Here is a 57,478-nt window from a genome sequence, read left to right as displayed (position 1 = left end):
GGGCCGAGGCTCGACCACGGAACGGACTCCGGCCTCAAGCGACCGTCGCCCTCTGCCCTTTTGGACATCACCTCGCGCTCCGAGCCGGCGGCCGGGACGAGACCGACATGGCGGACGTCCGTCCCCGAAACCGCCGGTGTTACAGTCTTTCCCGCGCTTCCGGTGTGCAGGGGACACCGCCCGCCGCGGGGCCGGCCCGAGGAGCCGGAAAGGAACACAGGTGAGCGCACGCACCGCGTCTGACGCCGCCGCGCCCGTCGGCCGGGCGGCGGAACGGCGACTGGTGACCGATCTGCTGGCCGGCCTTCCCGAAGGGAGCGCCGACGGCGACGGCAGCCACCGGGTGCTCCACATCAGCGGCGGTCCAGGGTCCGGGATGATGGGGATTCTTGAAAATCACCAGGTCCGCTCTTCGCCTCACTCGGTACGGAGTTCAACGGAGTGGGGAGTTTCAACGAGCGAGGCGCGCGTTGTCGGCCGGGGCCGCCCGCTCGTGGAGTGTGCGGGCCGTGCCGGCCGGTCAAGGGCGCCTTCGGCGTCGCTCCGCGATGGCCTTCGGCCACCCTGGACAGTCCGCCCCGTCCCTGGACCTGGCTGACTATCGGGCGGCCCCTCCCTTGTGGCGTCCGTCCGCAGGTCAGGTGCCGTATGGGTGGGGAGATCCACTGAGCAGGTGTGGGGTCACCCCCGAGCAGGGGGTGGCCGTTTTCAAATAGCGCCATCAGGAGACGACTCTCCTGCGCTTCGCCGCTCGCACGGCGGCCGGACGCGGCGTGCCGGTACTGGAGACGGCCCCCGCACTCGGCGAACGTGCCGTGCGGTACGCCGCGTTGCACGGCCTCCTCAGCTCCGTTCTGCCCCGCCTCGCCGACCTGCCGACCGTGCAGCGCGCCGCCCTGCGCGCAGCGTTCGGCGGTGGGGGACCGGCTCCCGGCCCTCTGGCCACTGCGGCCCGGGATCTGCTGACGCTGGCCCAGGGACCGGTCCTGCTGTGCGTCGAAGACATGGACCTGCTCGATCCCGCGAGCCGGGACACTCTCCGCGCCCTGGCCCGGCTCTGCGCCGGGACCGGCGTCGGCATGATCATCACTGAGCGGGCCGCCCCGGCGCCCGGGGAGCCCGCCCCCGACGCCCGGACAGCCACGCTCGGGCCCCTGCCCGCCCCCGAGGCACGCCGCCTCGTCGCCCTGGCAGGACGCGTGACGGCCTACGCCGAGGAGGAACTCGTCCTACGCGTGGCGCGCGGCAATCCCCTCGCGCTCACCGAACTCTCGCTGAGTGCCACGCTCTCACCCGACACAGCCGGCCTCGGCACGCTGCCCGCCACCCCCCGCCTTGCCCAGGCGTACGCACGGGACCTCGAAGGCATGTCACCGGCCGCGCGCGACGTGCTGCTCATCGGCGCGCTGAGCACCTCACCGGCCGTCCAGGATGTTCTGACCGCAGCCGCCCGCCTGACCGGCGACGACGACGCGGCCCGAACCGGACTGAAGGAGGCTCTCGCGCGCGGCCTCCTCACCAGGCATGACACCGCGCGGGACAGTGCGCCTGGAGGGGGAGACCGCCGCGTGGCAGAACGGCAGCTCGGGACGCGGGGGCGCCACGGATCAGGACGGTGCTCCTCGGCGCGAGGCTGACTCCGAAGAGGGCCGCGGCCTCGACCACCGTCGTGACCAGCCCCAACCGGAACACGCATTGCGGTTCCTCGACCCGCTGCTGCGCATCTCCGTACTCGCACTGGAGTCGGGGGCGCGGCGCTCGGCAGGACCGTCACCGACCCGTCCCGCGCCGCCTGGCACTCGGCCCAGTGCACGGCCCGCGCCGACGCGGCACTCGCCACACGTCTGGAAGCCCTGGCCACCGGGCCGCGCACGGGGACGGACGTGCTGCCGGCCCTGGCCGCGCTGGAGCGAGCCGCCCGCCTCTCCCCGGACGCCGAGACCGGCGCCTCCCGGCTGGCCCGCGCCGCCGAACTCGCCTGCCACCACGGACTGGAGCGGCAGGCCCGCCAGTACGCACGGGGCGTCGAAACGGCCGGGCTCGGTGCCGTCGGCCGCGCCCAGTCGCTGTGGCTGCACGACCTGATCCCGGGCGAGGCCGCGGTCGGCCGGGAGCGCGTCGCCGACCTGTGCACGGCAGCACGCGCCGTCGCCACCGCCCACCCCCTCCTTGCGCAGAAACTGCTGCACGCCGCCGCCGGCCGGTGCTGGTGGCAGCGGGCCGCACGCCGCGAACGGGAGCTGGTCGTCGATACCTTCCGGGACCTGCGCCCCCGCCCTTGGGACGCCCGGGACCTCGCCGTACTGGCCCTGACCGACCCGGCGGCCGCGAGCCTCGAGGCACCGCCCGCCGCATCCCGGCCGTCCGGCACCGAGGAGCTGATGCTGCTCGGCCAGGTCGCCCACCTCACCGGCGAACTCCAGCGGGCCGCGCCACTGTTGGCACGGGCGGAGACGACTGCCCGCGCCGAGGGACGGCACGGGCGGTTGCCGCGCCTCCTGGTGGCCCGCGCCCTGGGCGAGGTGTGGCTGGGCACTCGGTGGTCCACCGCCCTGGCCCTGGCGGAGGAGGGCCGCTTCATCGCCGACCGGACCGGACAAGCCGACTGGGCGGCACGGGCCGTCGGGGCGCAGGGCATCCTCCACGCCCTGTGCGACCGGCCCGAAGGCGCACTGCGCTGTGCCACGGAAACCGAGGAGGCGGCCCTGCGCCTCGGCCAGAGCCGCCACCTCGACCTGGCCGCCCTGACCCGGGCGGTGGCGGCGTCGGGCGCCGGACGGTACGCCGAGGCGTACGCCCAACTGCGCGCACTGCTCACCGAACGGACAGCGCCGTACGCGTTCGAACAGGTCTGGGCGCTGGCCTTCCTGGCCGAGGCCGCCTGGCCGGCCGGTGAGCGCGCCGACGCCACCACTGTCGTCGAGCAGATCTGGGCCCGGAACCCTGGCGGTCTGGCTCCGCTACCGGAACGCGTCCTCGCCTACGCCCGTGCCGTGCTCGCCGAGGACGGCGAGGCCGAGACCCGCTACGCCGGGGTGCTCGGTGAGGGAGCCGAGCAATGGCCGCTGCTGTACGCGATGACGTTGTTCGCGTTCGGCGCCCGGCTGCGGCGCCGACGCCGGCTGCTGGAGTCCCGGGAGCCCTTGGCCGCCGCCGAGCGAGTCTTCCGTTCGCTCGGAGCCGTCTCCCGCGCCGACCTGGCCGCCGCGGAGCTGAGGGCGACCGGTCTGGCGCAGACCGGATCGGAGCAGGTCGCCGACGGCCTTGACTCGGCCGCCGACTTGCTGACCCCGCAGCAGTTGACCATCGCCCGGCTGGCGGCACGGGGCCTGTCCAACAGGGCCGTCGCGGAGCAACTGCGCCTCTCGCCGCGCACGGTGGCCTCGCACCTCTACCAGATCTTCCCGAAACTGGGCATCACCTCGCGCGCCCAGCTCGCCGAGCGCGTCGCCCCCTCGTAACACCGTCCCCTGCGGACCGCGCACCCGTCAGTCGTCGCGTGCCTCCCGCAGCACCGCGCCCAGTTGAGTACGCGCGGTCACCCCCAACCGGGGGAAGATGCGGTACAGGTACGCCCCGATGGTGCGCGGTGCCAGGCCCAGCTCCTCGCCGATGGCCCGGTTGGACAGGCCGCGCGCGGCGAGCCGGGCGACCCGCAGCTCCTGCGCGCTGAGCAAGTCATGGACGCTCGCCGATCCGGCCCCGCCCGGTGTGGCGGTCTCCGTCCGCGCCCCGCCCGCGCGCAGCTCCGCGGTGATGCGCGCCACCCGCGCCCGCGCGTCCGCCACGGTGAAGGCGGCCGCCGCCTGACGCAGGGCAACCCGGGAGTCGGTGACCTCGCGCCGCCGCCGCAGCAGCCGTCCGTGGGCCAGCCGCAACGACGCGGCGAGGAACGGCCGTCGGGACAGGTCCATGGCGGACGCACACCCGTAGCGGTCGTCGGTGTCCTGCTCACCGGAGAGCACCGCCCGCGCCACCGCCAGTTCGGCCGCAACCGGCGAGAAGTGATCCACCGCGTCCGCCGACGAGGAGCGATCCACCTCCGCTTCGGTGGCGAGCCGGCTCAGCAGCGCCCGTGCCTCACGGCCCGCTCCCACCGCGTCCGCCGCCTCCGCGAAGGGCACCAGGGCGTACCGGGCGACGGCGGCGCGGTCCGGGTCCGTCAGGAGCGTGAGAAGCCCGGCGTGACCACCGGCGAAGTCACCGCCCTCCACCCGCGCCCAGGCCGTGGCGACGGCCACGACGTCGTCGACGAACCGCACCGAGCGCCGGGCAGCCGCCAGTTCCATGGCGTCGGCGACAGGCACCGTGCCTGCCTGCAGCCCCCGCACCAGGCGTCCGAGCAGGATCGCGGCGGACGTGAGCGGGTCCCGGCCGCGGGACGGCGCCGCCCCGCCGCAGCGCGCGAACGACCGCCCGGCCTGGCCCCAGTCGCCCATGAGCAGGTGCGCCAGCCCCTGCCGGAGCCACAGCTGAGGCAGCCGCTCGTCCAGGCCGCGGGAACGGCACCGGTGCTCCGCCTGCCGGAAGAGATCCAGTGCCCGCAGCGCCGCCCCGGCCAGCAGGGCAGCCTCGCCCAGCCGCTCCAGGTCGCGTACGGGGGCCAGGTGCGGGTCCGGGGCGACGGACAACCGCGCAATGACGGCCCCCGCGCGACGCGTGCCGCCCACGGTCGCCATGGCGTGCACCAGCCGGGGATCTTCCGCGCGCCGGGGCATCCTGTCGAGGAAGGCGAGCAGCGCCTCGGACCGCTCCGCGTCGCCCACGATCCCGGGCGCCGTCAGCCAGGCCAGCTCCAGCGCGTGTTCCTCCTCGCGCGGGCTGTCCGGTACGGGCCACTCCGCCGGGTCCGCCCAGGAGCGGCGCTCGTCCCTGGTGCCATCCTGCTGCCCCGTCAGGGCCCGGGCGCACAGGGTGCCGAGCGGTCCGAGCGGGTGCCGCAGCGCCCGGTGCGCCAGCATCCGTGCCATGCGCCGCGACCCGAGGTCGTGGGCGAGCAGCGCGGCCAGCAGCGCACAGCGCCCCTGGTCCTCGGGCGCCGCGTACAGGTCCGCCGCGCGCCGCAGCATGCGGACGGCCATCACCGGTTCACCCCGCTCCAGCACGTCGCCGTACACCGCCTCCAGCGCGGCAGCCAGCCCCGCGTCCGCTCCCTCCGCCGCCTGGGCCGAGTGCCACGCGCGGCGTACCCGGTCCCGTTCCATCACCTCGGCCAGAGCCGCGTGTGCGGCGCGGCAGCGGGCCGGGCCGACGCCGTGCACCACAGCTCCGGCCGCGGCGGGATGGGTGAACCGCAACCCTGCCCCCTCGCACACCACCAGCCCTTCGCGCTCAGCCCGCTCCACCGCCTCAAATCCCGGTGCGATACTCCCGATCCGGGCCGCGGCCGACATCAAAAGCGGCAGCTCGCCGTGCGGGTGGAGGGCCGCCACCAGCAGCAGGTCGCGGGTGCCCGCCGGAAGCAGCGCGGCACCCGGGGCCAGCGCGGCAGCCAGCCGGTCGGAGGACGGGGGCAGGTCGGGCACCGACTCCCAGGTCCGCGCCGGGAGTTCGAGCAGCGCCAAGGGGTTTCCGGCCGCGGTCGCCAGCAGTTCCCGCTCGGCCAGTACATCGCAGCCCGGACGCCGAAGGGCCAGCAGTTCGGCGGAGTTCGCCAGGGACAGCGGGCCGAGCGGCAGCTCGGGCAGGCCGGTCAGCAGCGCCCGGCGTCCGGCATCGGGGCGCGCGGCTATCAGCACCGCCAGCGGCCGTCCTGCCGTCCGCCGCGCCACAAAGGCCAGCACGTCCGCGCTGGCGGCGTCGAGCGCGTCGAAGTCGTCCACGGCGAGCAGCAGCGGCCGGTCGGCCGCGGCCGACTCCAGCGCGCCGAGCACCAAGAAGGGCAGGGGAGTCCCGCCGGCACCGGGTGCGTTGTCGAGCAGCAGCGCCTCCAGGTCCCGCAGCGGACCCGGCCCGCAGGCCGGGGGAGGGCCGTCCAGAAGCGGCCACATCAGTTGCAGCAGCCCCGCGCGGGGGCCCGGACCGGCGCCCCGTACACCGGCGCAGCGCAGCACGCGCAGGCCCGCGCCGGCCGCGGCCTCGACACCGGCTTCCAACAGCTCCGACTTGCCGGCACCCGCTGTCCCGTACACCGTCCGCGCGGCCCCGCCGACGAGGCCCTGCCGCAGGAACGTCTCCAAGGCCCTTAGTTCGTCGTCGCGGCCGACGAGACGGTCCGCGGCCGACCGGCCGCGGACCGCGGCGACGGCGAGCGGTGCCCGACGTGACACAGGGTGCTGCGGTGCCGATTCCCTGAGCGAGACGGCCCCGGCGGCTGCGTTCATGGTGACCCCTGTTTCACTGCGTCGAACGGCCCCCACCGGGTGGGCGGGGGCGTTCTCCTGGCCTTCCGTCATCCCACCGGACAGGGGTCCGCTCGGCCAGGCAGTTGACATGCAGTTTGGCGCTGCCCGCGGTGCGCGGCACCAAAGCGCCTCGTGAGAGGCTTGCGCGGAGATCGAACAGGGGGTGGACGGTGGAGAGGAACGTGTTCGGTCCGCTGCTGCGTGAGGCACGACAGAGAGCACTGCTCACCCTGGAGAACCTGGCCGAGGCCTCGGGCGTCAGCGTCCGGGCCATCAGCGACATGGAACGCGGCAAGAGCCTGCCGCGGCAGACCACACTCAGTGAGCTGATGGACGCCCTCGACGTGGACGAGGAGCAGCGGCGGCGCCTGGTGGCAGCGGCCCGACCGGGCACCCGGCCGGTTCCCCGGCAACTGCCGCCCGATCTCGCGGTGTTCCGAGGCCGTGAAGGCGTGCTGGCCCAGCTGCGCGCTCTCGAGGACCGCGCGGCCGCCCGGGGCGGCCACGTGGTCATATCCTCCATCGGCGGAATGGCAGGTGTCGGCAAGACCGCCCTCGCCGTGCACTGGGCGCATCAGATGTCCGAGCGGTTCGCCGACGGCCAGCTCTACGTCAATCTGCGTGGCTTCGACGACTCCGGCAAACCGCTGGGCCCGGGCGACGCCCTCGGTGTCTTCCTGCGGGGGCTCGGAGTCCCCAGTACCGACATCCCGTCGGAGACCGAGCAGCGCGGCGCCCTGTTCCGCGAGCGGGCCGCGTCGCTCAGACTCGTCGTGGTGCTCGACAACGCCCGGGACGCCGAACAGGTCAGACCGCTGCTGCCCGGGGCCCCGGGGTGCCTGACCATCGTCACGTCACGCAACCAGCTCCTCGGCCTGGCCGCCGCCGACGGCGCCACACCGGTCAGCCTCGACGTGTGGACGCCCCAGGAGTCCCTCGCCGCGCTGGCCGCCAGGATCGGCGCCGAACGGTGTGCGGCGGAGCCCGAGGCCGCAGCGGAACTGGTCCGGCTGTGCGGTCACCTGCCGCTGGCGGTGGCGGTCGTCGGCGCCCAGCTCGGTGCCGAACCCCATCTCCCACTGCGGGTCGCCGTCGCCGAACTGCGGGAGGCCCGGCCCCGGCTGGACGCGCTGTCCGCCGACGACCGCAGTGTCGATGTCCGCGCCGTCTTCTCCCGGTCCTACCGCGCACTCGGCCCGGACACGGCCCGGTTCTTCCGGTATCTGTCCCTCCACCCCGGCTCGGCCGCTTCCGCTCACGCGGCGGCCTCCCTCGCCGGCCTCCCCATGACGCAGGCGCGCGGGCACCTTCGCGAACTGGTCACGGCCAGCCTGCTCTCCCGGGACGCCGAGGGCCGTTACGTCCTGCACGACCTGGTTCGCGCCTACGGCGCCGAACTCGCGGAACGGCATGACGACGACCGTCTCGGCGCCCTGGACCGCCTGCTCAGCTACCTGCACCACAACGCCAAGAGCGCCAACCTGTACGTGATGCAGCAGTTCCGCTCCGGCCTCCCCGACGACCCGGCGGCGGGAGCGGTCCACGTGACGATCGGCAACCGGGCGGACGCCTTCGACTGGTACCGCCAGGAGGAGCAGACCGCGGCCGCCGCCCTGCGTGCCGTGGACGACTCGCGGCTGCTGCGCCGCCGGATCCACGTCGCGCTGGAGTGGGTGTCCTACAACGAGGCCACGGGACGCTGGCCGGAGGAGATCGCCGCCACGCGCATCGCCCTCGACGCGGCCCTCGAACTCGACGACCCCGTCGCCGTCGAACGCAGCAGCCACAACCTGATCCGCGCCCTCATCGAGACCGGACGCGGCGACGAGACCGGCGGGCTGCTCGAGACACGTCTCCCCTACCTGTCCCGGCTCCCCGCGGAGCACCGCACCGGCGCCGAACGGCGCGCCGCCTGGGTGTGCAGCCAACTCGGGCGCCACGGCGAGGCCCTGACCCACGCGCGCACTGCCCTGACGATCGCCCGCACCCTCGGGCAGCCGGACGAACTGGCCCGGGCCCTTCTGGAGCTCTCCTTCAAGGTGTCGGACATGGGTGAACATCAGGAGGCGGTTGCGCTGTGCGAGGAGGCGCTGCCCGTCTCGCGGGTCACCGGGGAGCGCCGCTTCGAAGCGATGGCCTGGGGCACTCTCGGCGTCGCCCGGCTCGGCCTGGACGACCTCGACGCCGCGCTGGACGACCTCAAGAAGGCGCTGTGCCTCTTCGAGGAGACCCTCGACGTCTATAACCAGGCCGAGACACTCGACAACCTAGCCATCGTCCACCAGCGGCGCGGAGCCACAGAGGAGGCCCGGACCTGCTGGCTGGCGGCCGCCGAACTCTTCACCGGCCTGCGCATCGCCCGCGCCGCGGAGATGCGGGCCAAGGCGGAGGCCCTCGGGCCGTGAGCCGGGGAAGAGCCGGGCGGAGCGCTCTCCGCCGTGGCAGTACCGGCAGGTGATCCGGCCCGGGAAAACGGTGATCTCCCGGAGCAGACACCGCGACAGCACTCGCCAGGCATGTGTCTGCAGTGTGGCACTCGGCCGGATCCAGAAGTGTCACGTGATGTTGTCTGCCATGACACCAACCTCGCGACATGTGGTTTACAGTCTTGCAGCCGTCCTCGCAGGTGTCGCGTCCGAGCAAGTCACGGCGCCGCCCCGTGAGGGCGGTGGGTGTGAGGCTGTCGGCGAGGGAGGATGTGGCGGTGGTGGAAGAAGCCCTGCACAACGGCCGTCGGCTTCCGGCGCTGTCCGCGCCGCGCTTCGTCGGCCGGGACGGCGAGCTGGACACGCTGGGAGCAGCGTTCGGAGGTGCCCCCGCTGTCGTCCTGATCGAGGGTGAGGCGGGCATCGGCAAGACCCGGTTGCTGCGTGAGTTTCTCGCGTCCGAGGCACAACGGGGGCGGCACGCCCTCGTCGGTGCCTGCCTGGATCTGCGGGTGCCTTACACGCTCGGCGCGGTGGTCGACGCGGTGCGCGAGGGCAGTGATGACATCGCGCGGTTGAAGCTGAGCGGGCTCGCGGGGGCACTCAGGCCTCTGTTTCCGGAGTGGGCCGACACGCTGCCCGCGGCCCCGGAGCCGTTGGAGGACGCCACCGCCGCCCGGCACCGGCTGTTCAGGGCGTTCGTGGAGGTCCTGGACCGGCTCGATGTCGCGATCCTCGCGCTGGAGGACGTCCACTGGGCTGATGAGGCCACTCTTGAGTTCCTGCTCTTCCTGGTCTCGCGCCGTCCACAGCCCGTCGGGGTGGTGCTGACCTACCGGCGCGACGAAGTGCCCTCGTCGTCCCTGCTGTTGCGGCTGTCTTCGCGGCTGTCCCCGGATTCCCGTGTGGTGCGGCTGACGCCGCGGCCGCTGGATGCCGAGGAGACCGCGTCGTTCGTCTCCTCGATGCTGGCCGACGGGCACGTGTCCACCGAGTTCGCGGACTTCGTGCACGCACGCACCGAGGGTGTTCCCCTGGCGGTGGAGGAATCGGTGCGGCTGATGCACGACCGGGCGGATCTGATCCACCGGGACGGCGGCTGGGCGCGCCGCCGGCTGGACCGGATCGAGGTACCGCCGACCATCCGCGACGCCATGCTGGAACGCGTGCAGCGGCTCGGCCCTGACACCCGTACCGTGCTGTACGCGACGGCGGTGCTCTCCAGCCCGGCCGATCCTGCGACGCTGCTGGCGGTCACCGGTCTGCCGGAGGAGCGGTTCGCGGCGCAGTCGGTCGAAGCGCTCGGCAGTGGTCTGCTGCGCGAGGGCCGTTCGGGGCAGTGGTCGTTCCGGCATCCGCTGGCGCGTTACGCCGTGTACGACGCCATTCCGGCCGGGGACCGGCGTGCGCTGCATCTGCGGGCGGGCCGGGCGCTGGAGCGATGGCCGGTGCCCCCGGTGGCGCAGTTGGCGCGGCACTTCCGGCTGGCGGGCGAGGTCGAGGCCGCCTGCCGGTACACGGAAGAGGCGGCCGATCTGAGCACCCAGTCCGGGGACGTGGCCACCTCGGCGCTGCTGATCCACAGTCTGGTCGCCACCGTTGCACTGCCCGCCGAGGTACTGGTGCGTCTGGTGACGAAGATTCAGTTTCAGGCGCTGTCCGGTTCTGATCCCTACTCGGCGGTCGTCGAGGCGCTCCGTTCGGCCCTCGGTGAGCAGGTCCTCACGCCGGTGGCGCAGGCGTCGGTCCGTTTCCAGATCGGCCGGGTCCTGATGGGCGCGGGTGAGATCGAGGCGGGCCGCGACGAGATTCTCACCGCGATCCCCCATCTGCCGCCCGGGTCGGCGGAGTTGGCGCGCGGCCGCATCCTGCTGGCACTGCCGCTGGGGAACGCGCGGCCGGTCGCGGAGCATCTGCGGTGGCTTGAGCAGGCGCCGCCGCTTGCGGGGTCGATGGCTTCCCTGGATCGACTGCATCTGGCCGCGGATCGCGCTTTCGCGCTGCTCACGCTGGGTGAGGAGGCCGGGTGGGCCGCGGCGCGGGAGATCCCGGACGATGTCGTCGATCCGCGGGCGGCGTCCATCGTCACCGTGGCGCATTCGAACGTCGGCGAGGAGGCGACGCGGTGGGGACGGTACGCGGAGGCCAGGGCGCGGCTCGCGAAGGCCCAGGCCCTCGCCGAACGCCACCAGCTCCTGCACTACCTGGACAGCATCGCCTCCTCCCGAGCCCATCTCGACTGGTTCACCGGCGCCTGGTCGGGGCTGGCCGAGCAGACCGCGCGTCTGATCGACGACTACGGCGGGGTGCGGCTGAAGGATCGTTGCGAGGCTGCGCTGGTGGCGGGCCTCTTGCAGGCCGCCACCGGGGACCGGGCGGCGGCCGGGGAGCGGCTGCGGTTCGCCGGACGTGACGACCAGCAGCGTATCGAGGCCACTGCCGCACTGGCTCAACTGTGCCTGGACGACGGTGACATCGAGGAGGCGGTCAGGCTGACCGACCAGCTCGCCGAGGTCGCCGTCGGGGGTGGGTTGTGGTCGCGTGCCGTGGAGTTCGCTCCCGTGCGCACCGCCGCCCTGGTCGCCGCCGGGCGGTTCGGGCCCGCCTCGGACGTGGTGAACGCCCTGCAAGGGGCGCTGGGTGACCGGGACGCACCGGCTCCGCAGGCGTCCCTGGTTCTGTGCCGGGCGATCCTGGCGGAGGCCGACGGCCGGCCGGCGGAGGCCGGCGCGCTTTTCCGCCGTGCGGCAGCCGCGTGGGAGGCGCTGCCGCGTCCGTACGACGCCTTGCTCGCCCGGGAGCGTTCCGCTCGGTGTCTGGTCGCGGCGGGGCGGCAGGAGGAGGGACTGTCGGTGCTGTCGGAGGTCGCGCGGGCACTGTCGGAGCTCGGCGCCCGCAACGACGCCGCCCGGATCGGACGCTCCCTCGCCGGGCGGGGGCGCAACGTCCTCGCGGCGCCGCGCGGTCGGGGGCGTCCGGGGTACGGCAACGAGCTTTCGCCGCGCGAGCTGGAAGTGGCCCGGCTGCTGGTCGAAGGGATGACGAACCGACAGATCGCCGATGCGCTGACGGTGTCGGCACAGACCATCGCCAGCCAGGTGAAGTCGGCGATGCGGAAGCTGGACGTGTCCTCACGCACGGCACTCGCGGTCAGGGTCGTGGAGTCGGGCCTCGTCAGCGACCTGGATCAGCGGCCGTTGAACGACGAGTGAATTCCGGCCGCCCCACCGACGACGACGAAAAGCCGAGGCCCAAAGGGCGGGATTAAATCCCGCATCTGACCGATCGTGCCGCCCTCCGGTGCGATCGCACACTCGTGCCATGCCGTCCGCTCAACTCCCGACACCCGACCCGCAGGATGACCGGTACGCGTCGCACGCCCGCCCTCAGGACGCACCCGTGCCGGCCTCAGAGGCGCCCGCCCCGGAGGGTATCGCCGCCACCCGCGAGGGGACGGCCGACGCCGACGAGGACACCGAGTACGAACCGCTCTGACGCCCACACCTGTAGCGCGCGGTTACCAACCGCTTTCACACACACGTCCACCCTTACACGCACGTCCATGACGTGTGCCATCGCATGCCCCGGCCCGCCCGAAACGGGCGTACGGCGTCCTTGCTCGCCCTTACGGCCCTGTCCCTGACGCGCCGCAACGTCGCGGCCCTGACCTGTGTTCACGTTCCGCTCATTGCTCTCAAGGGAGATCCATCGATGAGGTCAAGCGCAAGAAGGGGCGTCGGCAGACGCTGGGGCGCGGTGACCGTCGGCCTGACCGCCTTCGGCATGCTCGTGCCGGCGACGACGGCCGACGCCACCGAGCCGACGCGGCAGACGTCGTCGTCCGGTGTCGCACCGGCGAACGCCCCGAAGGCGGCCGACGACGGGCTGGCGCGGGCCGTCGCCGCGGCCGGCGGGTCCGTGCCGGTCACACTGGTCACCGGCGACACCATACGTGTGGGTGTCGACGGCGACGGCGAGCCGGTCGTCCGCGCGACCGACAGCGCGCCCCGTGCCGGCGGCCTGCCGGTCCTGTTCCACACCGTCACCCGCCAGGGCAACGTGTACGTCGTACCCGACGACGCGCTCGTCCTGGTCAGCCAGGGGCTGCTCGACTGGTCGCTCTTCGACCTGCGGGAGTTGGTGACGCTCGCAGCGGCGGGCAAGTCCGACAGCGTGCCGGTGCTCGTCACCTACACGGGCAGCTCCGAGGCCGCCAAGAAACGGAAGGTCGACGGGGCGGCCGGAGGCCGGTCGCTTCCCAGCATCAACGGGCGCTCGCTGAAGATCGCCGATGACGGGCAGTGGTGGCAGGGGGTGCGGGGCAAGAGGGCCTCCACGGCGGCCACCGCCCGGTCGTCCGGATCCCTGGCCGGGGTCAAGAAGGTCTGGCTCAACGGCCTGTCCCACATCGACCTCGATCGGTCGGTGCCCCAGATCGGTGCGCCGACCGCCTGGGAACGCGGCTACGACGGCACCGGTGTGACCGTGGCGGTGCTGGACACCGGTATCGACGCCACCCACCCGGATGTGTCCGCGGCCGTCGTCGGCAAGGCCGACTTCACGGGTACGTCCGCGGAGGCGAAGGACGGCCACGGGCACGGCACACACGTGGCCTCCACGGTCCTGGGCAGCGGCGCCGCCTCGAAGGGGCTGCGCAAGGGTGTGGCCCCCGGCGCAAAACTGCTGGTGGGAAAGGTCTGCAACGACCAGGGCGAGTGTCCGGACGACGCGATCATCGCGGGCATGGACTGGGCCGCCCACTCGGGTGCCAAGGTCGTCAACCTGAGCCTGGGCGGTGACCCCACCGACGGCACCGACCCGACGAGCCAGGCGCTGAACGAGCTGAGCCGCACCACGGGGACGCTGTTCGTGGTCGCCGCCGGCAACCACAGCTTCGGCACCCAGAAGGTGACCTCCCCCGGGTCCGCCGACGACGCCCTGACCGTGGCCGCCGTCGACGAGAACGACGAGATGGCCCTGTTCTCCAACACCGGGCCACGGTTCGGGGACGGCGCCGCCAAGCCCGACATCTCGGGACCGGGCGTCGACATCGTCGCGGCCCGCGCCGCGGGCACGTCGATGGGTTCGCCGGTGGACCAGTACTACACCGCGTCCAGCGGTACGTCGATGGCCACACCCCATGTGGCCGGAGCCGCGGCCATCGTCGCCCAGCAGCACCCGGAGATGAACGCCCAGCAGATCAAGGCCCTGCTCATGGACACCGCCACCGACCTGGGGCACGACATGTACTCCCAGGGCACGGGTCTGGTGAACCTGGCGACCGCCACCAACCCGAAGGTGCTGCCGAAGGGCACCCTCAACTTCGGCCGCCAGACCTATCCGCAGTCGGCGCAGACCAAGAAGATCGTGTACACCAACCGCACCGATCAGGCGGTCACGTTGCACCTGTCGCTGGCGGCGTCCTTCGGCGACGGCAAGCCGGCCAAGGCGGGGCTGTTCACCCTCGGCACGGACCAGGTGGTCATCCCCTCGGGCGGGACCGCGGACGTACCGGTGACGGTCGACGGCAGTGTGCTCGGGGCCGACGACCCGCACGGGAGCTACACCGCGCTGCTGACCGCCCGTGACGACTCGGGCGGGATACACCTCGACTCCCGGATCCACGCCTTCCTGGAGGCCGAGAAGTTCCCGCTCACGCTGAAGGTCATCCCTCCTGACGGCGCCACCGACGTCCGTTACGGGACGGTCGGCTTCACGCCGGTCGACGACCAGGTGTACCTCCACTCGGGCCAGACCTACCTGCCCGGCGCGGACACCACGACCGAGCCGCTTTTCCGGGGCACCTACGCCGCGGACGTGGCTGTCAGCTGGCGCGACGCGGCCGGCGACGTCCAGCAGGCCACACCGATCGCGGCGCAGGTGAGCCTCACCAAGGCCACCACGGTCACCCTGGATTTGCGCAACGCCAAGCCGCTGACCGTGCAGTACCCGGAGCCCACCGAGACGTACAGCATGACGGACGGCGTCAACCGGGTCTCGCAGACCGGGGCGTGGTCCACCGCCACGTCGATCGCCTTCGACTACCGGGCCACCGAGGCGAACCGGTGGGTGCTGCCCACCGGCAAGGTGACCATGGGCACCCTCACCCACGACCTCTACCACTCGGGTACGACGCCCGTCGTCAGCCTGCGCGCCACCGGCGGCGGCGCCCCCTCCGGCCTGTCCGCCCGTTACGTGAGCCCGGACACCGTGCTGACCCAGACGCAGATGTGGTTGCGCGACGCCGGTTCCGGCGCCACCCAGGAGGCCTCGATCAAGGTTCCCCGGCTCCCGGTGAAGGGCGAACTACCGCTCGTCTACGCCGGTTCCGGGTCTGCCGCGGAACTCGCGGCCACCGACGTCCGGGGCAAGCTCGTCCTGCTGACGCCGACCGACATCTGTGAGGGCACCTGCGACTACACCAAGCTCCAGGGTGAACGGGTGAGCACAGCCGCTTCCGCGGGCGCCCTCGGCGTACTCGTCGCGGCTCCGGGCCTCACCTCGCTGGGCCGCTCCGCCGAGGCCGACCAGTGCTGGGACGGGCCGCAGAGCTGCCCGGCGATCCAGCCGTACGCCGCAGTGCCCGTCCTGAGCCTGCCCTACGCCCAGGCCCAGGCCCTGATCGGGCGGATCACGGCCCACGGCTCGAAGGTCCGCATCGGCCTCGGCGGCACCAGCGTGCCGCGCGTGTACGCCGCCGCCTTCCACGAGGTCGGACGGGCCGACGCGAGCACCCTCCGACTCGGGACGAAGGACCTCGACCGAGTCGACCTCTCCTTCCACTCGGCCCGACCCGGTGAGGTGCACCAGCTGAACTGGACTCAGATCGCCGACGGCGTCGCGGCCTCCTCACCGGTACAGCTGACGCGGCCCTCCACCCAGCGGACGATGACGGTCTTCGTCAACCGGAAGAAGAACGCCATCACCCGGTTCTCAGCCGGCTGGGCCGAGGTCGGGGCGGGCCACCTCTTCACGCACAACCGCACCGAGGTCAACGACCTGGTCCTGACCGGCAGGGACGAGATCCACTTCAATGCGGGGCCGTCCGTACCCGGAGCCGTACCCACGGTGCGGGCAGCGTCCGGCTTCTCCGTCCAGCAAGGGCCGTGTGCGGGCTGCCGACAGGGCGACAGCTTCTATCCCACCCTCTACCTGACGAGTGCCGGCGGCGGCCGCCAGGCCCTGATCGGCATCGTCAACGACGAGACGCTCACGCACGACTTCATCGATCTGCCCTCGTGCAGCACGACTCCCTCGCCCACCATCCCGAACCTCGACTCCGTCTGCGACTTCAGGCTCAAGGACGCCTCCGGCAAGGAGATCGAGCACCAGACCGTGCACCTGCCCGACCAGATCCTGGACCTGATCCTCTGATGGCACTCGACACCGACAAGGAGACCGACACGATGAACCACATCCGCGTGCCATCGGTGCGACGCCGCAGGGGTGTCCTCATTCTGCTCGCAGCGGCGGCCACCCTGCTGCTCTCCGGCTGCAAGGGCGGGGACCTCGTCTCGTACGAACTTCCGGCGCAGTCGGCCCGGTACACGTTCGAGACGGAGACCAACGGCGTCAAGACGGTGTGGCGGTACAGCTCCGCCAAGGCGACCAAGGACGACACCTCGACGACGAGCCCGTGCATCGGCGAACTGGTCGGCAGCAACCAGGCGGCCTGCCGCCCCGAGCCGCTGATCTTCCTGCGCTACGACTTCGGCCTGGCCCTGGACAACACGGTCAGGGCCGGAGAGGCCCACGAGGTCACGGTCGTCGGCTACTACCAGGAACGGCTTTCCGACCTCCCCAAGGTGACCTCCCTGAAGGCGGAGACCACGTTCGACGGGGGCAGCACCTGGCATCCGGCCGTCAGCAAGGCGACCGGCAAGAACACCTTCACCACGACCGTCAGGAATCCACAGCGGGCCCAGGCACCCAAGGGTGTCGGCCTGAGGATCAGCGCAACCGACAGTCAGGGGAACACCGTCACACAGACGATTCCCCAGGCATACACGCTGCGCTGACCGCAGCAGGCCCGCGCCCTCCGGCGGGACGGGGTGAGACCACATCTCGTCCCGCCCCGCCGCACTGCGTGTGCCGCCCAGCCGGCCGAAAGGCGCTCACCGCTACCAGGTGTGCCCGTGAACCCGCGCCTGAGGGGCCGCTTCTTCCCGCCTCCGACCGGAAGGACCTCCGTGTCTGTTCGTTCCCTCATGGCAGTGGCTTGTGGCGCTGCCGCGGCCCTGGCTCTGGGCGTCTCCCCCGCATCGGCCGCGCCGGCCGCGACCGCCGCAAGCTGTGACGGCGCCCTCGTGCTCTGGGACAACGTCAGCTACAACGGCACCCACATCTGCTTCAGTCCGTGGGAGTCGGAGAGCGACCTGGGCAAGATCGCGGCGCTTCCCAGCGGCAGCATGCAGGACAAGACCTCGTCCGTGCAGAACTTCACCGACTCGGCTTTCTGCCTGTACGTCGACAACAACTACTCGGGTGACCGGTTCACCATCGCCGCGCACACCTCGATCGTCGACATGCGGAACCCGAACCCGTACTGGAACGACAAGATCAGTTCCCTGCGTCCCGGCAGCTGCTGACGGCCCGCCATGTTGCGGGGTGCGTGCGGCCTGAAAGCGGACGGAGGTCAGGCAGCCGGAGCGGGCGCCGGGTCGATGCGGATCGTCGCGGCCCGGGCCTCGGGGCTCGCGACAAGGGCGTCGGCGATCATGCCGTACTTGCCGCGGAAGGCGGCGTCCAGCCCGGCGGGCAGGTCGAGGCCACTGGTCGTGAGCAGCACGTCACGGCTGACGGCGCCCACCCGGATCGTTCCGTGGCCGAGTTCGCGCGCGGCCCGGTACCAGCGGGAGCGGATGCCCCGGTAGGCGCGGACGTACAGCTCGCCGTCGACGACGACCATGCCGATCTCCACGCCGGGCCGCTCGGCGTCACCGGCGGTCAGGACGAGGGAGTAGGTCTCGCCGAAAAGGGACTGGTCCTCGGCCGTCCAGGTGCTCATCGCTTCAGGTCCTCGGTGTCGGCTGTCTCCGCGGTCCAGGAGGCGAGGATGCGCAGGGTGTCGTGGGAGGGGGTGCCGGGCTCGGCGGTCAGGACCATCAGGCGCTGCCCGGAGCCGTCGGGCGCGGCCCAGGTGTCGCAGTCCAGCGTGAGGTCGCCCACCAGGGGATGGCGGTAGTGCTTGGTGCCGTAGGCGGCGCTGCGCACGCGGTGTTCGGCCCACCAGGTGCGGAAGTCGGTGTCCCGGACGGACAGTTCGCCGACCAGGCGGGCCAGTTCCGGGTCGTCCGCGTCGGCCGCGGCCTCCAGGCGCAGTGCGGCCACCGCGTCGCGGGCGTCGTGCTCCCAGTCCAGGTGCAGCTGCCGGATCGCCGGGTCGGTGAACAGCAGGCGCAGATAGTTGCGCTGGGCTGCCGGTTTCGCGGCGAAGTCGGTGTACAGGGCCGTGGCGCCCTGGTTCCAGGCCAGGATGTCGAGGCGCTTGCCGAGGACGAGGGCAGGGGTGTGGGTGAGCTGGTCCAGCAGGCGGCGCATGGCAGGGCGCGGACGCTGGGGTGCCCGGCGGCGCGGCCGGTCGGCGGTGCGGCCCGCGAGTTCGTAGAGGTAGCGCTGCTGGTCGTCGTCGAGGCGCAGGGCGCGGGCGAGGGTGGCCAGGACGGGGGCGGAGGCGCGGACGCGGCCCTGTTCGAGGCGGGTGTAGTAGTCCACGCTGATCGCGGCGAGGGCGGCGACCTCCTCACGGCGCAGTCCCGTGACCCGGCGGGCGGAGTCCGTCGCCGGCAGGCCGCACTCCTGCGGGTCGAGCTGCGCCCGCCGCGCCCGCAGAAAGGCGCCGAGGTGGGAGGCGGGTGTCGGTTTCATGTCTTCCAGTGTCCTGCGGCCACCGCGGGCGCGGCACAGGTGTGAGGGGGCAGGTTCTTGCCCAGGCAGGAACCTGACTCTCCCGCGGACGGGACGGGTGGCGGATGGTGAATGTGTGCCCGGCGGAGACCGGGCGCTCCGGACCTAGTTCGTCACCACATCTCAGGAGTGTTTCCCATGGCCAGGACTCGTGTCAGTTTCGACAGCGCCGGTATCGAGATCGCCGCGCACCTCTACCTCCCCGACAGCGAGGCCGGGGTGTCGGTTCCGCGCCCCGCGCTGGTGGTCGGTCACCCCGGGACCGGTGTGAAGGAGCAGACGTCCGGCACCTACGCGCAGCTGATGGCCGAGCGCGGCTTTGTCACTCTCGCTTTCGATGCGGCCTATCAGGGCGAGTCGGGCGGTCTGCCGCGCGGGCTTGAGGACCCCGCCCAGCGCATCGAGGACTTCAAGGCCGCGGTGTCCTACCTGAGCACCCGCGAGGAGGTCGACGCCGAACAGATCGGCCTGCTGGGCATCTGTGCCTCCGGCGGTTACTCGCTGGCGGCAACCGGTGGGGATCACCGGGTGAAGGCGGTGGCGACGGTGTCCACCGCCGAGCCGGCCCGCCAGTTCCGCTTCGGCGCCGACGGCTCCCAGGACCCGGCCGTCTTCCAGGCCCTGCTGGACGCCGCCGCACAGGCCCGTACCCGTGCCGCCCGCGGCGAGGACCCCGGAGTGCTGACGATGTTCCCCGCCACCGCCGAGGAAGCCGGCGTCCTGGGCGGTGAACACGGCATCGAGGGCTGGGAGTACTACTGCGGCGCCCGCGGCTATCACGAGCGCTCCGCGAAGTTCCTCACCTGGGACAGCGTCGACAAGATGGCCTCCAGCGACGTCTTCCGTTCCGTTCCTCTCATCGGCCCCCGCCCGATCCTGCAGATCATCGGTGAGCGGGCGGTGACCGCCTGGATGGCGGTCGAGGCCCACCAGGCCGCCACCGGCCCCAAGGAACTCCACCGCATCTCCGGCGCCAGCCACGTCGACCTCTACGACAAGCGCGAGTACATCGACCCCGCCATCGACAAGCTCACCGACTACTTCACCACCCACCTGACCAAGTGACCGCCGACAGCCGTCACTTCGCCTGGAGAAACCGCTCCTTCGGCTCGGGCACGTAGCTGGTCGAGCCACCGTCGGGGAGGAATCGGCGGAGGTGGTCGAGGATGTCGGTCTCGTTCGGGGCGGTGGTGCGCAGAGCCACGTAGCCGTCCGGGCGGATGACGAACAGGGTGTCGCCGTCGATGCCGTAGTCCTGATGAGCACTGCCCTCGCGGTCGATGAAGACGGTCCCTGGGGCGGCGTCGGGCGCCGCCCTCGGGAGCAGGGTGGCAAAGGCGAGGTGGTCCGGGAAGCGTCGGGCCAGGGCGTCTGCGCACTTCGCGCTGCGTGAGCCGAAGGCCAGTACGGTGCTGTGCGGGCCGCGGAAGAGGTCGAAGAGCCGTACCGCCGTACCGTCCGCCCGATACACCACGGAGTCGGGTGCGCGGTCGCCCGCCTGCACGTGCGGGTGCTCACTCGCCTGCTGGTTGCGGGGAGAGCCGTTGAGCTCACTGCCGGGGTAGCACACCTTGAGTTGCAGCGTGTCCCTGTCGTGGGCCCCGCCGGGCACGACGCCCCGGACGCGTTGGGCGATGAGCTCGGAGGACAGGTTCAGCACGTCGGCCGCGACCGGCAGTCGCTCCTGTTCGTAGGTGTCCAGCAGCGCCTCGGGAGCGCCCCGCAGCACGTGCGCGAGCTTCCAGACGAGGTTGTAGGCGTCCTGGATGCCGGTGTTCATGCCCAGACCGCCGGCGGGCGCGTGGACGTGGGCCGCGTCGCCGGCCAGGAACGCCCGCCCGGCGCGGTAGCGGTTCACCATCCGCACGTTGAAGCGCCAGACGGACTGCCATGCGACTCGGCGAATGCGGAGGTCGCTGCGGCCGCTGCGCTCCTCCACCAGCGCCTGGATCTGCTCGACCTGGAGTTCTCCCGCGGTGTCGGGGCCCACACCGACCTGCAACTGGAAGGTGTCGGTCGCCGCCATCGGGCACAGGGCCAGCAGCCTTCCGTCGGCGCTGGGCCACCAATGCCAGAAGTCGCGGTCGAGGCCGCTCACCTCGACATCGGCGGTGAGCATCCTGACCGTCTCATCCGTCCGTCCCAGGAAACCGATGCCCAGCAGGGTCCGTACCGTGCTGGACGCCCCGTCACAGCCCACGACATGAGAGAACCAGCCGTGCTCGGAACCGCTCGCGGACTTCAGGAGGACCTGCACTCTGTCACTGTGCTGGGTGAGGTCGGCCAGTTCCGTCCCGTACTCCACCGTCACACCCAGATCCGCGAGCCGTTCACGCAAGATCTCTTCCACCCGCCATTGCGGGAGCAGCACGGTCCGGGGGTAGGGGGTCGAGGGCGTGGGTTCCGGCACGCCGGGTACCACGTCACTGGTTCCCAGCACCGCCCTGCCCTGGTACTTGCGGATGGCCAGTCGGGAACGGCTCGCCGCCAGTACCCGCCCGGCAACCCCCAGGTCGTCGAAGACCTCGACGCTGCGGGGCTGCAACCCTTTCCCGCGAGAGCCGGCGCGGGGGGTGGCCTCTCTGTCCACCAGGCGCACGTCGACACCCCGGCGCGCCAACTCGATCCCGGCCACCAGTCCGACGGGGCCGGCCCCCACGACCAGCACCGGCCCCCACGGGCCGGTCAGGCCCCTGGCTGCGTCACCGTTGTCGACTTCACTCATCGCACCGAACCGTCCCGTTGAAGAGGTATACGCGGAGCTGAACCTACTCCCGGACGATAAGAGAAAGGTGTGAGTTGCCTGCTGCACACATGTGCAGCAGGCAACGGGGACGCGTGGTCGTCAGGGCACGAGGTCCGCCAGCTCCCGGGGGTGCGAGAGATGCGGGAAGTGACTGGTGGACGGGACAACGCTGAAGACTGTGTCCGGCAGGTGGGAGTGAACCCATGCACGATAGGGCTCGGGCAGCTCGCTCGTGCTGACATGCCGGTAGAAGACGCCCTGTTCGCGCAGCGCAGCCAGGTCCCGTTCGCGCCCCGCGCGGATCTCGTCCGCGGACCTGACCAGCACGTCGTGCCAGTAGCCGAGGAACAGGTCCTGCCGGGGGGTGGTGACGGTGCGGACCAGTTCCTGCGCCTCCGACGGGAGGCTGTCGATCCCCATGCCTGCGGTCAGCCGCTCCCACAACCGCAGATAGTCCGGGCCGCGCAGTAGTTCTTCGTTCTGGCGCAGGAGTTCGCCGAACGGGCCGGGCAGCAGGGGCTGGTCGACGTTGACGACGCCACGCACGGGTTGTTCGGCAGCGTAGACGGTGGCCAGCAGGCCGCCGACCGAGTGCCCGACCACCACGGGTGAGGCGAGCCCCGCGGCGGTGACCGCCTGGTGCACGAGCGCGGCCACGGCGTCCGGGGTGTAGGAGGTGCTCTCGGGTGAGGCGCCGTGGCCGGGCAGGTCGAGAGCCAGCACTCGGCGGCCCGCGGGTAGCTGGGCGAGGAAGGGGGCCCAGTGCCGCCGGTCGAACGTCAGCCCGTGCAGAAGAAGCAGGGGCGGCCGTACGTCGTCCGGTGTGCCGTGCAGATCACCGGCCAGACCGCCGAACACGCGTGTTTCGATGTGTGTCATTCCTACCCCGAATCGCTGATGTGTCGAATGTCGTCGCGATCATTCGAGAACCTCTGCGGACGGCCGAAAGCGAATCCCGCAAACCATGTGTGCCGGTGGCGGCAGAGGTCGGCGCTGTCACCGGCGACTCGCGCGCACGCGGCTTGCCCGCCGGATGCTGCACGCCGATCGAAGTGCTGTGCCTGTCGGGCCATTTGGCAAGCGGCGCCGGCCCCTGCCCTTACCGCACGTGCTCCCCCGCCCGAAATCCGGCTCAGCCAGGTCCTCCAGAGAGAGCTGCACCCACCTGACGACAAGCATCGCCGCCTCCATGATCCGGGACCGGCGGCGGGCCGGGTGTGCGGCGTCCTTGGCAGGGCGGCGCACACCCAGGTGTCGGCCGGCCATCCCGCGGCGGCAAGCGGTCACCTCACAGGATGTGGGGGGCCTTGCTGCCGGCAGAGAGCACGGTTCGGGGCAGCAAATCGACGAGTTCGTCGTACGACCACGGACCGTTCTGCTCGTCCCGGAAGATCGTCCGCGTCTCGACGGGGTGGCTGTAGATTCCGATCTTGCCTCCGCCGGCCCGGAAGACACAGCCCGTCACCTCGGACGACGCGTCAGAAGCCAGGTAGAGGACGATCGGCGCGACCAGTTCCGCGTCGGCCCGTGCCTCCTTGGCCTTCGCCCGGCGCGCGCTCATGGCGCCGGAGGCCACCAGCGCGGCATCACGCTGCTGGGCATCCGCGGTCATCCTGGTCAGCGCGAACGGCGCGATGGCGTTGACCGTGATGCCGTCGCCGTTGAGTTCCCACGCCAGCTCATACGTCAGGCTCACGACGCCGCCCTTGGAGGCGGCGTACTCGGGGTTGCCGATCGGCGCCGCCCACTGGTTGGAGCAGGTGTTGACGATGCGTCCACCGCCGTACTGCCGCAGCACCGGGATCGCGCTGCGGCACATCGCGAAGGTGCCCTTCAAGTTGACGTCGACGGTCAGGTCGAAGTCCTCCTCCGTCACCTCTTCGATCTTGTGCTGCCGCACGATCCCGGCGTTGTTGACCAGAATGTCGAGTCGACCGAACTGCTCGACCGCGGTCGCGACCACACGGCCCGCGCCCGCCCAGTCCGCCACGGACTCGTAGCTGGCCACCGCTTCGCCCCCCTGGGCGCGGATGAACTCGACCACCTCGTCGGCCGGGGCCTCGGCGGCCCCGTGGCCGTCGGACCGTACGCCGATGTCGTTGACGACGACCTTCGCCCCGGCGGCTGCGAGCGCGATCGCCTCGCCCCGGCCGATGCCACGTCCGGCACCGGTCACGATCGCCACACGGCCGTCCAGCGGTCCTCGTTCTGTCATGACTTCCTCCTTGCACGAAATGATCGTTCGCGCGCTCTTCGAAGGCCTCAGCGCGCAGCGCCTGGGTTCAGCACGGCGCCTTACGCGCCGGTGTGCGTGAACCGGTGCCGCAGCAGGTGGCGAGCCGGGCTCCGCACTCCGTGAGAACTGATACGCCGTCAGCAGTCCGCTGCGGCATCGGAACCCGAAGCCGTCACGGAGTCCGGTCGGGGTGTGAGGGAGGAGCAACCCGGCGGTTGAGCGACTCAGCCGCTGGAACTCGCCGTCAGCGCACCCCCCTGTAGGTGTGCGTCGTTCGCCTCATCGGTCAGACACCCCGGTCTACGTGTCGCTTCCGCGGGGGACCTCGATGAGTCGAGTCACTTTCCACACGGTCAGTGTAGTCAAGCGAACGCGACAAGTCTACAGTTGCATACATGACGGGCCGGAAGTGCCTGTGGATGACAGCCCACCCACCGGCGCGCCGCACTGCACGCACGAAAAGGATGTGAGTGAGAGATGGACAGCCTGGCACGCGCGGCGTTCCGGAGGCGCGTGGAGAACGAGGGTCCCCTGATGATCCCGCACTGCCCGGACGCGCTGACCGCCCGTCTGTGTGAGGAACTGGGCTTCGACGGTGGATACCTCGGGGGCGGTGGTGTCGGTCTGTCACTCGCTGTCTCCGAGGCGCTGCTGACGACGACGGAACTCGCCCAGACGGCGGCTGCCATCCGCCGGCGTTCGACGCTCCCCCTGGTGGTCGACGGCGGAGTCGGTTTCGGTGACGCCGTGCACGTGACCCGCATGGTGTGGGATCTGGAGTCCGCCGGTGTCCATGCCATCGAGCTGGAGGACCAGGTGGCGCCCAAACGGGCCAGCCATCACCGCCATGTGGAGCACCTGGTGCCGGTCGAGGTGATGCTGGGGAAGATCAAGGCCGCGGTGGCCGCTCGACGGGACCCGGACCTGCTGCTCATCGCCCGCACCGGTGCGGTGCAGAACGAGAGCTTCGACGCGGCCGTCGAGCGCTGCGAGGCGTACTTCGCCGCGGGCGCCGACGCCGTCATGCTGCTCCCGGCCGACGCCGAGCAGCGGGCCGCCGCGCCGCGGCGCCTGTCCGGCCCCGTGGCCCTGCTGACGTCTTTCGACCTGCACACACCACAGCAGTGGGCGGAATTCGGGTACTCCATGGTCATCGACCCGGTGACCGGGCAGACGGCCGCTTTCAGCGCGTTGCGGGACGCCTACCGGCAACAGCGCTCCGGGGGGCCGAGCGGTCGTCCCGCGGCCGAATCCTTCGCTCTCTTCGAGCAGATGCAGGATCTCGCCGGGTTCGAGGACCTGTACGACATCGAGCGGGCCACGACAGAGCCGGGCACCTGAGGTGCCCGGCGGGTGAGCGGCCGGAGGTGGTCCTGGCGACCGTGCGGGTTTCGGCGCCGGGGCCACCTGATGACGATGCCGCCCCCACCAGCGGGTCGCCCATGGGGCAAGGACCGATGCGCATGCCCGTCGCGGGCCGATGCGCCGGCGAGGCCCACAAACGGCGAGCGTGGCAAGGGTGCGCACGGAGCACCGGTGCGAGTGCCGTGGTTGCCCTTGGCGTTCGCACCGGTGTCGGTTGTGCGGGGGTGTGCGGTTCAGAAGGCGGAGCGGATGAGACCGCCGTCCACACGGATCGTGGCTCCGCTGATGTACTGCGCGTACTCGCTGCACAGGTAGGCGACGGCGCCGGCGATCTCGTCGGGGTTGCCGAAGCGCTCCTGGTCATTGGGGATCAGGGCGTTGACCGCGTTGGACTGTATCTCGTCCCAGGTGTTGCCCCAGCCGCGGGCCGGACCGATCTCCGTGACGAGTTCCTTGGTGGCCTCCACGAGGATGGCCCCCGGGGAGACGACGTTGGAGGTGACCCCGGTGCCCTTGAGGTCGCGGGCGAGGGACACGGTCAGGTTGTGGCGGGCTGCGAGGGTGGCGTTGTACTGCGGGTGGGTGTTCATCGGCTGGGAGGCGAGTCCGCCGCCGATGGTGATGACACGGCCCCAGCCGCGTTCGCGCATCGCCGGCACGAGGTGCTGGATCATGCGGACGCCGGAAACGACGTTGACGTTGTAGGTGTCGCGCCACTCGTCGGGCGTCGCCTCGGCCCAGGACAGGTGCCGGTAGAAGCCGGCGTTGTTGACGAGGATGTCGATGGGGCCGTCGGCAGCGGCCGCGCGGGCGACCTCCGCGGCAGCCGCGTCGTCCGCCAGGTCACCGAGGACCGTGGTAGCGGTACCACCGGCGTCACGGATGTCCTGGGCGACCTTCTCGGTGCGGTCCTTGTCACGGCCGTGAACCACGACCGCCGCACCCTCGGCCGCCAGCAGCTTCGCGGTGGCCTCACCGAGTCCGGCGCTCGAACCGGTGACGAGCGCGCGCCGTCCGTTCAGATTCAGGTCCATGGTTCTGTTCTCTCTCTCGGGCTTCACCGTGTCGGGGTGACCGGGAAGCATCTGAGGTCAAGTATACGTCTGTAGACTTTCAATGTCTACAGCTGAAGACTTCACTGCCCGGCCACGCCCGCCGCCTCAGTTCACGTAGCGGATGGTTCCACCGTCCACGCGCAGCGTGGCGCCGCTGACGTACCCGGCGAGAGGGCTCGCCAGGAAGACCACGGCGGCGGCGATTTCCTCCGGCCGCCCGAAGCGGTTGGCGTCGTTGGGCACCCAGCTCTCCGCCGCCGCGCGCTCGATCTCCTCCCAGGTGTCGCCCCAGCCATGGGCGGGGGCGATCCGCCACAGCAGGTCCCGGACCGAATCGGTGAGAATCGCACCGGGCGCCACCGTGTTGGAGGTGATGCCACTGCCCTTCAGCTCGCGCGCCAGGGACACGGTGAGGTTGTGGCGAGCCGCGAGGGAGGCGTTGTAGTGCGGTTGCGCCGCCATGGGCTGGGCCGCCAGGCCGCCACCGATCTGGATGACCCGGCCCCAGCCGGTCTCACGCATGTGCGGAACGAGGCTCTGGATCATCCGGACGCCCGAGAGCACGTTGGTCTGGTACGTCTGCGCCCAGATCTCAGGAGTGGCATCCGTCCAGCCGACCTGGTCGTACGCGCCGGCGTTGTTCACGAGGATGTCGATCGTGCCGCCGTGCAGCGCCGCCTCGGCCACAGCCGCGGCGCCCTCGGGCGTGCTCAGGTCGCCGATCGCCGCTTCGGCCTGACCGCCGTTGGACCGGATACGGTCGACCGTCGCCTTGGTGCGCTCCTCGTCGCGGCCGTGCACGACGACGGTGACCGCCTCACGAGCGAGTGCTTCGGCGATCGCCTGACCGAGTCCGGCGCTCGAACCGGTCACCAGGGCCCGCTTTCCGGTCAGTTGCATATCCATACGTATGTCCTTGTTGTTCGGTCACGTGATGCAAAGTGTGCACCCTGGCAGGCCGTGAGGCCGGTCGTGATGAGTGTGTCGGCGCCAGGCGCTCACACGTGCGGCGTGCATCGCGGCAGTCACGAGGACTTGGGGGCGAGGAGCGCAGAGCGCGGCTGTCGGCCGGCCATTCGGCCGCCAGCGCAAGGCCGCCAGTCAAAACGGAGGCGCATCTCCAGATTAGCGGAGGCAACCTTCCGCATCAAGTCACGCAGAGACATGCGACGGACATCTACGGCGATGATGCGAGAAGCACGCCGTGCCACGCGTCTCATGAGTGGCGCTGTGAGCGCCTTCAGGACGCCTTGAGGTTGCGTGCTCCCGACGGGGTGATGGCAAGGAGGACGGCACCCAGGCCGAGCAGGGCGTAGGTGATGGTGTGCAGGCCGCTGTCGGTGGCCCGGTCGCCGAAGGACAGGCTGATCAGGCTGGACGACAGTACGGCGCCGAGGTAGGTGAAGGTGCGCATGAGGCCGGCGGCGACTCCCACGGCCTCGGCGGGTGCCTGCTGGTACAGGGCGGCCTGGTTCCCGATCACTCCCAGGCCCGAGACGATCCCGAACACCATGGTGATCAGCACCAGGGCCCAGACGGGCGTGGTCGAGGTGAACAGGAGCAGACAGGCCGGGCCGACGACCGCCGCGGCGGCCGTGCAGTACAGGGCCGGGCGGACCAGGTTGCGGCGGGCGAAGGGCAGGGAGATGAGCGCGGCGAACACGGACATCGGCAGGATCAGCAGCCCCACACCGATCGCGGACAGGCCCCGGGTCTCCTGGAGCCACTGGGTCAGGCCGTACAGGATGCAGTAGTTGAGCAGGAAGGTGAGGCAGACGCGCAGATAGGTGGCGCTCAGTGCCTTGTTCGCGGCGAGCATGCGCACGTCGACGAACGGATCGTCCGCCTTGCGCTCGAACAGGATCAGGGCGGTGAGCAGGAGCAGCGTGAGCGCGCCCAGCGGCCAGCGCGGGTGGTGCAGGTCGTCGAGGAAGAACAGCAGCGACGCGATGGTACCGGAGAACAGCACCATGCCCGGCAGGTCCAGGGGAGCCGGGGGTGCGCTGCCCTCGGCGCGGGGAGGGTCGCGCGGCACCCAGGCGAGCGTCATCACCACGCCCAGCAGGACCAGGGGTACGTTGACGAAGAAGGTGACCCGCCATCCGGCGGCCGCCGCCAGCAGGCCGCCCAGCGGCAGCCCGAGCGCCGAGGTGACCTGGGCCGCGATCGCCAGCGCGCCCAGCGTGCCGCCGGGTTTTGCCGACGGGTGCTCGGCGGCCCACCGACGCACGATCACCATCGCCGTGGGATAGCCGGCCGAGGTGCCGATCCCGAGGATGACGCGGGCGGCCACCAGCGTCGGCAGGTTCGGCGCCACGGTTCCCAGCGCTCCGCCGATCCCGACCAGACTCAGGCCCGCCACGAACACGCGGCGCGGGCCGAGGCGTTCGGCAAGCCGCCCCATCGTGGGCTGCCCGATCGCACTGGCCAGATACAGGGCCGACACCAGCCAGATCGTCGACGCCGCCCCGGCATGGAAGGTGTTCCCGATGGCGATGAGCGACGTCGCGATGATCGAGCTGTTGATCGGGTTCAGGGACGAACCGAGCATGAGGGGAAGGGCGAACCGCCAGCCAGGGCCTGTGGCCCCGTGGCCCTCGGGTGGCCGCCCTCCTGTCTCCGCGGCCGCATGGCGGGCCGTCGTTTTATGTATCTTCATAGCGCAATAGTACAGGTAGCCTGAACAGTTTACCTTCACATGTATGAACACGAGGAGCTCGGACCTGGACAGCGGGATTTATTCAGGGTAATCATAGGAGCAATACACCGCAGCCGCGTTCCGGGAGGGCTTGAAAGTGACTGTCGAACCGATCGTCGTCCTCGACGGAGCCCGAACGCCGGTAGGCAATTTCGGTGGCTCCTTGAAGGATGTCCCGGCGCATGAACTCGGTGCGTCGGCGGTGAGCGAAGCTCTGCGACGGGCCGGTGTACAGGGGGCAGACGTCGACGAGGTCGTCATGGGCTGCATCGGTCAGGTGGGCCCGGACGCCTACAACGCCCGCCGGGTGGCGCTCGGTGCCGGACTGCCCGTGAGCACCCCTGCCTACACGGTCAACCGGCTGTGCGGCAGCGGACTGCAAGCAGTCTGGGCGGCGGCCCTGCAACTACGGGGAGGAAGCGCGGACGTCGCCGTGGCCGGTGGCGACGAGAGCATGTCCCGGATGCCCTTCCTCGATTTCGGCGCCCGGGCCGGCTACCGGTTGGGCGATCGCACGCTGGTGGACGGAACGGTGGGCATCCTCACCGACCCGTTCCAGGGAGTGCACATGGGCCGTACCGCCGAAACCGTGGCCCGCAAGTACGGCGTCAGCCGCGCCGAGCAGGACGCGTTCGCGCTGGAGAGCCAGCGGCGGGCCGCGACGGAGGCCTCCCTCTCCGCGTTCCGGGAAGAGATCGTGCCCGTCGAGGTGGCCGGCCGCCGTGGTCCCACGGTGGTGTCCGCGGACGAGCACCCACGGCCCCGGACCACACTTGAGGCGCTGGCTGGTCTGCGTCCGGCCTTCGAGGCCGAGGGAACGGTGACAGCCGGCAACTCCTCCGGCATCAACGACGGCGCGGCGGCCGTCGTACTCGCGCGTGCGTCGGTGGTACGGGACAAGGATCTGCCAGGGCTGGCGACCCTGGAGGCGGTGGCGACCGCGGCGATGGAGACTGAGCTGATGGGGTACGCCCCGGTCCTGGCACTGCGCAAGCTGTTCCGGCAGACCGGCCTGACTCCGCGCGACATCGGCATCGTCGAGCTGAACGAGGCGTTCGCCTCGCAGGCCGTCGCGGTGATCCGCGACGCGGCCCTCGACCCGGAGCGCACCAACCCCTACGGCGGAGCCATCGCCCTGGGGCATCCGGTGGGCGCCACCGGAGCCATCCTGACGCTGCGGGTCGTGAAGGACCTGGTACGGCGTGATCTCGAATTCGGCGTCGTGACCATGTGCATCGGAGGTGGGCAGGCGCTTGCCGCCCTCTTCCGCCGGTGGAAGGGCTGAGCCCAAGCCGTCGGCGGCGCCCCGGCCGACCCGGTCACCGGGAGGCCGGTTCAGGAGTGCTGATCAGGGTCGGGGCCCGCACCACCCGGTGCGGGACGTCGACCGAGTTGTCGTGGATCCACCCCGGGCGGGCCGGTGCCTGAGGCCGCCGCGCCCGGCGTGGATCCGAGAATCACCGCCCGCCCCTCGGCGGGTGATGCCTGGGAGGCCACCGTGTCCACGGACACCTCGACCGCACCGCTGCACCGCGCTCGGTATCCGGTCCGCTTCGTCACCGCGTCCAGCCTCTTCGACGGGCACGACGCGTCGATCAACATCATGCGCCGCATCCTGCAGGCACAGGGAGCCGAGGTGATCCACCTCGGGCACAACCGCTCGGTGCGCGAGGTCGTCGACGCGGCGATCGAGGAGGACGCCCAGGGCATCGCGGTCAGTTCCTACCAAGGCGGCCACGTCGAGTACTTCGAGTACCTGGTGGCCCTGCTGCGCGAGCGGGGCGCCGGCCACGTGAAGGTGTACGGCGGGGGCGGCGGCGTCATCGTGCCGGCGGAGACCGAGCGCCTCGCGGCGTCCGGCGTGCGCATCTTCACGCCCGAGGACGGCCAGCGGCTGGGACTCGCCGGGATGGTCAACACCCTGATCGCCGAGTGCGACACGGACCTGTGGCGGTCCTCCCCCGCGGCGGCGGCCGACGTGCTGGCCGGGAGCCGCACCGCACTGGCCCGTCTGATCAGCGGCCTGGAGAGCGGATCGGTTCCGACGCAGACGCTGAGTACCCTGACGGCCGCCGTCACCAGGGACGTCCCCGTGTTGGGCATCACCGGGACCGGCGGATCGGGCAAATCCTCACTCACCGACGAACTGGTGCGCAGGCTGCGCACCGACCAGCGCGACACACTGCGGGTGGCGGTGCTGGCCGTCGACCCCACTCGCCGACGCGGAGGTGGAGCGCTGCTGGGTGACCGGATCCGGATGAACTCCCTGGACGGCGACCGGATCTTCTTCCGCTCACTGGCCACCCGCGGCGCCGGTGAACTCCCCGGCGGCCTGGACGCGGCCATCACCGCCTGCAAGGCGGCCGGGTACGACCTGGTCATCGTGGAGACGCCCGGCATCGGCCAGGGCGACGCCGCGATCGTGCCGTACGCGGACGTCTCGCTGTACGTGATGACACCGGAGTTCGGGGCGGCCTCCCAGCTGGAGAAGATCGACATGCTCGACTTCGCCGACGTGGTAGCCGTCAACAAGTTCGAACGGCGCGGCGCGCAGGACGCGTTGCGGGACGTGGCCCGGCAACTGGTGCGCAACCGCGAGGCGTTCGCCTCCGGCCCCGAGGAGATGCCCGTCTTCGGCACCAGCGCGGCGACCTTCAACGACGACGGGGTCACCGCCCTCTACCAGTATCTGCGGGACGACTTGGCCAAGCGGGGGCTCCCGCTGGGGCCCGGCGCGCTGGCCGAGGTCTCGGTACGCCACTCCAGCGGTGCGGCACAGATCGTGCCGTCGGCACGGGTGCGCTATCTCGCCGAGATCGCCGAAGCCGTACGCGATTACCACCGCCGGACCGAGGCGCAGGCAGCGGCCGTCGCGGCGGTGCAGCGCGCCGCCGGCGTACGCGAGGACCTGGCGGCGGCCGGGGCGGGTACGGCGGACGTCGACGCGCTGCTGACAACTGCCCGGCAGGCGGTCGAGCCCGACTCGGTACGTCTCCTGGAGGACTGGCCCGCGACGGTGGCGGCATACAGCGCCGACGAACTCGTGGTGTCCGTGCGCGGCGGAGAACTGCGGACGGCGCTCACCCGCCTCTCGCTCGCCGGCAACCAGGTGCCCAAGGTCGCGCTGCCGCGGTACAGCGACCATGGCGACCTGCTGCGCTTCTTGCGCTCGGAGAACCTTCCCGGCCGCTTCCCCTTCACCGCCGGAGTCTTTCCCTTCAAGCGCGAAGGCGAGGACCCGGCCCGTATGTTCGCCGGAGAGGGCGACCCCCGGCGTACGAACCGCAGGTTCCACTATCTGGCGCGGGGCACCGAGGCGACCCGCCTGTCGACCGCGTTCGACTCGGTCACGCTGTACGGACGCGACCCCGACCTCCGGCCGGACATCTACGGCAAGATCGGCACCTCAGGGGTCTCGGTGGCCACGCCGGCGGACATGAAGGAGCTGTACGAGGGTTTCGACCTGGTCGCTCCGACCACGTCCGTGTCGATGACCATCAACGGACCGGCCCCGACGATCCTGGCCTTCTACCTCAACACGGCGCTGGACCAGCAGCTGGACCTCTTCCGCTCCCGACACGGCAGGGAGCCGTCAGCCGACGAGGCCGCGGCGGTCCGGGCCCGCACCCTCGCGTCGGTTCGCGGCACCGTGCAGGCCGACATCCTCAAGGAGGACCAGGGTCAGAACACCTGCCTGTTCTCCACGGAGTTCTCACTGCGGATGATGGCGGACATCCAGGAGTGGTTCATCGAGCACGGGGTGCGCAACTTCTACTCGGTGTCGATCTCCGGCTACCACATCGCCGAGGCCGGTGCGAATCCCCTCACCCAGCTCGCCTTCACCCTCGCCAACGGGTTCACCTACGTGGAGGCGTACCTCGCCCGCGGGATGGACATCGACGATTTCGCCCCCAACCTGTCGTTCTTCTTCTCCAACGGGATGGACCCCGAGTACGCGGTACTGGGCCGGGTGGCCCGCCGGATCTGGGCGGTGGCGATGCGCGACCGCTACGGCGCCGACGAGCGCAGTCAGAAGCTGAAGTACCACGTGCAGACGTCGGGCCGGTCACTGCACGCGCAGGAGATGGACTTCAACGACATCCGCACCACGCTTCAGGCGCTGATCGCGCTCTACGACAACTGCAACAGCCTGCACACCAACGCCTACGACGAGGCGGTCACGACCCCCAGCGAGGACTCCGTGCGCCGCGCGCTGGCCATCCAGCTGATCATCAACCGCGAGTGGGGCCTGGCCATGAACGAGAACCCGCTCCAGGGGTCGTTCGTGATCGACCACCTCACGGACCTGGTGGAGGAGGCCGTGCTCGCCGAGTTCGACCGGATCAGCGAGCGCGGAGGCGTCCTCGGTGCCATGGAGACCGGCTACCAGCGTGGGCGCATCCAGGACGAGTCGATGCTGTACGAGCAGCGCAAGCACGACGGCACACTGCCCGTCATCGGGGTCAACACCTTCCGCAAACCGCAGGACACCGCCGTACCGGCCGTCGTGGAGCTCGCCCGGGCCACCGAGGAGGAGAAGCGGTCGCAACTGCGCCGGGGCCAGGAGTTCCGCGAGCGGCACCAGGACGCCGCCCGTGACGCGCTGGCCCGGCTGAAGTCCGCCGCCACCAACGGCCACAACGTCTTCGCCGTTCTGATGGAGGCCGCCCGGGTGTGCTCGCTGCAGCAGATCACCGAGGCCTTCTTCGAAGTGGGCGGTGCCTACCGCCGCAATGTCTGAACATCCCCTCGACCCAAGGATTGCCATGGAAAGCGTGTCCCGCCTCGGCGTTGTCGGCTGCGGCCTGATGGGGTCCGGCATCGCGGAAGTCGCCGCTCTGCGCGGACTCGACGTCCTCGTCGCCGAGGCGACGCCGCAGGCCGTGGAGGACGGCCGCCGCCGCGTCACCGGCTCGCTCCGGCGCGGCGTGCAGCGCGGCAAGCTGTCCGAGGAGCAGCTGTCGGCCGCGCTCGGGCGTATCTCCTTCACCCCTGATCTCGCCGACCTGCGGGACCGTCAGTTCGTCATCGAGGCGGTCGCCGAGCAACGTGAGCTCAAGGCCGAGGTCCTGGCGACGCTCGGCAAGGTCGTGCAGGACGAGAACGCGGTCATCGCCACGAACACGTCGTCGCTTCCCGTCATCGACCTGGCCGTGGCCTCGCCGTGCCCGGAGCGGGTCGTCGGTCTGCACTTCTTCAATCCGGTACCGGTGCAGCGTCTGGTCGAGGTCATTCCGTCCCTCGTCACCGGCCAGGAGACCTTCGCCCGGGCCCAGGCCTTCGCCACCGAACAGCTGGGCAAGCAGACGGTGACCGCCACGGACCGGTCCGGGTTCGTGGTCAACGCGCTCCTGGTGCCCTATCTCCTGTCGGCGGTGCGCATGCTGGAGTCGGGCCAGGCCGGCGCCGACGACATCGACCGCGGTATGGAGCTGGGCTGCGCCCACCCGATGGGCCCGTTGCGGCTGCTCGATCTCATCGGCCTCGACACCGCGCAGTCGGTGGCGGAGTCGATGTACGCCGAGTTCAAGGAACCGCTGCACGCACCGCCCGCGCTGCTGCGGCGCATGGTCGCGGCCGGGCGACTGGGTCGTAAGAGCGGGCGGGGCTTCTACGTCTACGCCGGCTGACCGGCGGTACTGGTGAAGCGAGGGGCTGCGCGGGCCTCAGCTCGGCTCGGGGTCGAGCAGCACCCGCAGCACCGCCTCCACCCGGTGGGTGAGCTCCTCGGCGTCGGCCTCGACCAGTGCGGTGTTGCCCAGGACCTTGCGCATCAGCCACACGCCGGCGATCACCGAGAGTGCCAGGGCGGCCCTCTCCCCCGGATGCTCGCCCGTGAGCATGTCCGCCAGTTCCCGCTCCACATGGCGCTCGATACCGGCCCGGGCGATCTCGGCGGTGCGCGGGTTGGGTGCCGAGCGCAGCATCAGCAGGAAAGGGCTGAGGTGATCGGCTTCCGGGGCGGTGCGCTCCACGAGCGACGCGGCGATGTCGTGGCTGAGGGTCTCGGGGTCCTCGGTGACGACGGTGCGCGGGGTGAAGGCGGCGTCCACCGCCTCGGCGAAGAGCTGTTCCTTGGAGCCGAAGTAGCGGTTGACCAGCATCGCGGTCACGCCGGCGTCCTTGGCGATCTCCCGCACACCCGCTCCGTCGTAGCCGATGCGCGTGAAGCCCTCCACGGCCGATCTGAGGATCGCCGCACGGGTCGCTGCCGCGTTGCGCGGCCGCTTGGCCGCGGGCGGACCGGAGGACGGCCGGGGATGTTCACTTTCCATGGCCCGCAGTGTAGCCAAACCGAAAATTGGAGTCTACGGTCGTAGACGTGCCGGGTTCCAAGGCGGTCCCGGCTGGTCCGGTGCCGAGTGACGGCCCCCCGACCCACCCCATCGGACGCCTTCGGCCTCCACATGACCAGCCCCTTCCCCGCCTTCTCCGCGAACATCTGCAACACCTCGCCGGATTCGAGGAGTTCCACGGCATCGGACGTGCCGCAGCCGGGCCCGGACCCGAGGCGATCGGCACACCCCTCCGAGCATGCGGGTTGACACCCCCTCTATTGCTCCTATGATTAACCTAGTAGCGATCCACGTAGTGAGTGAGCCGCTGCCCCAGGCCATGAAGGCGCAGGGGCGTCAAGAGATACGAGGACGCAATGTTGCGCTCTGACGTAAACGAACGATTCAGCCGCGTCGGCGCCGGAACCCCCGCGGGCGAGCTCTATCGCCGCCACTGGCTTCCCGTCGCGACCGCATCAGAACTGTCCGACAACCCCGTCAAGCGGGTGCGGATTCTCGGCGAGGACCTCGTGCTGTACCGGTCGGACGCCGGGGAGCTGGGTCTGGTGAGCGAGAGGTGCCCGCACCGCGGCGCCTCCCTCGGCTACGGCTTCCCCGACGGCGGCGGACTGCGCTGCCCTTACCACGGCTGGCTGTTCTCGCCCCGGGGCGAATGCCTGGAACAGCCCAATCAGACACCCGACTCCCCCCAGCTCAAGTCCCGCGCGAAGATCACCAGTTACCCCGTCCAGGCCCTGGGCGGACTGGTCTTCGCCTACCTGGGCCAGGGGCCGGCACCCGCCCTCCCCCGCCTGGACCTGTTCACCAAGGAGGAAGGTCCGACCCGCTTCCGGGACATCGGATACGCGGTCATCCCGTGCAACTGGCTCCAGATCATGGAGAACTCCTTCGACCCCACCCACGTCGAATGGCTGCACGGCCGCCTCTTCAACTACCACCTGGAGCGTGAGGGCAAGGAACCCACCGTCCTGGCCGGGCACCACATCAAGATCGGTTTCGATCTCGTCGACTACGGCATCATCAAACGGCGCCTGCGCGAGGGACAGACCGAGGACGACGAGGACTGGCGGATCGGCCACCCCGTGGTCTTCCCCCACGTCCTCAAGGTCGGCGGCTACGGCCTGAGTTCCTTCCAGATCCGGGTGCCCATGGACGACACCCACACACTGCACTTCTGGTACTGCTGGTACGACGTGCCCGATCAGTACGCCAATCTCGTCGAGGACGTCCAGCAGCTTCCGGACACCTACGAAGTCACCCTTCAGGCACCGGACGGCTCCTTCCTGATGGACACCATCGACTCCCAGGACGCCATGGTGTGGGTGACACAGGGCCCCCTGACCACACGCGACGACGAACACCTCAGCTCCTCCGACCAGGGCATCGCGCTCTACCGCAACCTGCTGCGCAGTCAGCTGGAAGCCGTGGAGTCCGGCGGACCGCTGATGAACGTCGTGCCCGCCGAGGAAGCCAAGGACGTCATCGAGCTTCCCCAGGAACAGAAGGAACTCGGTATCGGCGGTGGCGGAGGCAACCCGATGGCCTCCTTCCTCAGGACCCAGGCGCTCTACAGCCGACGTCTGACCACCCTGTCCGACCGCATCGAGTCCACGCTGCACAAGGCCGGTTGAGCCGGTCGTGGAACGGCACCTCGACCTGAGCTCCCTCCCGGACGGCGCTCTCTCCTGCGGCAGCGGCCGGCACGAGGACGTCGGCGGCATCTGCCGCGCCTGCGGGGAGTGGCTGCCCCACGCCACCTGCCGGGCACCGGGCTGCGGCTGGACCGCCGCGCTCGGCGAGCGGACCCACCAGGAAGCCGTCCGGCACCTGTGCGCCACCGGCCACGCCATCAGGGTCCTCGTCAACTGAAGCAGCCGTGACCGCGCCCCCACACCACGCGGTCCGCCAAGCCCTCGTTCCTGGAATGAGAACGCACCATGCCGCAGTCAGACACACCCAACCCGGCCGCCGGTGTCTCCTTCGGCCTGTTCACCCCCATCGTTCAGCCCATCAACATCCAGGCCTGGGAAGACACCGCGGGCCCCGACGAACTGACCGGCGTGGTCCTCGCAGCCGAGGAACTCGGTTTCGACTTCGTCACCGTCGGCGACCACGCGGCCCTGTCCGAGGACGAGAGCGCCTACTACGGCAGCGCCCGCTTCTTCGACCCGGTCGCCACCATCGGCTTCCTGGCCGCGCGCACCCGGCGGATCCGGTTCGCCACCCATGTCTACCAACTCCCCCTGCGCAGCCCGCTGATCACCGCGAAGGCCTTCGCCACCCTCGATGTACTCTCCGGCGGCCGGATCGTCGTCGGCCTCGGTGTCGGCCGGCGCCCCTACGAGGCGCAGGCCGCGCGAGTCCCGTTCGCCGAGCGGGGAGCGGTCGCCGACGAATACCTCCAAGCGGTGCTCAAGCTGTGGAGCGGACAACCCGCGAGCCAGCAGAGCCGCTTCGTCGAGATGGACGGGCTCGTCTGCCGGCCCCGGCCGGTCCAGCAGCCCCGCCCGCCCGTATGGGTGGGCGGTGACCGCTTCGTCGGCCTGCGGCGGGCCCTGGACCTGGGCGACGCCTGGACGCCCTGGTCGCTCGGCCCGGACCAGGTCGGCGAACTCCTGCAACGGGCGGCCGATGAGCGCGACGGCCTGCCGCCGGGCTTCCGGGTCGTCGTGCCCATCGCCCCGCTCGGCGGCCGCGCTCCGCGTGGCGAACCCGCTCCACCGCGCGACACCCCCGGGGCGCGGGCCGTACAGGCCTGCCTCGACCTGACGGAACGCTGGCGCCGCGCCGGCGCCACCGACTTCATCGTGGACCTGCCCAGCCCGAGCCAGGCCGCCCTGACCGAGGCGATGGCGTGGTTCAGCTCCGATGTCCTGCCGCACACGGGACACACCGTCCCGCCGGACCTCGCCGGCCCACCTCACACCTGACCGACCCCCTACACCGCCCGCAAGGAGCACCTGTCATGCCGCGCAAGATCGTCGACGTACACGGCCACATCGTGGCCCCGTCCGAGCTCTACAGCTACCGCGAGTTCCTCATTGGCACCCGCGGCCACTACGGCCGCCGGCTGAAGGGCTTCTCCGAGGAACGCGAGGGCATGAGCCACGGCCGCACCGGCGTCATCCCCCCCGAGGAGCTCAAGCACTTCGCCGAGGAGCACATCGCCTGGCTCGACCGGGTCGGCACCGACGTCCAGCTCGTCTCGGCCAGGCCCTACAGCCTCATGCACTCCGAGAAGCCGGCCCGCATCGTCCACTGGTGGGCCGAGACCGTCAACGACGCCATCGCCACCCAGGTGCAGTTCTACCCGAACCGGCTGCAGGGCATGGCCAACCTGCCGGTGGTGTGGAACGAGCCCATCGACGTCGTCTTCGACGAACTGGACCGCTGCGCCAACGAACTCGGTTTCGTCGGCGTCCTGCTCAACCCCGACCCCAGCGAGGGCCGGGCCCCCATGGACGTGCCCGGCCTGGGCGACGAGTACTGGTACCCGCTCTACGAGAAGCTCGTGGCCTACGAGATGCCCCTGCTGGTGCACTCCGCCGGCTGTGTGTCGATCCGCGAGAACCAGAGCCTGCACTTCATCAACGAGGAATCCATCGCGGTGATGTCGCTGGTGCAGTCGGACGTCTTCGAGACCTTCCCCGACCTCAAGGTCATCGTCCCGCACGGCGGCGGCTCCATCCCCTACCAGGTCGGCCGCTTCCGCGGCACCTACTGGGAGGGCACCGGCCGCGGCGGCACCTTCGACGAGGCCATCCGCAAGCTGTACTACGACACCTGCCTGTACACCGAGGAAGCCCTGGACCTGCTCGTCAAGGCCGTGGGCAGCGACCGCGTGGTGCTGGGCACCGAACGCCCCGGCGACGGCTCCCACAAGAAGACCCCCGCAGAGGGCTGGGCCGACGACATCGCGGCCGTCCTGCGCGCCAACGCCGCCAACCAGCCCGCGGACCTCGACCTGATGCTGGGCGACACCGCGCTCGACCTCTTCCCCCGTCTGCGCAAGAACCTCGAGGCCGCGGAGACCGCGCGATGACCGGCGACCTGCTCGACGCGGCCCCCGCCCCGGCGGAACGGGAGGAGTTCCTCCGCCTGGTCCGCACCTTCGCCCAGGAACGCGTCGCCCCGCGCATCCAGGAGTACGACGCCGCGGAGAGGATCCCGGACGACCTGCTGGCCGAGATGGCCCAACTGGGCTTCTTCGGCGGGGTGGTGCCACTGGAGTGGGGCGGACTGGGCCTGGACCACCTCACCTTCGCCCGGATGATCGAGGAGATATCCCGGGTCGACCACTGCCTGGGCGTGCTGATGAGCATGCCCTCGGCCCTGGTCGGCAGCGGACTGCTGGCCTTCGGAACCGACGAGCAGAAGAAGCGCTGGCTGATCCCCCTCGCCGAAGGCAGGATCTTCGGCGGCGCCGGTGTCACCGAACCACGCTCCGGCAGCGACGTCGCCGGCACCCGGACCCGCTACGAACGCACCGGCACGGGCTTCGTGCTGCGCGGCGCGAAAGCCTGGATCACCAACCTCGACCGGGCGTCCTTCTTCGTCACCTTCGCGACGAAGGACCCTGCACTGGGCCGGGCCGGCCTGTCGGCCTTCATCGTCCCGGCGGACGCCCCGGGCGTCCTGAAGAACCCGGTCCACAACAAGCTCGGCTTCCGCCCCCTGTGCTCCGGCGACCTCACCTTCGACGATGTCGAGCTGGAGGCGGACGCCCTGCTGGGCGAGGAGGGGCAGGGCTACTCCGTCGCCATGAACGCCGTGGAACGGGGCCGGCTGTCGGTCGCCGCCCGCGCGGTGGGGCTGGCCCAGTCGTGCCTGGATGCCTCCGTGCGCTACGCCGGGGAGCGCGTCGTCTTCGGCCAGCCGATCGGCGACTTCCAGATGGTCCAACGCAAGATCGCCGACATGGCGGTGTCCGTCCAGGCGGCGCGGCTGCTGACCGAGCAGTGCGCGATGGCCATGCAGCGGGGCGAGCGAGCCCGCATCGAGGCGAGCATGGCCAAGCTGTACGCCAGCGACACCGCACAGACGGCCGCCACCGAGGCCGTGCAGATCCACGGGGCGTACGGCGTCTCGGAGGAGTACGGCGTGGCCCGTGCGTACCGCGACGCGAAGGTGTTCCAGATCGTCGAGGGCGTCAACGACATCCACCGCCTGCTGATCGCCCGCAACACCCTCGCCGCTGGAGGGCGGGAGAGCCGGCCATGACCGACACCTCCCAGGCCGGCCCGGGCAACGCGGTGGTCAACGCCGCGTGCCCCGTCACGGCCACCGGCACCGAGGCCATCTCCGAGGTACGGCGTGCCCTGACCGCGTACCGGCCGGGCGAGGCGCTGGGCGAGGCGACCAGCCGGGCCCTGCTCGCGCCGCTCGGCCTGCCCTTCGTACCCTCACACGTCGCCGGATCGGCCGAGGAAGCCGCGGCCGTCGCCGCCGGCCTCGACGGCCCGGTCGTCCTCAAGGCGCTGTCGGACGAAGTGATCCACAAGAGCGACGCCGGACTGGTGGAACTGGGGCTCGGTACCGCCGCGCAAGTCCGGGACGCCTACGGGCGCCTGACGGAACGGACCCGGGAACTGGGGCTGGCCCGGGCGGACATCGTCGTGCAGCCCATGGCGGGCGACGGCACCGACATGTTCCTGGGCTGGGTCCACGACGAGACGTTCGGCCCGGTCGTCCTGCTCGGCATGGGCGGCGTGACGGTGGAGCTGTTCCGCGACGTGGCCCACGCGGTGCCACCGCTCACGGCCAACGACGCCGCCCGCCTGCTGGGGACGCTGGACAGCGCCCCGCTGCTCGCGGGCTACCGGGGCCGGCCGGCCGTGGACACCACGCAGTTCTGCCGGCTCGTCGCAGCCGTCGGCGACCTGGCGCTGTCCCTGCCCGAGATCGCCGACGTCGATCTCAACCCGGTGCGGATCCTGGCGGACGGCACCTGCCTCGCCCTCGACGCCAGTGCCGTCCTGGCCGCCGCTGCGCCCACCGGGTCCGCCCGGCATCCCCGGCCCCCGCTGGATCTGCGCCCGCTGGCCCGGCCCGGCAGTGTGGCCGTCGTCGGCGCCTCACGGGACACGGGCAAACCCGGTGGACGCGTGCTGCGTTCCCTGCGGCAGCACGGATTCGCCGGCGCCATACACCCCGTCAATCCGGCAGGCGGCGAGGTGGGCGGGCTGCCCGCCGTCACCTCGCTGGGCGCCCTGCCCGCCGTACCCGACCTCGCCTGTGTCGCGCTCCCGGCCGCCGCCAGTGTCGAGGCGGTGCGTGAGTGCGCACGGCTGGGAGTACCCGCCGTCATCGTCTACGCCTCCGGCTTCGGCGAGAGCGGCCCCGAGGGCAGCGTGCTGGACCGGGCGCTGCGCGACGCCGTCGCCGATTCCGGCACCCTGCTGTGCGGGCCCAACACGATCGGGGTGGTCAGCGCCCATCACCGCATGGCCGCCACGTTCAGCCAGGCCGTCGACTCCTTCCAGCTCCATCCCTCGGGAACCTGTGTCATCGCCCAGAGCGGCGCCGTCGCCGGCAGCCTCGTCTCCCACGAACTGGCCCACGGCTACGGCATCGGCGACTGGGTGACCGTAGGCAACCAGTCACAACTCGACGTCGCCGACTACGTGTCGTACTACGCCGGTCTGCCCACCACCACCTGTATCGCGCTGTTTCTGGAAGGGGTGACCGACGGTCCCCACTTCCGGCGCGCCCTGGAGACGGCCCGGGACGCCCAGGTGCCGGTGGTCGTGTACAAGACCGGGGTGACCGCCGCGGGGCAGCGCGCCGTCGCGTCCCACTCCGGCGCGCTGGCCGGCAGCGAGTCCGCCTACCGCGCCGTGCTGGAGCGGACGGGCGCCGTGGAGGTGCCCGAGATGACGGCGCTGCTGGAAGTCGCCTGGACCCTCGGCCACATGCCGCGCCCCACGGGCAGGCAAGTCGCCGTGGTGACCACGTCCGGCGGAGCGGGCAGCGCCACCGCCGACGAGATCAGCGTGCGGGACCTGGACGTCGCGGCGTTCGGCGAGACGACGCGGACCACTCTCGCGGCCGTGCTCCCCTCGTTCGCGACCGTGGACAACCCGCTCGACGTGACCGCCGAAGGCGCCTTCACACCGGGCACTCTGCGCAAGGTGCTCGACGCGGTCGCCGAGGACCCCGGCGTGGACGTCGTCTGCGTGGTCCTCACCAGCATCGTCGGTGAGGACGCGGTCCGCGTGGCCCAGGAGATCGCCGACGCGGGCGGCCCTGGCAGACCGCCGCTGCTCGTCTCCTGGCTCGTCTCCCGGACTCTCGCCGAAGACGGCATGCGGCTGCTCGCCCGGCACGGCATCCGGGTCTTCACCGAACCTGCCCGCATGGCCGCCGCGGCGGCCCACCTCGCGAAGGAGGCGTCCGCATGACCGGACGGAGCTCCTCCTTCGCCTGCCCCGCCCCCCGGAAAGGAACCACCCCTTGAGCACCACCACAGACGTGGACGAGCTGCGCACACTGGTCGCCCAGTCCTGCCGGATCCTGGCGTCGACGGGCTGCGTCCGTGAGATCACCGGTCACGTCAGTGCCCGGGTGCCGGGCACCGACCGCTTCCTCGTCCGCTGCCGCCCCCCGCAGGACCCCGGGGTCGAGTTCACCGTCGTCGACGACATCAAGCTCGTCGATCTCGAGACGACCAACGCCGACCTGGACGGCGGCTACGCCCTGCCCGGTGAATGGGCCATCCACACCGAGCTGTACCGGGCCCGCCCGGACATCGGTGCCGTGGTGCACGGCCACCCGCGCGCCTCACTGCTGTGCGGCGTCCTGGACCTGCCGCTGCAGCCGGTGATCGGGGCCTACGACCCGGGGGCGATGGAACTCGCCGTACGCGGTGTGCCGGTGTACCCGCGGGCGGTGCTGATCAGCGACCGCGAACTGGGCGGCGCCCTGGCCGCCGCGATGGGCGAGGCGGACGCCTGTCTGCTGCGCGGGCACGGTGTCGTCGCCGTCGGCGAGGACGTCCAACAGGCCACCGTCCGGGCGATCAAGCTCGAAACCCTGGCCGATCTCACCCTCGGTCTGCACAGCGTCGCGGGCGCCGAGCCGATCCTGCTGAGCCCAGAGGACCGCGCCGAGGTGGCCGAGTTCGTCAGCAGCCGCAACGCGGCGCGGACCTACGCGCAGTGGACCTGGGACTTCTACCTGCGCTCGCTCAGTGCGGCCGACGTCACGAGGAGGGACTGACATGGCAGTTCTGGTAGGCGGTGCGGGTGTCTCCCACAGCCCGCAGCTGTCGATCGAACCGGGCGGCTGGCGTGCCCACGGCGACCTGGAGCAGGGCCGGCTCACGGAGTTGGGCCTGCCGCCCACCACCCGGACGTCCGGCGAGTTGGCGGGCGAGCTGGACGAGCGGGTCATCAACGCGCGCCACGAGGCATGCCAGCGGGCCCTGGAGAAGACACGGCAGGAACTGCTGGCGATGCGGCCGGACGTCCTCGTGGTGATCGGCGACGACCAGCGTGAGCTGTTCCTCGACGACATCATGCCCGCGCTGTCGATCTTCTGGGGCACTTCCCTCGACGACCGGCCGCCGGGTGCGGCGGCCTATCCGGCCACGATGGAGTCGGCCTACCGCTACTACCACGCGGCCGAGGTGGACACGTATCGCACCGAGCCCGGGCTCGGACTGCACCTGGTGGAGCGGCTCGTGGAGTCGGGCATCGACGCCGCGCAGTTCACCGAGCAGCCGGCCGGACGGACGCTGGGCCACGCCTTCACCTTCATCTACCGGCGGCTGTTCGAGGGCCTGCCCCGGCTGCCCCTCGTACCGATCATGCTCAACACCTACTACCCGCCCAACCAGCCCACCCCGTGGCGCTGTGTGGAGATCGGCCGGGAGCTGCGGGCGGCGATCGACAGCTGGCCCTCCGACCAGCGGGTCGCTCTGATCGCCTCCGGCGGACTGACCCATCCCATCATCGACGAGAAGCTCGACCGCGGGCTGTTGGAAGCGCTGGAACGGCACGACGACGACGCGCTGGCGCAGCTGCCGGTGGAAGGGCTGATGGAGGGCAGCTCGGAGATCCGCAACTGGATCACCGTGGGCGCCGCCCTGCACGACATGCCGGGCAGGACCGTCGACTACATCCCTGCCTACCGCTCCACCGCCGGTTCGGGCTGCGGCATGGGGTTCTTCACGTGGAACGGGGAGGCCTCATGAGCGACCACGCGAAGCGGCTGGCCGCGCTCGACGTGTGCGTGGTCTCCGACGCGCTGGACGCCCTCGGGCTGCCGGGCGCGGTCGCGGGCGTGCTGCCGGTGTGGGAGAGCAGCCGGATGTCCGGCCGTGTCGTCACGATGCGGACGGTACCGGCGCAGGGCCGCACCAGTGCGCGGCACCTGGGCACCGCGGCCATCGAACGGGCCCGTCCCGGCGACGTCATCGTGGTGGAACAGGCCGATGCCGGTGCCGTCCCGGTCTCCGCCACCTGGGGCGGTCTGCTCGCCCGGGCGGCCCGGCTGCTCGGCATCGGCGGCATCGTCATCGACGGCGCGTGCCGTGACGTCGACGAGATCCGCGAGCTGGGACTGCCGGTGTCGGCCCGTACGGCCGTCCCCTTCACCGCGCGCGGCCGCTACGTCGAGGACAGCGTCGGCGAGCCGGTGCTGATCGGCGGCGTGACGGTGGCGGACGGCGACTGGGTCATCGCGGACGCCAGCGGGGCGGCCTTCGTCTCGGCCGCAGCGATCGACGAGGTGCTGCGGCATGCGGAGCGGCTGGTGGCCAAGGAACGACTGATGGCCGAGGGGCTGCGGCGCGGTGATCCGCCGTCGACGGTGCTGGGCCGTGACTACGAGGAGATGCTCCATGGGCACTGACGACATCGTCGAGCGACTGCGGGAGATCGGCACGTCCACCCTGTCCGACGCCCTGGACCGGATCGGTCTGCCGGGTGCGGTGCCGGGCATTGTGCCGTTCGACACCCGACTGCGGCTGTGCGGGCGGGCGTTCACCGGGCAGTACGAGCCCGTCGACGACAGCGGAGGGACGGTCGGCGACTACATCGACGACGTCGCCCCGGGCGAGATCGTCGTACTGAACAACGAGGGCCGGCTGGACTGCACGGTGTGGGGCGACATCCTCACCTACGTCTCCGCCGCACGTGGCATCGGCGGCACGGTGATCGACGGTGTCTGCCGCGACGTGCGGCCCAGTCTGGAACTCGACTACCCCGTCTTCGCGCGGGGGCGGTCCATGCAGACCGGTAAGGACCGGGTCCGCCTCGCCCACACCGGCCGCCCGGTACTGCTGGGCGGGGTGACGGTCGCGCCGGGCGACATCGTCGTGGGCGACGCGGACGGTGTCGTCGTCCTCGCCTCCGACGAGGCCGAGCGGATCTTCGCCGTCGCCGCCGAGATCGACGAGGCCGAGGCCCGTATCCGGCAGTCCGTCACCGCCGGATCCCGCCTGGACGCGGCCCGCGCCGCCATGGGCTACCACCGGCTCCAGACCCCGGCCGGCCGGCCATGACCGGGACCGAGCTCGATCTGCACGGCTTCGGTACGGCCACCCTGCACGAGGCGGGGGCAGCCCCGCTGCCCCCGCAGATCCGCCCGCTCGACCGGAGCTGGTGGGTGTGCGGGCGGGTCTTCACCGTGGACCTGGCGCCCGGCCACAACATCTGGCTGCACCGCGCCATCTACGCGGCACAGCCCGGCGACATCCTCGTGGCCCGCGCCAACGGCGGTTTCGAGTACGGCTACTGGGGCGACATCATGACCCACGCCGCACTGGAGCGCCGGCTGGGCGGCCTCGTCATCGACGGGTGTGTCCGGGACTCGGCCGACCTGTTGCGGCTGCGCCTGCCGGTCTTCGCCCGCGGCCTGTGCGTGCGCGGTACGGGCAAGGACGCCTCGCGGGGCGGACTGCAAGGCACGCTGATCATCGGCGGCACGACGGTGCGGCCCGGGGACATCGTCGTCGGGGACGCCGACGGAGTCGTGGTCGTCCCACCCGCAGACCTGGCAGAGGTCACCGCGCGCGCCGAGCAGCGCGAGCAGAAGGAGGAATCCGTCAGGGCCCGCCTGCTGGCCGGGGAGTCCACGCTCGACATCTACGGACTGGCATGAGTACCGCTCTGGGGCTGGGCATCGTGGGCTGGGGTGCGGCAGGCCGGCTGATGGCCGCCGCTACCGAGCGCACCGACCGCTTCCGGCTGGCCGGCATCGCCGACATCAGCGAGGACGTCAGGGCCGCTGCGGCCCGGGACGCGGGCTGCCCGGTCCGGGCGAGTGTCGAGGAACTGGCCGCGGCACGCGACGTCGACGTCCTCTACGTCGCGTCCCCGACGGCCCATCACCGTGTGGCCGTCGAGACCGCCGCGGCCTACGGCAAACACGTCATCAGCGAGAAGCCCCTGGCGGTGACGCTGGAGGAGGCGCAGCAGACGGTCGAGGCCGCGCGGCGGGCCGGTGTGGTGCTGTTGGTCGGGGCCACCCACAGCAGCGACGCGCCGGTGCGGGCCCTGCGCCACCTGGTGGAGCAGGGTCGGCTCGGTACGTTGCTGTCCGTGGCGTCCGTCTGCCACACGGACTGGCACCGCAGACCACGCTCGGCAGCCGACCTGGACGCGGCGCAGGGCAACGGGCTGGTGCTGCGTCAGGGGGCCCACCAGTTCGACATCCTGCGCTATGTGTGCGGCGGCCTCGCGGACCAGGTCTTCGCCATGACCTTCGGCGGGTCGGCGGGTCGGGAGCGTGGCTTCTCCGCCTGCGTCGGTTTCGCCGACGGTGCGCAGGCGAGCGCCTATTACAGCGGTACGGGCGGTTTCGACAGCCGGCTGCTGACCTGGGGGGTGGGAGAGCTCGGCACCGTCGACATCGAGCCGGGCCCGCCGCTGGACCGCTACTTCGCCCTGCCGGGCCGGGACACCGTCCCACAGGTGTCCCCCGTGTTCGGCACCCTGGTGGCCACCTTCAGTGACGGCACGGCCTGGCTGACCCCGGCGGGACTGGTGATCCACGAGGCGACCGGAGTGCGGGAGCAGTCCGTCGCCGGTCGGCTCTCGGGCTGGGACGCGGTGCTGGAGGAGATGAGTTCGGCGCTCCAAGGGCGTCAGCCGGTCCATGACGGAGCGTGGGGTGTGGCCACGTTGGAGACCTGTCTGGCGGTCCACACGTCCGCACGCTCCGGTGCGCCGGTCCCCCTGAAGCACCAAGTGGCCCTGCCGACCGCCTCGTACGTCACTGCTTCGAAGGAGAAATGATGATCATCGATGCCCATGCCCACCTGAACGCTCCGGCCGAGCTGTACGCCTACCAGGCTTCCCTGCTGTCCTCCCGAGGGGCGCACGGCAAGTTCGGTGCCGGGGTGAGTGACACACAGCTCCGGGAGTACGGGGAGCACACGCTGTCGGTGATGGACAGCGTCGGCACCGACCTTCAGCTGATATCTCCGCGTCCCTTCTCCTGCGCGCACTCCGCGCAGCCGGCCCGCATCGTGCATTGGTGGACGGATGCCGTCAACGACGCGATCGCCCGGCAGGTTGCCCAGTTCCCCGGCCGGCTGGCGGGTGTGGCGGGGCTGCCGCAGGCATACGGCGAGTCGCCCGAGCAGTGGGCGTCGGCGCTGGAGCGGGCCGTCACGGAGTTCGGCATGGTGGGGTGCGTCCTCAATCCGGATCCGTCCGAGGGCACCGGGTACGTCGCGCCGCTGGGCGACGAGTGGTGGTACCCGCTCTACGACAAGCTGGTCGAACTGGATGTGCCCGCGCTCATCCACTCAGGGGGCTGCCAGAACGGCAGAGAGACCTACAGCGAGCACTTCATCACGGAGGAGAGCATCGCGATCCTGTCGCTGCTGAACTCGGAGGTGTTCCTGCGCTACCCCACACTGAAGATCATCGTCGCTCACGGCGGCGGGTCCGTGCCTTACCAGATCGGCAGGTGGCGGGCGGCGCGGGCGCACAAGCGTCTGCGTCAGGGGCAGGTGTTGCAGGAGTCCTTCGACGACAGCCTGCGCCGTCTGTGGTTCGACACCGTCCTGCACCATCCGCCGGCCCTGGAACTGCTGTTGCGGACGGTGGGACACGACCGTGTGCTCTTCGGGACGGAGAAGCCGGGCAGCGGCAGTGCTCCCGATCCGCGGACCGGCCGCGACTTCGACGACATCCGCCCGGTGATCGAGGGCTTCGACTTCCTCGACGACAAGCAGAAGCAGGCTGTTCTGTCCGAGAACGCTCTCTCGGTCTTCCGTCTTCTCGGCGTGGGCCGGGACAGCTGAGAAACACCCGACGACGAGGTGCCGGCCCCCGAAAGTGTTCGGGGGCCGGCACCTCGTCGTCGCTCATGGACGCCTGCTCACCCGTCGGAACCCCGCGCGGCGCCGCGGCGTGCCACCGAGGGGACATCCGAGTCGGCCAGGCGCTCCAGGATCTTCACCAGCGCGGTCAGGCCCTCGCGCTCCTCACCGGTCAGGGTCTGGTCGATCGCGGCCGTCAGCCATGCCTCACGCGCCTCGAGCCAGCGCTCCGATTCCTGCCGACCGCGCGGGGTGGCCACGATCAGCACGCGGCGGCCGTCGTCAGGATCGGGCCTGCGGGCGACCAGGCCGTGCTTCTCCAGCCCGGCAAGGGTCTGGGACATGGACTGCGGGCGCATGTACTCGGCGGCGGCGAGGTCGCTGGTCGTGGCGGGTGGTCCGTGGACCACCCGGTGCAGAGCCGCCAGTTGGCTACGACTCCAGGGGCCGGCGCCCATGCCGGTCTCCGAGCGGATGCGCCCGCGCAGACGGTCCATGGAGCGGACGAGCTCCAGGGCTTGGTTTGCCGACGGGTTGTCATTCAGCGCCACCCGAAAAATCATACAGGTTACCTGCACATTACCGAAGCGGGAACTGGGTGACCAGCGAGCGGGTGGCGGCCCACTCAGCGCCTCACAAAGCCTTGGATGGCGCTCCGCGCGTGACCGGAGGATGCCAGGGAGGAGATGAGCTCGCTCTCACGCGAGAGCTGGTCACGCAGGCTTGCCGCCGCGCCCTCGGGGTGCCGGAAGAGGCGTTTGGTGACGGCAAGGGCCTCTGCCGGTGCCTCGGCCAGCGCGCTCACGATGTCGCGGGCGTGTGCGCTCAGGTCGGCGTCGTCGACGACATGGCTGGCCATCCCCCAGGCGACGGCTTCCTCGGCGCCCAGCACCCGGTTGGTCAGGGCCAGTTCAAGGGCGCGTCGGGGCCCCAGCAGCCGCGGCAGGATCCAGCTGCTGCCCATGTCCGGGCTGAGCCCCACCGCGGTGTAGGCCAGCCGGATCCTGGTGGAGCGTGCCACCACGACGACGTCGGCGCAGAAGGCGAGCCCCACGCCGGCGCCTGCCACGGCGCCCTGGACGGCGCTCACCACGGGGACGGTCAGGGCACTGAGATGTTCCAGCGCCTCGTGGGCGGTCTCCGCCACGGCCGCGACGTAGTCGCCGAGCCGCTCGCCCTGGGCGGCGAACGAGCGCAGGTCTCCGCCGACGCAGAAGTTCTTGCCCTCGGCGCGCAGCAGGACCGTGCGCAGTCCCGGTATGCGGCCGAGTTCGGCGGTCGCGTCGCGCAGTTGTCGCGCCAGGTCGAGATCGAGGGCGTTGGAGCGCTCGGGTGCGTTGAGCACCAACTCCGCCAGACCGGCGTGGTGATGGAGGTGCACCAGGGAGCTGGTCACGGGTTTGCCTTTCTGCGGCCGCGGCGGTTCACAGGTCGAGGACCAGTTCGTCGGAGGCGCAGCTTCCGACGCAGATCATCATGGAGCTGCCGGAGGCACGGTCGGCCTCGGTGAGTACGGTGTCCCGGTGGACGGGCCTGCCGTCGAGGACCTTGGTGTCGCAGGTGCCGCAGAAGCCCTCCTCGCAGGAGAAGGGGACTTCCGGGCGCAGCGGACGTACCGCCTCCAGGATGGTGGTGCCGTCGCTGACGCCGACCGTCTCGCCGGTCCGCGCCAGGACCACGGTGAACTCCCGCTCATGCCGGTCGGGTGCGTCCTCCTGGGCGGTACCCGGGGTGGTGGCGGGCGCGGTGAACAGCTCGGTGTGCAGGGAGATGCCGGGCCGGTGGTGTGCGACGGCCTCGTCCAGGGCCGCCAGCATCGGAGAGGGACCGCAGGCGTAGACCGCCGCGCCGGTGTCGGCGGCCACGACGATGTCGTTCAGCGGCAGCAGTCCGTGGTGCTCCTCGGGCAGCACGGCGACCGGGGCGCCGGCCTCGCGGGCGAGCGCGCCGATGTCGCCGGTGAAGGCCATGGACCGGGCACTCCGGCCGCCGTAGTGCAGCGTCCAGGGCACACGGCGCACGGTCGCCTCGCGTGCCATGGCGAGGATCGGGGTGATGCCGATGCCGCCGGCGATGAACACGTAGGACGGTGCCGGCTGGAGGGGGAAGTGGTTGCGCGGGCCGCGGACGGACAGTTGCCGCCCGACCAGAGCGGTGTCGTGGATCTCCCCCGAGCCGCCCCGGCCGGGCTGGGCGCGCAGGACGGCGATGGTGTAGCTGCGCCGGTCCCGCGGGTCGCCGCACAGGGAGTACTGCCGGAGCAGCCCGGAAGGCAGTCGCACCTCCAGATGAGCCCCGGGCTGCCAGGGGGGCAGCTCCGCACCGTCCTCGCGGCTGAGCTGAAGTGAGATGACGTCATCGGCTTCCCAGCGGATCTGCCTGACGTGGAGACGCAGTTCCTGGTGGTCCGGGGAAGTGGTCATGACACCCCCTGGTGTGCGGTGCTGTGCATGGGTCGCTGCCTTCCTGCGTGCAGTCCGTGGTGAGAGGGCACGGCGTCCCGAAAAGGGCCCGCCCCGCTCTGGCTGGTACGGGCCGGCCTCGGGGGTCCGGTGTCCCTCAGCGGCCTACCTAACTAGGATAATCAATCGCCTAATCCTTGGCTACACTTGGAGCCGAACCGCTGCCGCGAGCAGACCGCCCGGCCGCGGGCCCGTTCGCGCCGTCTTGCAGGCCTGCGCGGACGCCGGGGATCATCGCCCTGGCATAGGATGAATCGCATTTTTGGAGCAGTACGGGAGGGGCGAAAGGGTGGACGACATGGCCGAGGATGTGTCCGGCACGAGCGGAGCCGCGGAAGGGAATCGAACCCCTCGCCGTCGGCCCCAGAGCCGTAAGGCACAGAAGGCGGCCCTGCTGATCGCCCAGCAGATCGTCGATGACATCACCCTGGACGGCCTCACGCCCGGAACGAAGATGGCCAGCGAACGCGACATGCTCGCGCGTTTCGAGGCCGGACGCGGCACCCTGCGTGAGTCGCTGCGCTTCCTGGAGATGAACGGCGTGATCACGGTGAAGGCCGGCCCTCAGGGCGGCCCCATCGTCTCCGAGCCCGACGCCCAGGACCTCGCGGGCGTGCTGGGCCTCTTCCTCCAGCTGCGCGGTCTGCCGTTCCGGGAACTGGTGTCGGCGCGCGAGATCCTGGAGCCGGAGCTGGCCGCCCTGGCCGCCGGCGCCTCCGGGGGTGACGTCGCCGACGAGATCACGGACTCGATCGAGGGGATGCGGGCGTTCCTCGACGACGAGCAGAACTTCCTGGCAGAGAACGACCGGTTCCACGCCGCCGTGGCGACCGCCGCCGGAAACGGCCTCTTCGCCCTGCTCATCTCCTCGCTGCACTCCATCACCGACGGCATGCCGCTGGGCGTGAGCTACCCCCGGGAGCGGCGCGAGGCCGTACTGCGGGCCCATGAAGCCGTGGGCGAGGCCATCGTGGCGGGCGATCCGGAAGGGGCCCGCTGGGCCATGCGCCGCCACATGCGCGAGTTCCGCCGCTATGTGGAGGAGAAGTTCCCCACGGTCTACGAGCGGACCGTGCGCTGGCGCGACATCGCCCCCTGAACACCGTTCGGTGCCCGCCGCGGACGTTCGCGGCGGGCACCGAACGGTGCACGGCAGGGGCTATGTCGAATGAACCAGCTCCCAGACCGTGTTGCGCAGGGCCATGAACTCGTCCGACACCTGGTAGGCCAACGGACGAGGCCGCGGCGTGGGGCAGGTGAGCACTTCTCGGACCCGGCCCGGCCGCCCGGTGAGGACGACGACCCGGTCCGCGAGGTAGACCGCCTCGCCGATGTCGTGCGTGACGAAGACAGTGGTGGTGTTCGTCTGCACGGCGATGCGCTGCAGCTCGATCTGCAGTTCTTCCCTGGTCTGCGCGTCCAGGGCACTGAACGGCTCGTCCATGAGGAGGAGTTCGGGGGCGATGGCCAGGGCGCGGGCCAGGTTGGCACGCTGTTGCATGCCTCCCGAGATCTGGTGCGGGTAGTAGTCCTCGAACCCCTCGAGGCCGACGAGCCGGATCAGGTCCTGCGCGTGGCGACGCACCGCGCGCCGGGACCGTTGGCGCCGGTCCGGTGTGCGGGCGCGCAGTTCCATCCCGAAGGCCACATTGCGCAGCACCGTCCGCCAGGGGTAGAGGCTGGCCTGTTGGAAGACGAAACCGGTACGGGCGCTGGCCGCCGCACTGTCGCCGACCGCGATCGCTCCGGCCGTGGGCACCGTCATCCCGGCGATGAGCCGCAGCAAAGTGGTCTTCCCGCACCCGGACGGGCCGACTATCGCGATGAACTCCCCGGGGCGGACCTCCAGGTCGATGCCTTCGAGTGCGGTCAGCTTCTGTCCCGAGGCGGGCTGGGTGAAGTCCATCCCCACATCGGACAGCAGCAGGCGTGCTCCTCCCTGACCGGCGGCGCCGGTATCGGTGCGCGCGGCCTCGGCGGTCATGTCAGCTCGCATCTGTCCTCCAGGGGCAGGCCTTGCGTTCCACGGTGCGCAGGAAGGCGGTCAGGACGACGCCGAGAGCCGCCAGCAGGATGGTGCCCACGAAGACATCGGCGGTACGGAACTGCTGCGCGCCCTGCAGGATGAGAAAACCCAGGCCCTTCTGCGCGCCGAAGAAGTCCGCGACCACGATGCCGACCAGGCCACGGCCGACGGCCAGCCGAAGACCGGTGAAGATGTACGGCAGGGCGCCGGGCAGGGCGACCTTGACGAACCGTTCGAAGGCGTTGGCCTTGTACGACGCGGCGACGTCCTTCCACTCACGGGCCAGACTCTCCACCCCGGAGAGGGTGTTGATGGCCACCGGGAAGAAGGCCATCAACACCACGATGAAGGCCTTGGCCGCGAAGCCGAACCCGAGCCAGATGATGAACAGCGGCGCCAGACCGATGCTCGGTGTGGCGTAGAGGGCCAGGACCCAGGGCTCGGTGGCATAACGGACGTAGCGGAACTGCCCCATCAACAGGCCGGCCAGCACGCCCAGAACGCCGGCGATGACAAAGCCGGCCGCGAACTGCCGCAGGCTGGTGGTCAGATGCCCGGTGAGTTCACCTCCGGAGCTCATCTCGGCGAAGGCGTGGGCGATCTGAGTGGGTGAGGCGAGCACCAGCGGGTTCACCTCGAACACCCTTGTGGCGGCTTCCCACAGGAGAAGTCCGCCGAGGACGGAGGCGGAGCCCACCCAGAACCCGGCACGGCTGCCGCCTCGGCGGCCGGACAGACGCAGCTTGCGGGTTCTGCGGGCGACCGCGGGTAGTGGTGTGGCGGCGGGTCGGCTGACGGTCATAGCGACTCCGTGGCTCGGTCCAGGTAGGTGTCGACGACGAACCCGTCGACACTGGTGCCCTTGTCCATGGCTCCGTGGTCGACGAAGGCCTTGATCGCGCCGTCCAGCGCGGTGCGATCGATCCTGCCGTCCGCCGGGAACAGCCCCTGGGCCCGCTTTCCGGTGAGCCAGTAGCCGTACGCCTGCTGGATCACGGGCTGCGGCGTCTTGAGGATCTTGGAAACGCGTTGCACGAGCTCCTGTTTGTTGGCCGGGTCGTGCATCCAGCGCAGCGTGCGCAGCCACCCCCGGGAGAAGGCGACCAGTGCGGCGTCGTGCTGGCTTGCGAAGGGTTTCGTCGTGACGACGAAACCGGAGACGAAGTGCGGCATGTCGTCGTAGAGGGAGCCGAGGTTGCGCAAGCCCTGTGCGGTCGCCTGGAATTCCAGCGGCGAGGTGACCACGGTGGCGTCGGCCTGGCCGTTGCGCACGGCGGTGAAACGTTCCGCCGTACCACCCGCCGTGATCTGCCGGTAGGAATCGGGGGACAGGCCCTGCCGCTTCAGGGTGGCGACCAGTGCGACGGTCGACACCGTGCTCGGCCCGGACGTGGCGATGGTCCGGCCCCGCAACTGCCCGAGCCCGGTGATACCGGGCTTGGTCACCACGCTCCAGATCGGGCTGTTGCACATCCCGTCGATGGCGATGAGGGGTGCGCCCTGTTGACGCGCCACCACCAGTTCCGAACCGCCGATCTGCAGGTCGAAGGAGCCTCCCATCAGGCCCGCCGTCATGGCGCTGGTGCTGCGCCCGATCGTGACCGCGACCTCTGTTCCCTCCTGCCGCATGAAGCCGAGATCCTGGCTCAGCGTGAGGGGGATGGTCGCAAAGTTCTGTTCCTGTACAGCGAGGCGGATCGTCTTCCTGCCGGAGCCTCCACCGGCCGATCCGCTGCCGCCGGCCGCGGAACCGCAGCCTGTCGCAACCGCCGAGGCAAGGAGGAATTGCAGGGTCTGCCTTCTCGAACACGCGCCGAGCATCGTTGCTCCTGTCTGTGCCAGAACGCTCATCACCCGGGGAACCCACTCGGTGGGCTCTTTCAGGTTGCTCCTATGATTAGCCTGAAAGCGGGAGTGGGTCTAGCCACGTGCGTGAAGTCGTCTCTCGGCTCTGTTCGGCCCGGATCGTCTTCCCCCTGCCGCTCTGCCGCGTGCCCCAACGCCGAGTGAGCTGGGCGACCAGCAGCAGTCCCCGTCCGCCCTCGTCGAACATGCGGGCCCGGCGCAGGTGCGGAGCGGCGCGCGTACGGGCCACCAGAAGGGCGACATCCGGCCTCGGGGAACATCGGTACAGCGATTGGCGCTGAGAACGATCATGGTCAGGGTGTGAGCGCGCTGACCCGGTATCTCGTACTCGCGGCGGGCCTTGCGCTGGGCCGGGACTGCGGGGATGCCCTGGGCGCCGTCGAGCGGCTGGCAGCACGCAAGGAGCTGGCGGTGCACAGCGGGGACGGCCGTCACGCGCAGGGTGTAGCCCTGGCCGCGTCGTACGGCCACCCCCTGGTTGAGCGCGGCCCGATCGGCGGGCTTCAGCTCGGTGGTGCGGAGGTAGTCGGCGACCTTGCCCGGCATGTCGAGCGCGACCGGTAGCTCTGGGGCGGGGGCGTCCTCCTCGCTGGCGGTGTGCTCGGGCAGGAGGTCGGCGACGGCGGTGCGGATCGCGCCGCGGCTGACCCGGTGGTCGCGGGTGAGGGCGGCGATGGAGCGGCCTTCGAGGTACGCGGTGCGCACGTCGGCGGCTGTCGCGGCCGCGACGGCGGGGTGGCGCCCGCCCTTGGCGCCCTTGGCCTCGGCGGCGCGCAGTCCGTCGTAGGTCAGCTCGCGCTGGAGGTCGCGCTGGAGTTCGCCGGCGGCGAGGGTCTGCACCATGAACTTCACGGTGGACAGCAGCTCGCCGGTGCGCGGGTGGCGGGCGGTGAGGTCCATGGCGGAGAACGCGCCGTCGTGGATGCGCAGGGCGAGACGGTCGCGGTGCAGGACGTCGAGCACGTCGAGGATGTGCTGGTTGCCGCGCACGAGGCGGAACATCTCGGAGATGTGCACGGTGTCGCCCGGCCGCGCGTACGTCAGCAGCTCGCCGAACTTCGGACGCTGGAGCGGGTGGAGGCGGCTGGAGGTGCCCGGGTCCTCGGTTCGCCACCGTGGGGCCCTTTCCGTACGGAGGATCGGACCCTGTCTGTCGTCAAACCCTGTCAGTAATCACCATCGGATCTGATGGGATTCGAGCCGCTGCGAACCCTTGGATTGCACGGGTTCATTGGACGCCCCGGCTGCCTGTCGTCAAACGATCGTTTGGTGACAGGACGGGTGTGCGCGTAACGGCAGATGCGGTACAACCCCGGTGCCGCGGTCGTTGCAGGACCGCGGCACCGGAGTTGTTCAACGCAAGGTGTGCGCTCAGCCGGCGTCGTGCTGGCTGGGGTCGAAGGTTTCGTTCGACAGTAGTCCGGTGGCGGCGCCGTCGAGGGCAGCCTGCATCTCGTGGGAGCGGGGCACCATGGTCTTCTCGTAGGCGCGGATGGCGTCGGCGATGGTGTCGTGGCCCGCGATGGCGAGGGCGAGTTCGCTGGCGTCGAGCATGGCGAGGTTGACGCCGACTCCGAGCGGGGGCATGAGGTGGGCGGCGTCGCCGAGCAGGGTGACGGTGGGGTTGGTCTCCCAGGTGTGCGGGACCGGCAGGGCATGGAGGGGACGGTGGATGTACGGGCCGTCGTTGTCGGTGATGAGGCGGCGCAGGCTGGGTGCCCAGTCGCGGTAGCGGTCCAGGAGCAGGGCGCGGATCTGTGCGGTGTCCTGGTCGTCCAGTCCGGCCTGGGTGGGCCAGTCGGCGGGGTCGGTCTGGATGATGTAGACGCGGATGTGGCCGCCGCTGTTGCGCTGGGCGAACAGGCAGCGCTCGCCGTCGGCCGCCATGGCGCTGCCCTGGCCGACGAAGTCGGCGATGAAGTGGTGCTTCGTCTCGACGTCGTTGAACCAGGCTTCGAGGTAGTTGATGCCGACGTGCTCGGGGGTTGCGGAAGAGAGCACGCGGCGGACCTTGGACCAGGCGCCGTCGGCGCCGATGACGAGGTCGGCCTTGATGACGCTGCCGTCGGCGAAGTGCAGCTGCCGCGGGCCGTCATCGGGGCCTTCGATGCTCTGGAGGGCACAGCCCCAGTGGACGGTTCCGGGGGTGAGGGAGTTCAGCAGGAGATCGCGCAGCTGGCCGCGGTCGATCTCGGGGGCGGAGAACTGGTCCTCGGTGGGGCGGTGGTGGAAGCGGATGGTTGCGTCGGCGGCGTCGAACTGCCGCATCTCCTGGCCCTCGGGGCGGGCGAGGCGGGTGAACTCCTCCAGCAGTCCGGCTTCCTTCAGCGCGGCCTGGCCGTCTTCCTCGTGAAGGTCAAGGGTGCCGCCCTGGTTGCGGTCCTCGGGGCCGGAGGCGAGGTCGTAGATGGTGGCGTCGATGCCGTTGCGCTGGAGGATGCGGGCGCAGGTCAGTCCGCCGGGGCCGGCGCCGATGATGGCGATGCGGGGGGTGGGGGTGGTGGTCATGGTGATGCTCCGTTCCTGTGGTCCGGCACAGGCCGGACGGCGATACGTGGCAGTGAGGGGTCAGGCGGTGGCGGCAGCCCTGTCGGCGGCGGGCGTTGGCCCGGTCTTCTTCAGCGGCACTTCGATCACGAAGAGCGCGGCGAGGACGGAGAGAGCGCACAGGATCGCGGCGGTCAGGAAGACGTGGCTGGTACCGGTGGAGACCGCCTGGAGGTAGGCGTCGCCCGCGGTGGGGGCGGTGCCCTGGAGGGCGCGGGTGAACAGTGAGCCG

Annotated in this window: 46 protein-coding genes and 2 pseudogenes (1 of these 48 cut by a window edge); 28 read left to right on the top strand and 20 right to left on the bottom strand. The window is 71.0% G+C overall.

Features of this window, described 5'->3' with window-relative positions:
- Positions 1-773 precede the first annotated feature (773 nt).
- A complete protein-coding gene (locus ACIHIX_RS43515) occupies positions 774-1,637 on the top strand; it encodes a hypothetical protein (RefSeq protein ID WP_399966147.1) in 864 nt (287 codons plus the stop codon).
- 246 nt (positions 1,638-1,883) lie between these two features.
- Positions 1,884-3,461: a LuxR C-terminal-related transcriptional regulator gene (locus ACIHIX_RS43510; protein ID WP_399966146.1), complete on the top strand. Its 1,578-nt coding sequence runs from the start codon at positions 1,884-1,886 to the stop codon at positions 3,459-3,461.
- Between the two features lie 27 nt (positions 3,462-3,488).
- Here ACIHIX_RS43510 and ACIHIX_RS43505 read toward each other — a convergent pair whose 3' ends face one another.
- Entirely contained in the window at positions 3,489-6,323 is a 2,835-nt protein-coding gene (locus ACIHIX_RS43505; protein ID WP_399966145.1) for an AAA family ATPase, read from the bottom strand.
- A gap of 191 nt (positions 6,324-6,514) precedes the next feature.
- Between ACIHIX_RS43505 and ACIHIX_RS43500 the strand changes: the two genes are divergently transcribed.
- The 6 genes from ACIHIX_RS43500 to ACIHIX_RS43475 all read left to right on the top strand — a co-directional run bounded on the left by ACIHIX_RS43500 (position 6,515) and on the right by ACIHIX_RS43475 (position 17,358).
- The gene (locus tag ACIHIX_RS43500; RefSeq protein ID WP_399966144.1) at positions 6,515-8,749 is read left to right on the top strand and encodes a tetratricopeptide repeat protein; all 2,235 of its coding nucleotides are present in this window, start codon (positions 6,515-6,517) and stop codon (positions 8,747-8,749) included.
- Between the two features lie 299 nt (positions 8,750-9,048).
- Complete coding sequence (locus ACIHIX_RS43495; protein ID WP_399966143.1) at positions 9,049-11,982, top strand: helix-turn-helix transcriptional regulator; 2,934 nt, start codon at positions 9,049-9,051, stop codon at positions 11,980-11,982.
- Between the two features lie 109 nt (positions 11,983-12,091).
- Positions 12,092-12,265, top strand: a complete 174-nt coding sequence (locus tag ACIHIX_RS43490) for a hypothetical protein (protein WP_399966142.1) — start codon at positions 12,092-12,094, stop codon at positions 12,263-12,265.
- 216 nt (positions 12,266-12,481) lie between these two features.
- Entirely contained in the window at positions 12,482-16,144 is a 3,663-nt protein-coding gene (locus ACIHIX_RS43485; protein ID WP_399966140.1) for a S8 family peptidase, read from the top strand.
- The gene (locus ACIHIX_RS43480) at positions 16,144-16,788 is read left to right on the top strand and encodes a hypothetical protein (protein WP_399966139.1); all 645 of its coding nucleotides are present in this window, start codon (positions 16,144-16,146) and stop codon (positions 16,786-16,788) included. The genes ACIHIX_RS43485 and ACIHIX_RS43480 overlap by 1 nt, the downstream gene beginning before the upstream one ends.
- 189 nt (positions 16,789-16,977) lie before the next feature.
- Positions 16,978-17,358 (top strand): peptidase inhibitor family I36 protein, encoded by a 381-nt coding sequence (locus tag ACIHIX_RS43475; protein ID WP_399966138.1) that lies wholly within the window; start codon positions 16,978-16,980, stop codon positions 17,356-17,358.
- Positions 17,359-17,405: 47 nt separating this feature from the next.
- Here the strand turns inward: ACIHIX_RS43475 and ACIHIX_RS43470 are convergent, their stop codons facing one another.
- Both ACIHIX_RS43470 and ACIHIX_RS43465 read right to left on the bottom strand, forming a co-directional pair.
- On the bottom strand, positions 17,406-17,777 hold the full coding sequence (locus ACIHIX_RS43470; protein WP_399966137.1) for a DUF2255 family protein: 372 nt from the start codon (positions 17,775-17,777) through the stop codon (positions 17,406-17,408).
- Positions 17,774-18,637 (bottom strand): helix-turn-helix domain-containing protein, encoded by an 864-nt coding sequence (locus ACIHIX_RS43465; RefSeq protein WP_399966136.1) that lies wholly within the window; start codon positions 18,635-18,637, stop codon positions 17,774-17,776. The genes ACIHIX_RS43470 and ACIHIX_RS43465 overlap by 4 nt, the downstream gene beginning before the upstream one ends.
- Before the next feature lie 177 nt (positions 18,638-18,814).
- On the opposite strand from ACIHIX_RS43465, the gene ACIHIX_RS43460 reads away from it, so the two are divergent.
- The gene (locus ACIHIX_RS43460) at positions 18,815-19,741 is read left to right on the top strand and encodes an alpha/beta hydrolase (RefSeq protein ID WP_399966135.1); all 927 of its coding nucleotides are present in this window, start codon (positions 18,815-18,817) and stop codon (positions 19,739-19,741) included.
- Between the two features lie 13 nt (positions 19,742-19,754).
- On the opposite strand, the gene ACIHIX_RS43455 is transcribed toward ACIHIX_RS43460, so the two are convergent.
- From ACIHIX_RS43455 to ACIHIX_RS43445, 3 genes are all read right to left on the bottom strand, one after another.
- A complete protein-coding gene (locus ACIHIX_RS43455; protein WP_399966134.1) occupies positions 19,755-21,401 on the bottom strand; it encodes an FAD-dependent monooxygenase in 1,647 nt (548 codons plus the stop codon).
- Between the two features lie 120 nt (positions 21,402-21,521).
- Positions 21,522-22,301, bottom strand: coding sequence for an alpha/beta fold hydrolase (locus ACIHIX_RS43450; protein WP_399966133.1), 780 nt, complete (start codon positions 22,299-22,301; stop codon positions 21,522-21,524).
- Between the two features lie 409 nt (positions 22,302-22,710).
- Positions 22,711-23,637, bottom strand: coding sequence for an SDR family NAD(P)-dependent oxidoreductase (locus ACIHIX_RS43445; protein ID WP_399966132.1), 927 nt, complete (start codon positions 23,635-23,637; stop codon positions 22,711-22,713).
- Between the two features lie 498 nt (positions 23,638-24,135).
- On the opposite strand from ACIHIX_RS43445, the gene ACIHIX_RS43440 reads away from it, so the two are divergent.
- Positions 24,136-24,999 (top strand): oxaloacetate decarboxylase, encoded by an 864-nt coding sequence (locus ACIHIX_RS43440; protein WP_399966131.1) that lies wholly within the window; start codon positions 24,136-24,138, stop codon positions 24,997-24,999.
- Positions 25,000-25,256: 257 nt separating this feature from the next.
- Here ACIHIX_RS43440 and ACIHIX_RS43435 read toward each other — a convergent pair whose 3' ends face one another.
- The 3 genes from ACIHIX_RS43435 to ACIHIX_RS43425 form a co-directional block, all read right to left on the bottom strand.
- Entirely contained in the window at positions 25,257-26,057 is an 801-nt protein-coding gene (locus ACIHIX_RS43435; protein ID WP_399966130.1) for an SDR family NAD(P)-dependent oxidoreductase, read from the bottom strand.
- A gap of 126 nt (positions 26,058-26,183) precedes the next feature.
- Positions 26,184-26,984, bottom strand: coding sequence for an SDR family NAD(P)-dependent oxidoreductase (locus tag ACIHIX_RS43430; RefSeq protein ID WP_399966129.1), 801 nt, complete (start codon positions 26,982-26,984; stop codon positions 26,184-26,186).
- A 334-nt stretch (positions 26,985-27,318) separates the two neighbouring features.
- Entirely contained in the window at positions 27,319-28,629 is a 1,311-nt protein-coding gene (locus ACIHIX_RS43425) for an MFS transporter (RefSeq protein WP_399966128.1), read from the bottom strand.
- A gap of 244 nt (positions 28,630-28,873) precedes the next feature.
- On the opposite strand from ACIHIX_RS43425, the gene ACIHIX_RS43420 reads away from it, so the two are divergent.
- The 3 genes from ACIHIX_RS43420 to ACIHIX_RS43410 all read left to right on the top strand — a co-directional run bounded on the left by ACIHIX_RS43420 (position 28,874) and on the right by ACIHIX_RS43410 (position 34,406).
- Entirely contained in the window at positions 28,874-30,061 is a 1,188-nt protein-coding gene (locus tag ACIHIX_RS43420) for a thiolase family protein (protein WP_399966127.1), read from the top strand.
- A gap of 213 nt (positions 30,062-30,274) precedes the next feature.
- Positions 30,275-33,517: a fused isobutyryl-CoA mutase/GTPase IcmF gene (gene icmF / locus ACIHIX_RS43415; protein ID WP_399966125.1), complete on the top strand. Its 3,243-nt coding sequence runs from the start codon at positions 30,275-30,277 to the stop codon at positions 33,515-33,517.
- Between the two features lie 25 nt (positions 33,518-33,542).
- Complete coding sequence (locus ACIHIX_RS43410) at positions 33,543-34,406, top strand: 3-hydroxybutyryl-CoA dehydrogenase (protein WP_399966124.1); 864 nt, start codon at positions 33,543-33,545, stop codon at positions 34,404-34,406.
- A 36-nt stretch (positions 34,407-34,442) separates the two neighbouring features.
- Here the strand turns inward: ACIHIX_RS43410 and ACIHIX_RS43405 are convergent, their stop codons facing one another.
- Entirely contained in the window at positions 34,443-35,051 is a 609-nt protein-coding gene (locus ACIHIX_RS43405; protein ID WP_399966123.1) for a TetR family transcriptional regulator, read from the bottom strand.
- A gap of 380 nt (positions 35,052-35,431) precedes the next feature.
- Here ACIHIX_RS43405 and ACIHIX_RS43400 point away from each other — a divergent pair, with 380 nt between their 5' ends.
- From ACIHIX_RS43400 to ACIHIX_RS43340, 13 genes are all read left to right on the top strand, one after another.
- The gene (locus ACIHIX_RS43400) at positions 35,432-36,703 is read left to right on the top strand and encodes a Rieske 2Fe-2S domain-containing protein (RefSeq protein ID WP_399966122.1); all 1,272 of its coding nucleotides are present in this window, start codon (positions 35,432-35,434) and stop codon (positions 36,701-36,703) included.
- Between the two features lie 7 nt (positions 36,704-36,710).
- Positions 36,711-36,941 (top strand): hypothetical protein, encoded by a 231-nt coding sequence (locus ACIHIX_RS43395; RefSeq protein ID WP_399966121.1) that lies wholly within the window; start codon positions 36,711-36,713, stop codon positions 36,939-36,941.
- A gap of 68 nt (positions 36,942-37,009) precedes the next feature.
- On the top strand, positions 37,010-38,002 hold the full coding sequence (locus tag ACIHIX_RS43390) for a TIGR03619 family F420-dependent LLM class oxidoreductase (protein WP_399966120.1): 993 nt from the start codon (positions 37,010-37,012) through the stop codon (positions 38,000-38,002).
- A 35-nt stretch (positions 38,003-38,037) separates the two neighbouring features.
- On the top strand, positions 38,038-39,114 hold the full coding sequence (locus tag ACIHIX_RS43385; protein ID WP_399966118.1) for an amidohydrolase family protein: 1,077 nt from the start codon (positions 38,038-38,040) through the stop codon (positions 39,112-39,114).
- Positions 39,111-40,292: an acyl-CoA dehydrogenase family protein gene (locus tag ACIHIX_RS43380; protein ID WP_399966117.1), complete on the top strand. Its 1,182-nt coding sequence runs from the start codon at positions 39,111-39,113 to the stop codon at positions 40,290-40,292. The genes ACIHIX_RS43385 and ACIHIX_RS43380 overlap by 4 nt, the downstream gene beginning before the upstream one ends.
- Positions 40,289-42,472 carry an acetate--CoA ligase family protein gene (locus tag ACIHIX_RS43375; RefSeq protein ID WP_399966116.1) on the top strand — a complete coding sequence of 728 codons (2,184 nt, stop codon included), beginning with the start codon at positions 40,289-40,291 and terminating at the stop codon, positions 42,470-42,472. The genes ACIHIX_RS43380 and ACIHIX_RS43375 overlap by 4 nt, the downstream gene beginning before the upstream one ends.
- A gap of 52 nt (positions 42,473-42,524) precedes the next feature.
- Positions 42,525-43,289, top strand: a complete 765-nt coding sequence (locus ACIHIX_RS43370) for a class II aldolase/adducin family protein (protein ID WP_399966115.1) — start codon at positions 42,525-42,527, stop codon at positions 43,287-43,289.
- A gap of 1 nt (position 43,290) precedes the next feature.
- Positions 43,291-44,265: a hypothetical protein gene (locus ACIHIX_RS43365; RefSeq protein WP_399966114.1), complete on the top strand. Its 975-nt coding sequence runs from the start codon at positions 43,291-43,293 to the stop codon at positions 44,263-44,265.
- On the top strand, positions 44,262-44,924 hold the full coding sequence (locus ACIHIX_RS43360; protein ID WP_399966113.1) for an RraA family protein: 663 nt from the start codon (positions 44,262-44,264) through the stop codon (positions 44,922-44,924). The genes ACIHIX_RS43365 and ACIHIX_RS43360 overlap by 4 nt, the downstream gene beginning before the upstream one ends.
- Complete coding sequence (locus ACIHIX_RS43355) at positions 44,914-45,576, top strand: RraA family protein (RefSeq protein ID WP_399966112.1); 663 nt, start codon at positions 44,914-44,916, stop codon at positions 45,574-45,576. Before ACIHIX_RS43360 ends, ACIHIX_RS43355 begins: the two co-directional genes overlap by 11 nt.
- The gene (locus ACIHIX_RS43350; RefSeq protein WP_399966111.1) at positions 45,573-46,175 is read left to right on the top strand and encodes an RraA family protein; all 603 of its coding nucleotides are present in this window, start codon (positions 45,573-45,575) and stop codon (positions 46,173-46,175) included. The genes ACIHIX_RS43355 and ACIHIX_RS43350 overlap by 4 nt, the downstream gene beginning before the upstream one ends.
- Positions 46,172-47,311, top strand: a complete 1,140-nt coding sequence (locus ACIHIX_RS43345) for a Gfo/Idh/MocA family protein (RefSeq protein WP_399966110.1) — start codon at positions 46,172-46,174, stop codon at positions 47,309-47,311. Before ACIHIX_RS43350 ends, ACIHIX_RS43345 begins: the two co-directional genes overlap by 4 nt.
- On the top strand, positions 47,311-48,327 hold the full coding sequence (locus tag ACIHIX_RS43340) for an amidohydrolase family protein (RefSeq protein WP_399966109.1): 1,017 nt from the start codon (positions 47,311-47,313) through the stop codon (positions 48,325-48,327). Before ACIHIX_RS43345 ends, ACIHIX_RS43340 begins: the two co-directional genes overlap by 1 nt.
- Positions 48,328-48,404: 77 nt before the next feature.
- Here the strand turns inward: ACIHIX_RS43340 and ACIHIX_RS43335 are convergent, their stop codons facing one another.
- From ACIHIX_RS43335 to ACIHIX_RS43325, 3 genes are all read right to left on the bottom strand, one after another.
- The gene (locus ACIHIX_RS43335; protein ID WP_399966108.1) at positions 48,405-48,896 is read right to left on the bottom strand and encodes a MarR family winged helix-turn-helix transcriptional regulator; all 492 of its coding nucleotides are present in this window, start codon (positions 48,894-48,896) and stop codon (positions 48,405-48,407) included.
- A gap of 74 nt (positions 48,897-48,970) precedes the next feature.
- Positions 48,971-49,741 carry an enoyl-CoA hydratase/isomerase family protein gene (locus ACIHIX_RS43330; protein WP_399966107.1) on the bottom strand — a complete coding sequence of 257 codons (771 nt, stop codon included), beginning with the start codon at positions 49,739-49,741 and terminating at the stop codon, positions 48,971-48,973.
- 28 nt (positions 49,742-49,769) lie between these two features.
- Positions 49,770-50,768 (bottom strand): PDR/VanB family oxidoreductase, encoded by a 999-nt coding sequence (locus ACIHIX_RS43325; RefSeq protein ID WP_399966106.1) that lies wholly within the window; start codon positions 50,766-50,768, stop codon positions 49,770-49,772.
- A 337-nt stretch (positions 50,769-51,105) separates the two neighbouring features.
- Between ACIHIX_RS43325 and ACIHIX_RS43320 the strand changes: the two genes are divergently transcribed.
- The gene (locus ACIHIX_RS43320; RefSeq protein WP_399966105.1) at positions 51,106-51,906 is read left to right on the top strand and encodes a FadR/GntR family transcriptional regulator; all 801 of its coding nucleotides are present in this window, start codon (positions 51,106-51,108) and stop codon (positions 51,904-51,906) included.
- 60 nt (positions 51,907-51,966) lie between these two features.
- Here ACIHIX_RS43320 and ACIHIX_RS43315 read toward each other — a convergent pair whose 3' ends face one another.
- From ACIHIX_RS43315 to ACIHIX_RS43300, 4 genes and pseudogenes are all read right to left on the bottom strand, one after another.
- On the bottom strand, positions 51,967-52,803 hold the full coding sequence (locus tag ACIHIX_RS43315; RefSeq protein ID WP_399966104.1) for an ABC transporter ATP-binding protein: 837 nt from the start codon (positions 52,801-52,803) through the stop codon (positions 51,967-51,969).
- A complete protein-coding gene (locus ACIHIX_RS43310; RefSeq protein WP_399966103.1) occupies positions 52,793-53,635 on the bottom strand; it encodes an ABC transporter permease in 843 nt (280 codons plus the stop codon). Before ACIHIX_RS43310 ends, ACIHIX_RS43315 begins: the two co-directional genes overlap by 11 nt.
- Positions 53,632-54,654, bottom strand: a complete 1,023-nt coding sequence (locus tag ACIHIX_RS43305) for an ABC transporter substrate-binding protein (RefSeq protein ID WP_399966102.1) — start codon at positions 54,652-54,654, stop codon at positions 53,632-53,634. Before ACIHIX_RS43305 ends, ACIHIX_RS43310 begins: the two co-directional genes overlap by 4 nt.
- Positions 54,655-54,730: 76 nt before the next feature.
- Positions 54,731-54,910, bottom strand: a pseudogene (locus tag ACIHIX_RS43300) (hypothetical protein); the annotation flags it as partial.
- A gap of 89 nt (positions 54,911-54,999) precedes the next feature.
- Between ACIHIX_RS43300 and ACIHIX_RS43295 the strand changes: the two are divergent.
- Positions 55,000-55,263, top strand: coding sequence for a hypothetical protein (locus ACIHIX_RS43295; RefSeq protein ID WP_399966101.1), 264 nt, complete (start codon positions 55,000-55,002; stop codon positions 55,261-55,263).
- A 246-nt stretch (positions 55,264-55,509) separates the two neighbouring features.
- On the opposite strand, the pseudogene ACIHIX_RS43290 reads toward ACIHIX_RS43295, so the two are convergent.
- From ACIHIX_RS43290 to ACIHIX_RS43280, 3 genes and pseudogenes are all read right to left on the bottom strand, one after another.
- Positions 55,510-55,746, bottom strand: a pseudogene (locus ACIHIX_RS43290) (recombinase family protein); the annotation flags it as partial.
- A 324-nt stretch (positions 55,747-56,070) separates the two neighbouring features.
- A complete protein-coding gene (locus ACIHIX_RS43285) occupies positions 56,071-57,207 on the bottom strand; it encodes an FAD-dependent oxidoreductase (protein ID WP_399966099.1) in 1,137 nt (378 codons plus the stop codon).
- A 60-nt stretch (positions 57,208-57,267) separates the two neighbouring features.
- A protein-coding gene (locus ACIHIX_RS43280) for an MDR family MFS transporter (RefSeq protein ID WP_399966098.1) crosses the window boundary here: on the bottom strand, positions 57,268-57,478 show its final stretch. The gene runs 1,181 nt beyond the window's last position; only the last 211 of its 1,392 coding nucleotides appear in the window; its start codon lies off the right edge, out of view — the gene reads right to left on this strand; its stop codon occupies positions 57,268-57,270.

The sequence above is a fragment of the Streptomyces sp. NPDC051913 genome, assembly GCF_044593635.1.
Taxonomy (GTDB): domain Bacteria; phylum Actinomycetota; class Actinomycetes; order Streptomycetales; family Streptomycetaceae; genus Streptomyces.
The sequence above is the reverse complement of the archived record's forward strand: the minus strand, read 5'-3'. Positions and strand labels throughout refer to the sequence as shown.

Excerpts from the sequence above, each read along its gene's own strand:
- ACIHIX_RS43505 (WP_399966145.1), bottom strand. The coding sequence starts at position 6,323 with ATGAACGCAGCCGCCGGGGCCGTCTCGCTCAGGGAATCGGCACCGCAG.
- ACIHIX_RS43490 (WP_399966142.1), top strand. The coding sequence starts at position 12,092 with ATGCCGTCCGCTCAACTCCCGACACCCGACCCGCAGGATGACCGGTAC.
- ACIHIX_RS43485 (WP_399966140.1), top strand. The coding sequence starts at position 12,482 with ATGAGGTCAAGCGCAAGAAGGGGCGTCGGCAGACGCTGGGGCGCGGTG.
- ACIHIX_RS43480 (WP_399966139.1), top strand. The coding sequence starts at position 16,144 with ATGGCACTCGACACCGACAAGGAGACCGACACGATGAACCACATCCGC.
- ACIHIX_RS43475 (WP_399966138.1), top strand. The coding sequence starts at position 16,978 with ATGGCAGTGGCTTGTGGCGCTGCCGCGGCCCTGGCTCTGGGCGTCTCC.
- ACIHIX_RS43470 (WP_399966137.1), bottom strand. The coding sequence starts at position 17,777 with ATGAGCACCTGGACGGCCGAGGACCAGTCCCTTTTCGGCGAGACCTAC.
- ACIHIX_RS43465 (WP_399966136.1), bottom strand. The coding sequence starts at position 18,637 with ATGAAACCGACACCCGCCTCCCACCTCGGCGCCTTTCTGCGGGCGCGG.
- ACIHIX_RS43460 (WP_399966135.1), top strand. The coding sequence starts at position 18,815 with ATGGCCAGGACTCGTGTCAGTTTCGACAGCGCCGGTATCGAGATCGCC.
- ACIHIX_RS43455 (WP_399966134.1), bottom strand. The coding sequence starts at position 21,401 with ATGAGTGAAGTCGACAACGGTGACGCAGCCAGGGGCCTGACCGGCCCG.
- ACIHIX_RS43450 (WP_399966133.1), bottom strand. The coding sequence starts at position 22,301 with ATGACACACATCGAAACACGCGTGTTCGGCGGTCTGGCCGGTGATCTG.
- ACIHIX_RS43445 (WP_399966132.1), bottom strand. The coding sequence starts at position 23,637 with ATGACAGAACGAGGACCGCTGGACGGCCGTGTGGCGATCGTGACCGGT.
- ACIHIX_RS43440 (WP_399966131.1), top strand. The coding sequence starts at position 24,136 with ATGGACAGCCTGGCACGCGCGGCGTTCCGGAGGCGCGTGGAGAACGAG.
- ACIHIX_RS43435 (WP_399966130.1), bottom strand. The coding sequence starts at position 26,057 with ATGGACCTGAATCTGAACGGACGGCGCGCGCTCGTCACCGGTTCGAGC.
- ACIHIX_RS43430 (WP_399966129.1), bottom strand. The coding sequence starts at position 26,984 with ATGGATATGCAACTGACCGGAAAGCGGGCCCTGGTGACCGGTTCGAGC.
- ACIHIX_RS43425 (WP_399966128.1), bottom strand. The coding sequence starts at position 28,629 with ATGCTCGGTTCGTCCCTGAACCCGATCAACAGCTCGATCATCGCGACG.
- ACIHIX_RS43410 (WP_399966124.1), top strand. The coding sequence starts at position 33,543 with ATGGAAAGCGTGTCCCGCCTCGGCGTTGTCGGCTGCGGCCTGATGGGG.
- ACIHIX_RS43405 (WP_399966123.1), bottom strand. The coding sequence starts at position 35,051 with ATGGAAAGTGAACATCCCCGGCCGTCCTCCGGTCCGCCCGCGGCCAAG.
- ACIHIX_RS43390 (WP_399966120.1), top strand. The coding sequence starts at position 37,010 with ATGCCGCAGTCAGACACACCCAACCCGGCCGCCGGTGTCTCCTTCGGC.
- ACIHIX_RS43385 (WP_399966118.1), top strand. The coding sequence starts at position 38,038 with ATGCCGCGCAAGATCGTCGACGTACACGGCCACATCGTGGCCCCGTCC.
- ACIHIX_RS43380 (WP_399966117.1), top strand. The coding sequence starts at position 39,111 with ATGACCGGCGACCTGCTCGACGCGGCCCCCGCCCCGGCGGAACGGGAG.
- ACIHIX_RS43375 (WP_399966116.1), top strand. The coding sequence starts at position 40,289 with ATGACCGACACCTCCCAGGCCGGCCCGGGCAACGCGGTGGTCAACGCC.
- ACIHIX_RS43365 (WP_399966114.1), top strand. The coding sequence starts at position 43,291 with ATGGCAGTTCTGGTAGGCGGTGCGGGTGTCTCCCACAGCCCGCAGCTG.
- ACIHIX_RS43360 (WP_399966113.1), top strand. The coding sequence starts at position 44,262 with ATGAGCGACCACGCGAAGCGGCTGGCCGCGCTCGACGTGTGCGTGGTC.
- ACIHIX_RS43355 (WP_399966112.1), top strand. The coding sequence starts at position 44,914 with ATGGGCACTGACGACATCGTCGAGCGACTGCGGGAGATCGGCACGTCC.
- ACIHIX_RS43350 (WP_399966111.1), top strand. The coding sequence starts at position 45,573 with ATGACCGGGACCGAGCTCGATCTGCACGGCTTCGGTACGGCCACCCTG.
- ACIHIX_RS43345 (WP_399966110.1), top strand. The coding sequence starts at position 46,172 with ATGAGTACCGCTCTGGGGCTGGGCATCGTGGGCTGGGGTGCGGCAGGC.
- ACIHIX_RS43340 (WP_399966109.1), top strand. The coding sequence starts at position 47,311 with ATGATCATCGATGCCCATGCCCACCTGAACGCTCCGGCCGAGCTGTAC.
- ACIHIX_RS43325 (WP_399966106.1), bottom strand. The coding sequence starts at position 50,768 with ATGACCACTTCCCCGGACCACCAGGAACTGCGTCTCCACGTCAGGCAG.
- ACIHIX_RS43320 (WP_399966105.1), top strand. The coding sequence starts at position 51,106 with ATGGCCGAGGATGTGTCCGGCACGAGCGGAGCCGCGGAAGGGAATCGA.
- ACIHIX_RS43315 (WP_399966104.1), bottom strand. The coding sequence starts at position 52,803 with ATGCGAGCTGACATGACCGCCGAGGCCGCGCGCACCGATACCGGCGCC.
- ACIHIX_RS43310 (WP_399966103.1), bottom strand. The coding sequence starts at position 53,635 with ATGACCGTCAGCCGACCCGCCGCCACACCACTACCCGCGGTCGCCCGC.
- ACIHIX_RS43305 (WP_399966102.1), bottom strand. The coding sequence starts at position 54,654 with ATGCTCGGCGCGTGTTCGAGAAGGCAGACCCTGCAATTCCTCCTTGCC.
- ACIHIX_RS43285 (WP_399966099.1), bottom strand. The coding sequence starts at position 57,207 with ATGACCACCACCCCCACCCCCCGCATCGCCATCATCGGCGCCGGCCCC.